This window comes from Bifidobacterium animalis subsp. animalis ATCC 25527, from assembly GCF_000260715.1.
Lineage (GTDB): Bacteria > Actinomycetota > Actinomycetes > Actinomycetales > Bifidobacteriaceae > Bifidobacterium > Bifidobacterium animalis.
In genome coordinates this window covers 1,556,468-1,614,138 of sequence record NC_017834.1, presented here as the reverse complement: position 1 = coordinate 1,614,138, position 57,671 = coordinate 1,556,468, and the positions used below count along the sequence as shown (strand labels likewise).

At 62.9% G+C, this 57,671-nt stretch carries 35 protein-coding genes (2 of these 35 running past the window's edge); 27 read left to right on the top strand and 8 right to left on the bottom strand.

The genetic code is table 11. The features are described from left to right. The 11 genes from nudC to BANAN_RS06680 form a co-directional block, all read left to right on the top strand. Positions 1 to 271, top strand: partial view of an NAD(+) diphosphatase gene (gene nudC / locus BANAN_RS06725; protein ID WP_014698156.1) — the 3' end only. The gene continues 839 nt to the left of window position 1, outside the view; the window shows 271 of its 1,110 coding nt (coding positions 840-1,110); its start codon lies beyond the left edge, outside the window; the stop codon is at positions 269 to 271. Between the two features lie 63 nt (positions 272 to 334). Further along, complete coding sequence (gene gcvH / locus BANAN_RS06720; RefSeq protein ID WP_014698155.1) at positions 335 to 745, top strand: glycine cleavage system protein GcvH; 411 nt, start codon at positions 335 to 337, stop codon at positions 743 to 745. A 56-nt stretch (positions 746 to 801) separates the two neighbouring features. After that, positions 802 to 2,313: an App1 family protein gene (locus BANAN_RS06715; protein WP_014698154.1), complete on the top strand. Its 1,512-nt coding sequence runs from the start codon at positions 802 to 804 to the stop codon at positions 2,311 to 2,313. A 317-nt stretch (positions 2,314 to 2,630) separates the two neighbouring features. Then, entirely contained in the window at positions 2,631 to 5,024 is a 2,394-nt protein-coding gene (locus BANAN_RS06710) for a S9 family peptidase (RefSeq protein ID WP_014698153.1), read from the top strand. A gap of 167 nt (positions 5,025 to 5,191) precedes the next feature. Further along, entirely contained in the window at positions 5,192 to 6,232 is a 1,041-nt protein-coding gene (locus tag BANAN_RS06705; RefSeq protein ID WP_014698152.1) for a 3-isopropylmalate dehydrogenase, read from the top strand. A gap of 75 nt (positions 6,233 to 6,307) precedes the next feature. Then, positions 6,308 to 6,442: a hypothetical protein gene (locus tag BANAN_RS08720; RefSeq protein WP_004218296.1), complete on the top strand. Its 135-nt coding sequence runs from the start codon at positions 6,308 to 6,310 to the stop codon at positions 6,440 to 6,442. Positions 6,443 to 6,922: 480 nt separating this feature from the next. Then, complete coding sequence (locus tag BANAN_RS06700; protein WP_014698151.1) at positions 6,923 to 7,387, top strand: TM2 domain-containing protein; 465 nt, start codon at positions 6,923 to 6,925, stop codon at positions 7,385 to 7,387. Between the two features lie 97 nt (positions 7,388 to 7,484). Further along, entirely contained in the window at positions 7,485 to 8,648 is a 1,164-nt protein-coding gene (locus tag BANAN_RS06695) for a lipoate--protein ligase family protein (protein ID WP_014698150.1), read from the top strand. A gap of 75 nt (positions 8,649 to 8,723) precedes the next feature. Beyond that, the gene (locus BANAN_RS06690) at positions 8,724 to 9,449 is read left to right on the top strand and encodes a Crp/Fnr family transcriptional regulator (protein WP_048340850.1); all 726 of its coding nucleotides are present in this window, start codon (positions 8,724 to 8,726) and stop codon (positions 9,447 to 9,449) included. A gap of 131 nt (positions 9,450 to 9,580) precedes the next feature. Then, entirely contained in the window at positions 9,581 to 11,803 is a 2,223-nt protein-coding gene (locus tag BANAN_RS06685) for a transglycosylase domain-containing protein (protein ID WP_014698148.1), read from the top strand. Positions 11,804 to 12,355: 552 nt separating this feature from the next. Further along, positions 12,356 to 13,486, top strand: a complete 1,131-nt coding sequence (locus tag BANAN_RS06680) for an NADH:flavin oxidoreductase/NADH oxidase (protein WP_014698147.1) — start codon at positions 12,356 to 12,358, stop codon at positions 13,484 to 13,486. A 425-nt stretch (positions 13,487 to 13,911) separates the two neighbouring features. On the opposite strand, the gene BANAN_RS06675 is transcribed toward BANAN_RS06680, so the two are convergent. Next, positions 13,912 to 15,063: a quinone-dependent dihydroorotate dehydrogenase gene (locus tag BANAN_RS06675; RefSeq protein WP_041777163.1), complete on the bottom strand. Its 1,152-nt coding sequence runs from the start codon at positions 15,061 to 15,063 to the stop codon at positions 13,912 to 13,914. A 155-nt stretch (positions 15,064 to 15,218) separates the two neighbouring features. On the opposite strand from BANAN_RS06675, the gene BANAN_RS06670 reads away from it, so the two are divergent. From BANAN_RS06670 to BANAN_RS06640, 7 genes are all read left to right on the top strand, one after another. Next, the gene (locus BANAN_RS06670; protein WP_014698145.1) at positions 15,219 to 16,145 is read left to right on the top strand and encodes a polyprenol monophosphomannose synthase; all 927 of its coding nucleotides are present in this window, start codon (positions 15,219 to 15,221) and stop codon (positions 16,143 to 16,145) included. A 244-nt stretch (positions 16,146 to 16,389) separates the two neighbouring features. Next, positions 16,390 to 17,193, top strand: a complete 804-nt coding sequence (locus tag BANAN_RS06665) for a DeoR/GlpR family DNA-binding transcription regulator (protein ID WP_041777162.1) — start codon at positions 16,390 to 16,392, stop codon at positions 17,191 to 17,193. Continuing rightward, the gene (gene galT, locus BANAN_RS06660) at positions 17,193 to 18,473 is read left to right on the top strand and encodes a galactose-1-phosphate uridylyltransferase (protein WP_014698142.1); all 1,281 of its coding nucleotides are present in this window, start codon (positions 17,193 to 17,195) and stop codon (positions 18,471 to 18,473) included. The genes BANAN_RS06665 and galT overlap by 1 nt, the downstream gene beginning before the upstream one ends. Positions 18,474 to 18,547: 74 nt before the next feature. After that, positions 18,548 to 19,798, top strand: a complete 1,251-nt coding sequence (galK, locus tag BANAN_RS06655) for a galactokinase (protein WP_014698141.1) — start codon at positions 18,548 to 18,550, stop codon at positions 19,796 to 19,798. A 279-nt stretch (positions 19,799 to 20,077) separates the two neighbouring features. Next, positions 20,078 to 20,926, top strand: coding sequence for a class C sortase (locus BANAN_RS06650; protein ID WP_041777161.1), 849 nt, complete (start codon positions 20,078 to 20,080; stop codon positions 20,924 to 20,926). 124 nt (positions 20,927 to 21,050) lie between these two features. Further along, the gene (locus BANAN_RS06645) at positions 21,051 to 21,323 is read left to right on the top strand and encodes an ACT domain-containing protein (protein WP_014698139.1); all 273 of its coding nucleotides are present in this window, start codon (positions 21,051 to 21,053) and stop codon (positions 21,321 to 21,323) included. A 47-nt stretch (positions 21,324 to 21,370) separates the two neighbouring features. Further along, positions 21,371 to 22,735, top strand: a complete 1,365-nt coding sequence (locus tag BANAN_RS06640) for a PFL family protein (protein WP_014698138.1) — start codon at positions 21,371 to 21,373, stop codon at positions 22,733 to 22,735. A gap of 123 nt (positions 22,736 to 22,858) precedes the next feature. Here BANAN_RS06640 and BANAN_RS06635 read toward each other — a convergent pair whose 3' ends face one another. Continuing rightward, entirely contained in the window at positions 22,859 to 23,530 is a 672-nt protein-coding gene (locus tag BANAN_RS06635; protein WP_014698137.1) for a tRNA (cytidine(34)-2'-O)-methyltransferase, read from the bottom strand. Between the two features lie 73 nt (positions 23,531 to 23,603). On the opposite strand from BANAN_RS06635, the gene BANAN_RS06630 reads away from it, so the two are divergent. The 5 genes from BANAN_RS06630 (at position 23,604) to BANAN_RS06610 (ending at position 33,960) form a co-directional block, all read left to right on the top strand. Further along, on the top strand, positions 23,604 to 24,593 hold the full coding sequence (locus BANAN_RS06630) for an HhH-GPD family protein (protein ID WP_014698136.1): 990 nt from the start codon (positions 23,604 to 23,606) through the stop codon (positions 24,591 to 24,593). A 63-nt stretch (positions 24,594 to 24,656) separates the two neighbouring features. After that, positions 24,657 to 25,322 carry a hypothetical protein gene (locus BANAN_RS06625; protein WP_014698135.1) on the top strand — a complete coding sequence of 222 codons (666 nt, stop codon included), beginning with the start codon at positions 24,657 to 24,659 and terminating at the stop codon, positions 25,320 to 25,322. 233 nt (positions 25,323 to 25,555) lie between these two features. Beyond that, positions 25,556 to 29,116 carry a DNA-directed RNA polymerase subunit beta gene (gene rpoB / locus BANAN_RS06620; RefSeq protein ID WP_004218271.1) on the top strand — a complete coding sequence of 1,187 codons (3,561 nt, stop codon included), beginning with the start codon at positions 25,556 to 25,558 and terminating at the stop codon, positions 29,114 to 29,116. Positions 29,117 to 29,176: 60 nt separating this feature from the next. Then, complete coding sequence (locus BANAN_RS06615; RefSeq protein WP_014698134.1) at positions 29,177 to 33,214, top strand: DNA-directed RNA polymerase subunit beta'; 4,038 nt, start codon at positions 29,177 to 29,179, stop codon at positions 33,212 to 33,214. Positions 33,215 to 33,345: 131 nt separating this feature from the next. Continuing rightward, positions 33,346 to 33,960 carry an FHA domain-containing protein gene (locus tag BANAN_RS06610; RefSeq protein ID WP_050858011.1) on the top strand — a complete coding sequence of 205 codons (615 nt, stop codon included), beginning with the start codon at positions 33,346 to 33,348 and terminating at the stop codon, positions 33,958 to 33,960. A gap of 14 nt (positions 33,961 to 33,974) precedes the next feature. Here the strand turns inward: BANAN_RS06610 and BANAN_RS06605 are convergent, their stop codons facing one another. The 6 genes from BANAN_RS06605 to BANAN_RS06580 form a co-directional block, all read right to left on the bottom strand. After that, positions 33,975 to 34,595 carry a variant leucine-rich repeat-containing protein gene (locus tag BANAN_RS06605; protein ID WP_014698132.1) on the bottom strand — a complete coding sequence of 207 codons (621 nt, stop codon included), beginning with the start codon at positions 34,593 to 34,595 and terminating at the stop codon, positions 33,975 to 33,977. A gap of 274 nt (positions 34,596 to 34,869) precedes the next feature. After that, on the bottom strand, positions 34,870 to 37,359 hold the full coding sequence (locus BANAN_RS06600) for a transglutaminase-like domain-containing protein (RefSeq protein ID WP_014698131.1): 2,490 nt from the start codon (positions 37,357 to 37,359) through the stop codon (positions 34,870 to 34,872). Next, positions 37,356 to 38,537: a DUF58 domain-containing protein gene (locus tag BANAN_RS06595; protein ID WP_041777046.1), complete on the bottom strand. Its 1,182-nt coding sequence runs from the start codon at positions 38,535 to 38,537 to the stop codon at positions 37,356 to 37,358. The genes BANAN_RS06600 and BANAN_RS06595 overlap by 4 nt, the downstream gene beginning before the upstream one ends. A 1-nt stretch (position 38,538) precedes the next feature. Continuing rightward, on the bottom strand, positions 38,539 to 39,777 hold the full coding sequence (locus BANAN_RS06590; protein WP_014698129.1) for an AAA family ATPase: 1,239 nt from the start codon (positions 39,775 to 39,777) through the stop codon (positions 38,539 to 38,541). Then, the gene (locus tag BANAN_RS06585; RefSeq protein ID WP_014698128.1) at positions 39,761 to 45,682 is read right to left on the bottom strand and encodes an Ig-like domain-containing protein; all 5,922 of its coding nucleotides are present in this window, start codon (positions 45,680 to 45,682) and stop codon (positions 39,761 to 39,763) included. Before BANAN_RS06585 ends, BANAN_RS06590 begins: the two co-directional genes overlap by 17 nt. Positions 45,683 to 45,688: 6 nt before the next feature. Then, positions 45,689 to 47,092, bottom strand: coding sequence for a serine/threonine-protein kinase (locus tag BANAN_RS06580; RefSeq protein ID WP_014698127.1), 1,404 nt, complete (start codon positions 47,090 to 47,092; stop codon positions 45,689 to 45,691). A 367-nt stretch (positions 47,093 to 47,459) separates the two neighbouring features. On the opposite strand from BANAN_RS06580, the gene BANAN_RS06575 reads away from it, so the two are divergent. From BANAN_RS06575 to BANAN_RS06560, 4 genes are all read left to right on the top strand, one after another. Beyond that, positions 47,460 to 52,013, top strand: coding sequence for a PD-(D/E)XK nuclease family protein (locus BANAN_RS06575; protein ID WP_014698126.1), 4,554 nt, complete (start codon positions 47,460 to 47,462; stop codon positions 52,011 to 52,013). Positions 52,014 to 52,025: 12 nt separating this feature from the next. Beyond that, positions 52,026 to 56,162, top strand: coding sequence for an ATP-dependent DNA helicase (locus tag BANAN_RS06570; RefSeq protein ID WP_014698125.1), 4,137 nt, complete (start codon positions 52,026 to 52,028; stop codon positions 56,160 to 56,162). 222 nt (positions 56,163 to 56,384) lie between these two features. Beyond that, positions 56,385 to 57,095 carry a GNAT family N-acetyltransferase gene (locus BANAN_RS06565; protein ID WP_014698124.1) on the top strand — a complete coding sequence of 237 codons (711 nt, stop codon included), beginning with the start codon at positions 56,385 to 56,387 and terminating at the stop codon, positions 57,093 to 57,095. After that, on the top strand, positions 57,092 to 57,671 hold the beginning of the coding sequence (locus BANAN_RS06560; protein WP_014698123.1) for an MFS transporter. 839 nt of this gene lie beyond the right edge of the window; the window shows 580 of its 1,419 coding nt (coding positions 1-580); the start codon lies at positions 57,092 to 57,094; its stop codon lies off the right edge, out of view. The genes BANAN_RS06565 and BANAN_RS06560 overlap by 4 nt, the downstream gene beginning before the upstream one ends.

Here is a 57,671-nt window from a genome sequence, read left to right as displayed (position 1 = left end):
CGAAACGATGGAGGAGACCGGCATACGCGTGGGCGAGGTGAAGTACCTCGGTTCGCAGCCCTGGCCGTTCCCGTTCTCGCTGATGATGGGGTTCAAGGCGCAGGCGCTGAGCAACGACATTCACGTGGACGGTGACGAGACGATCGCCGCACGATGGGTGACGCGCGACGAATACACCGATCTGCTCGTCACCGGCGAGATCGAGGCGCCCGGCAAGGCGACGATCGCGCGCGTTATGATCGAGGAATGGTACGGGCGCGAACTGGATTGAGCGCGCGGAACACAGGACAGCCGAATACGGAATCGGACAGTACGAACGATACAAGGAGAGAATATGGCCGAGGAGAACGAACAGGGCACGCATCTCGACGTGCCGGATTTTCTGCAGTACTCGCATGACCACGTGTGGGTGGACGAATCGGTCACGCCGGCGGTGCTCGGCATCACCGAATTCGCGGCGAACAAGATGGGCGACATCGTGTTCGTCGACCTGCCCGAGGTGGGAACGCGCGTGGAGGCGGGCGACGAGCTCGTGCAGATCGAATCCGCGAAGGCCGTCGAGCCGATGATCTCGCCGGTGGCCGGCGTGGTGCGCTACGTGAACAGCGGGACCGAGGACGACGGTGCGGTCATCAACGACGATCCGTATGGCGAAGGGTGGATCGTCAAGATCGAGCTCGACGACGACGAACCGGATCTGCTGTCGGCCGGCGAATACGCGAAATTCATTGCCCAGCAGCAGTAGAATACGGGTATCGCAGGCATATATACGAAACAATCAACGGAAAATGCGTTAGAGACATGGCATATACGGACAGGTCGGACCGCGAGCTCAGGAAGACCAAGCGTCTGCTTGAGGCGGCGCTGGCACAGGTGAAACGCGAACAGGCCGAGCGCGCACGCCTCGCCGCGGACGGCGACGGTGGCACGGTTGCGACGCAAGGTCGCACGGTGAGATCCGGCGAAGGGCCCACGGCCGCCGATTTCGACGACACGCAGCATGCAGGCTCCGCCGAGACGCGCGTCATCACCGGCATTGCGAACGGGCAGGCGGAAACCGAGACTCCGGAACGGCAATGGCGGGCACCGGCGGTGGCGTTGCGCACGACGTCCGCGGCCACGTCCACAGACGACATGCCGACCGTGGCCGTGCCGCTCGGCTCGCTCTCCGCGGCGAAAGCGCCGACGCGGCGAGCGCGGCTGACGAGGAACCCGCAGCTCGTCTCATCAATCAAGCGCGTGCTGCGCAAGACGATCACCTGGACGTTCGACTTGTGGATACGGTTCTCCACGGCCATTGCGCGGCAGCTGCACTGGTTCCCCATGGTCAAGCCATACGTGGGCTACGGCACGGAGGAATACTCGCGACTGGTCTGCCGTACTATCCTCGCGCCGGCTGACGGGCAGCCGAACAAGCCGATGCGTGGCATCCACGCGATGCTCGAGGTGCCCGCGCCGGGCCAGTGCGTGCAGATCGACATCGACGGCGTGCCGCTGCGAACCGTGCAGGTGGGCACGATGGAGGTCTACGACCGGGTGGATTCCGCGCGGTCGGTGACGATGGACTACTCGGTGTCGGATTCGTCGGGCTACCTCGACCTGCTCGCCGAGCACAGGCTCGAGCCGGGCGTGCACATGGTCGGCTGCAAGCTCAAGGAACGGCCGGCGGTGGAGGCGGAATTGTTCACGATTCCGAGCACGGCGAAGGTGGGCGTGATCTCCGACGTCGACGACACGTGCATGGTCACGCAGGTGCCCACATTGTGGAAGGCCGTGTACAACATGCTGTTCCTGAGCCCACACAAGCGCGCGTCGGTGCCGGGCATGGCGGTCATGTACAACAAGATCGCGAGCATGTTCCCGGGGGCGCCGTTCTTCTACCTGTCGACCTCGCCGTGGAACGTGGAGAACTCGATTCGCAGCTTCCTCATAGACTACGGGTTCCCGGACGGCCCGCTGCTGCTGCGCGACCTCGACCCGCGGCCGAAGACCTTCGTGCCCTCCGGCGTGCAGCACAAGCTCGAATACGCCGAGCAGCTCATGGAGGACTTCCCGAACATGAAGTTCATTCTAATCGGCGACGACGGGCAGAAAGACCCGACCACCTACGCCGAGATCGCACGCCGCTACCCGGGGCGCGTGCTCGCCATTGGCATACGCCAGCTTTCGCCCAAGGAATCCGGCGGATTTGGCACAATGTCGGGCTTCTCCACCACGCAGCCCGTGCCGGTGACCGACGTGCCGGTATTCACCGGCACCACCGGTTCGAACATCATGAAGACGATGCTGCCCTACCTGCAGCAGTTCATGTGAGTCTGAGCCTTCTCGGCAGCAGTTGACCCTTTTTACGCAGTATTAAATAACTGAACGGAAGAAATCTGCATTGAACAGAAGAAATCTGCGTAAAAGGAGACAAATAGGACGCGTAAATGTCCCTTTTTACGCATGGGCGTTTTGCGCAAAGGGACCGAGGAAGGCGTAAAAAGGGACAAATTGCGGGCGACGAATGTCCCTTTTTACGCAGAGGGACGCAGAAAGTGGGACGTAAAAGGAGACAGGTGGGAGTCTGCGGATGTCCCTTTTTACGCAAGGGAGGGTGCGCGGGTATAATCTCTGGCCTAATGACTGATATGCATGTTTTCCCGACGCCGCCGAAGGCGAAGCAGGTTCCCTCGGCGCGCACATTCCATGGCGACACCTTCACCGACCCCTACGAGTGGATGCGAGATAAAGATTCCGCAGACCTCAAATCGTATGTGGCCGCCGAGAACGCCTACACCTCCGCGCGCACGGCCGGCTTGGCCAATCTGCGCACAACGCTATTCGACGAGTTCCGCTCGCATGTGCAGGAGACTGACATGTCGGTGCCCACACGACTGGACGGCTACTGGTACTACGCGCGCACGCAGGAGGGCAAGCAGTACGGCGTGCAGTGCCGCATGCCGATTCGCGGCGAGGACGATTGGACGCCGCCCGAGATCAACACCAACGATGCACCGGGCGTGATCCCCGGCGAACAGGTGATCCTCGACGCCAACGCAGAGGCCGAGGGCCACGATTTCTTCCAGATTGGCGGCATGGACATCTCGAAGGACGGCACATGGCTGCTGTTCGGCGTCGACACGACCGGCAATGAGCAATATGATTTCCGCATTCGCAACCTCGACACCGGCGAACAGCTGCCCGACGAGCTCGACGGACTGGCTGCAGCATGCTTCACGCCCGATGGCCGCTATGTGTTCGCTACCTTGCTCGACGACGCGCAGCGCCCATATGCGATCCGTCGGCACAAGGTGGGCGAGCCGGTCGAACGCGACGTGATCGTGTACGAGGAACACGACGAGAAATTCTGGGTGGGCATAGGGCTCTCCTTCGATGAGCGGAATCTGGTGATCGGCACCGGTTCGAAAACGACCACCGAGGTGCTCATGCTGCCCACCGCGACGCCGGAGGGGGAGTTCCAGCCGTTCATTCCGCGGCAGGAGGGCGTCGAGTACGATGTGAGCTTCGCCGTGTTCGAACATGCGGGCGAGCATGGCGAGGATCTGCCGATTGCGATCGTCTACCACAATCTCGCCAACCCGAATTTTCAGATCGATGTCATCGACATGAGCACCGCGCGGCCGCCCTACTGCATTGGCGATGGCGTGCGCATTGTGCAGGGTTCGCCGTACGGCAGCGAGGACGGCGAGAAGGTGATCGCCGGCGCGTCCGCAATGCCGGTGGGCACGCCGTACGACGATTCCACGAATCCGCAGATTCTGCGCGGCGTGCGCGGGCTCGCGGTGGAGGGCATCGCGATGCACGAGCATTTTGTGGCGCTTTCGTACCGCGCGAACGGACTGCCCAAGCTCGCGGTGATGTCCAAACAGCAGGCCGCGCAGGACTTCCTCGCTCGCCGCCCCTGGCAATTCGCCGAGGTGAATGTGCCGGAGTTGGACGGGGATTGGGATGGCGCCTCGGACGACGATGCGGTGAACCCGTCGCAACTCAAGGATTTCGAAGGCTCCTCGGCGCGCCTGTATTCGATTGGCACCGCCGGCAACCCCAGTTACGAGGCGCCGCGCATGCGCTACATGGTGACGAGCTACACGCGGCCGGGCGAACTGCGCGAATTCGACCCGCGCACCGGTGAGGACGTGCTGCTCAAACGCGCGAACGTGCTGGGGAGTTTCGACGCGCGCGACTATGTGGAGCGACGCATCTGGGTGCCGGTGCGTGACGGCGAGCAGATGCCCGTTTCGCTCGTCTGGCGACGCGATCGCGTGTGCGCGCAGATGCCGATGTTCGTGATCGGTTACGGTGCCTACGAAATCAGTTCGGACCCGGCGTTCTCGGTGTCGCGACTGAGCATGCTCGACCGCGGCGTGCTCTACGTGGTGCCGCATGTGCGCGGCGGCGGCGAAATGGGACGCGCATGGTACGAGATGGGCCGCAGGCTCAACAAGAAGCACACGTTTGAAGATTTCATCGACGTCACTGCGGCCATACAGGACTGCGGGCTCGCCGACCGTGCACGCACGGTGGCGAACGGCGGCTCCGCGGGCGGCTTGCTGATGGGTGCCGTGGCGAACATGGCACCGGAACGATTCGCCGGCATCGAGGCGGATGTGCCATTTGTGGATGCGCTGACGACGATTCTCGACCCGACACTGCCGCTCACGGTGACCGAGTGGGATGAGTGGGGCGACCCGTTGCACGATGCGGAGACCTACCGCTACATGAAGACGTACACGCCATACGAGAACGCGCCGGCGCCGGGCGAGGGCGGCGCGCGGTGGCCGGACGGCACGCCGGTGACGGCATTCCCGAAGATCTTCGTGACCACGTCGATGAACGACTCGCGTGTGATGGTGGTGGAGCCGCTCAAATGGGTGGCGCGGCTGCAGGCCGCGGGTCTGGACGCGATCATCAAGATCGAGGCCGAGGCCGGTCACGGCGGCACCAGCGGGCGTTACGCGCAGTGGAAGCAGATCTGCTACGAGAATGCGTGGGTGCTTGCCGCCATGGGCATCGACGAGTGAGAAGAGCGGTGCCGGCGCGAACCGGCACCGACTGCTCGGGAGTAATCCCAGAAATAATCTCACCACTAATCTCACCGTCAATCTCACTATGCGAAACGTTCGCGCCGAAACGTCCAAGAACTGAAAACCGCGCGAAAGCGGCGTGTGCGAGCAGGTAGTCTGCCCATATGACTCAAAACGCAAAGCAGTACACGATCGCCGTCATTCCCGGCGACGGCATTGGCAAGGAAGTGACCCCGTGGGCACAGCAGGCGCTCGAAAAAGCCACCGAGGGAGTGGCGACCTTCGAGTACGAGCCGTTCGACCTGGGGGCGGAGCGGTATCTGCGTGACGGCGAGATTCTGCCGGACGAAGATCTCGAACGCATTAAGAACACCGACGCGATTCTGCTCGGTGCGGTGGGCGACCCGCGCATCAAAGCGGGCATTCTCGAACGCGGCTTGCTGCTCAAGCTGAGGTTCGCGCTCGACCAGTATGTGAATCTGCGCCCGTCGAAGCTGTACCCGGGCGTCGAGTCGCCGCTGGCGAACCCGGGCGAGATCGATTTCGTGGTGGTGCGTGAGGGCACCGAAGGCCTCTACTGCGGCGCCGGCGGTGCGATTCGCCGCGGCACCGAGCACGAGGTGGCCACCGAGGTCTCCATCAACACGGCGTACGGCGTCGAACGCGTGGTGCGCTACGCCTTCGAGCTGGCGATGAAGCGCCGCAAGCACGTCACGCTCGTGCACAAGAAGAACGTGCTCGTCAACGCCGGCGACATGTGGCAGAACATCGTGAACAAGGTGGGCGCCGAATACCCCGAGGTTCAGCATGACTACTCGCACATCGACGCGGCCACGATCTACCTGGTCACCGATCCGTCGCGCTTCGACGTGATTCTCACCGACAATCTGTTCGGCGACATTCTCACCGACGAGGCGGGCGCCGTCGTGGGCGGTGTGGGTTATTCGGCGTCCGGCTGCATCAACGCGAGCAACGAATACCCGTCCATGTTCGAGCCGATCCACGGTTCCGCCCCCGACATTGCTGGCCAGGGCATCGCGAACCCGACCGCCGCGATCCTTTCCGCCGCCATGCTGCTGCGTCATCTCGGATTTGACGACGCCGCCGCGACAATCGACGCCGCCGTGGAACTCGACATCGCCGAAAACGGCAGCCGGCAACGCTCCACCGACGAAGTGGGTCGCGACATCTTGGCTCGCCTGTAAACTAGGGCACGTCAAGCCGATCACATTCGGCTCTAGGAAGCGCCGCGTGAACGCGCGGCAGGAAAAGAGGACATTATGTGCTGCAACTGCAACGAAGAAGCTCCATTCAACTACAGCAACGGTTTCCAGACCTACGCTCGCCCGACCTCGGGCCCGTACATCGCCACGACGCACATTCCGTCGGAGTACGGCCCGGTCTACGTCGACTGAGCTGGTCGAATTCGGCCATTTCGGCCTGAAACCGGTTGCGGGGCTAACGCAACACAAATCTTACGGAAAGGTCGGCCTTCGGGTCGGCCTTTTCGCATACCCAGGCAGGTGAGCACGCCGAAACTGGCAGGGCGCGCAAATCAGCTCGCCGGTAAGGGGTGCTCATTGGTCAGTATGTGAGGCGGGGTCGCAGACTTCTGTTGGCCGTTCGCAGTACCGTGACGAGGGCTTCATTGGCCAATCTGCGCACGTAGTCACTGAATGACCAGTGCAGAGAGGTGTTCGTCGGTCGATTTGCGCATGGGATTGCCGAATGGCCAACGAGGATAGCTACTCGTGGGTCTTTTTGCGCGAGCGGTACCGTATTGACCAATGAGAGTCCGCTGATGCCGCATTGTGCTGTGGAGATATCTTCACATGCGAAGAACGTGTATGCTGAGCGGTACCAAGCACACAGTGACATTCGTATAAGGAGACAATATGAGTGATCCGAACGGTTACCAGCCACAGGACGGCGACCGGCAGAACAACGGCGTGTCAGGCGCCGCACAGGCACCCCAGTACACGCAGCCCGCGCAGAATTACGCCGCGCCGCAGTACACGCAGTCGCAGGGCGGCTACAACGGGCAGTACCAGGACCCGAATGCCTATGCTCAGCAGAACTACACCTACGCCCAGCCACCGGCTGCGTACCCGACCTACCTTCCGCGCAACAAGTATGTGGCGGCGGCGCTGGCGTTGTTCTTCGGCATCTTCGGCCTGCATAACTTCTACCTGGGCTACACCGGCAAAGGCGTGGCACAGGTGCTCATCTCGCTGCTGACCTTCGGCATCGGCGCCATCGCTGTGCTGATCTGGGCGATTGTGGAGGCGATTCAGATTCTCACTGCGGATTACGGCACCGAGCACCACCGTGACGCGCGCGGTGTCGAACTTCAGGATTAGCGGCGACTTTTGACGCGTTGCATTCTGCGGGGTGCGGTTCCACTGAACTGCGCCCCGCATTCCATATGTGTGCGAATACGAAGGCGGGTGAGATCGAATGAAGTCCGGCGAAGTGAAGATTCCCGGCGGTAAACTCGTGCGGGTGACCTTGCAGGGCGACGAAGTGCGCGGTTGGCGCGCGACAATCGACGGCGATTTCTTCATGGACGCCGGCGCCGGCTCGGTGGTGGGGTGCGCGCAATCCGCAATCGACGCGCATTTGCCGGAACTACCCGATGATTGGGAGCGCTGGGGGAGCGCGGATTACCTTGCGTTCTACAGGGCGCTGTCCGGCGAATTACGCGGCGTGATCGGCGACACGCTGATCGGCGCCAACGGCGAGGCGATCGCATTGGCCGTCGTGCGCGCGCTGGTGGGCGGCAGTGCGCGCGAATCCACACAGACAGCCGAACGCGAATTCGAACGTATTCGCGAGGTGCGCGCAAGACAGCAGGGTGAGCGGGCGCAATCTGGGGACGAACCTGCGCCCATGCTCATCGGACTGCAGGAAGCGAAGCGGCGATGGGCGCGGATGAATCCGCAGATCGTCGTTGACATTCCACGCATGCCCGCCGAGCAGATGCAGGTGGACGAACTATGGGCCACGCAGGTCGCGAATGGGGAGCGGCAGGCGACGCTGAGAATCTGGGATTGGGGGGCGCCCGCGGTGGTCTGCGGGAAATTCCAGTCGATTGCCGATGAGGTGGATCTGGAATACGCCAAAGAGCACGGCATTGAAGTGGTGCGGCGCGACACCGGCGGTGGCGCGATGTTCATAGAACCGCAGAACACGATCACCTATTCGCTCTACGTGCCCGAGCCGGTGGTGGCGGGGCTCGACGCGCGGCAATGCTACCAGTTCTGCGATATGTGGCTGCTGGAGGCGCTCGCCGCATGCGGTGTGCGCGCGCATTTCGCCGGGCTCAACGACATTGCGAGCGCGGCGGGCAAGATAGGCGGCGCGGCGGAACGTCGGTTCCCGGCCAGCGGGGAGGGGCCCGGCTGCCTGCTGCACCACGACACGCTGGCATATGCGATGAACACCGAGCATTTGCGGCATGTGCTGCGCCCGTCGAAGGAGAAGATGTCAGACAAGGCGGTGAAATCGGCGAGCAAACGCGTCGACCCGATGAATTCGCAGACGTCGTGCACGCGCGCGCAGATTGTCGGTCGCATGCTCGAGACGGCCTCCCGTTTCGGTGTCGTAGGGAATACAATATGAAAGGCAGTGCTTTTCTATAGACACCTTTGGAGGAACGGCATGAATCAGTCCGCCGAGCGGATGCCAAGCGGCGCGATGTCTGACGAACCGGCCGGCGTGGGCGACGCGTGCGAGCGACGCAACCCGCTGCTGGAGACCGCGTTGTTCAAGCAGGTCTCCGAGGAGCAGGCGCGCGAGCTCGTGCCCTACCTGCACCATGAGGAGTACGACAAGGGCGAGTACATCTTCACCGAGGGCGACACCGACCAGCGCATGTATGTGATCCAGGAGGGGCGCGTGAAGCTGACGCGGCAGTCTGCGGACAAGCGCGTGCAGCTGCTCTCGATACATACCCGCGGCGAACTGCTCGGCGAGATTCCCGTGTTCGACCCGCAAGGCGGCCCGCGCACGGCGAACGCGGTGGCGATGGTGGACGGTACCCAGGTGGTGTGGCTCGACCATGACGCATTGTTCGCGTGGCTCGGCAAATACCCGGGCGTGGCCGTCGACATGCTGCAGGTGCTCGCGAACCGTATGCGCGCCAATAACGAGCGCATTGCCGATCTGGTGTTCAGCGATGTGCCCGGCCGCTTGGCGAAGACATTGCTGAGCCTCGCCTCGCGCTTCGGCAAGCCGGTGGAGGAAGGGCTGCAGGTGCCGCATGACCTCACCCAGGAGGAGATGGCGCAGCTCGTCGGTTCCTCGCGCGAGACCGTGAACAAAGCGCTCATGGATTTCGCGAACCGGGGCTGGATTGCACGCAACGGGCGCACTATAATCATCTACCAGCCGGGAGCTCTCATCCGCCGTTCGCAGCGGTAGGCGTGCGGGTTCCGGGCAGTCGATATGCCAATCTGATTGTCTTCTGAGAACAGGCTGACAATCATTTGTATATTTTTCGGACATACTGTAAAATTCGCGCTCCGGTAGAGCCAGACCCATAGAATAGAGACATGCCGAAGAAGAAGAACCTCACTGGCGCTCGTATACTTGCGCTCGCACTCGCCTTCATCACGCTGTGCCTTGGCGGCGGTGTGACGTTGGCCGTGCTCTTCCTGCCCACCGTGATGGGGGCGAATCAGATTGTGAAGGCCGTGACGCCGTCGATGCAGGTTGAGGGCATCGATTTCGATGTGACGAATCTGCCGCAGAAGTCGACGATGTACGCGAGCGACGGCAAGACCGTAATCGCCGAGTTCTATGCGCAGAATCGTGAGGTCGTGCCCTTGAAGGACATCTCCAAGCCGATGATGCAGGCCGTGGTGGCGCGTGAGGACCGCCGCTTCTGGGAGCATGCGGGCGTCGATGTGCAGGGCGTGCTGCGTGCGTTCGTGCAGACGTATATGAAGAAGGGCGATCAGCAGGGCGGCTCCTCGCTCACGCAGCAGTATGTGAAGAACGTGCTCGCCACGCAGGCGCGTGAGAAGGACGATCCGATCGCCGAGTACCATGCGACCGAGGACACGATCGCGCGCAAGATGCGTGAGATGCTGATCTCGGTGCAGATGGAGAAGAAGTACTCGAAGCAGGAGATTCTGCAGGGCTACCTGAACATCGCGCAGTTCGGCACGAATTCGCTGTATGGCGTGCAGGCCGCGGCGGAGCGCTATTTCAACACGACCGCCGACAAGCTCAACATCGTGCAGGCGGCGACGATCGCGATGATCACGAAGAACCCGTCGAAGTACGATCCGTCGATTCCGGAGAACCAGGAGGAGGCGCAGAAGCAGCGCAACATCGTGCTCGAGCTGATGAGGAACCAGCATTTCATCACGCAGGCCGAGTATGAGGAGGCCGTGAAGACCCCGCTGGTGGACACGCTGCATATCACGCCGGTGTCGCGCGGTTGCATGGCGGCGAAGTACAACACGGGCTTCTTCTGCGATTACGTGGTGCACAAGATCGAGAACTCGCCGGAGTTCGGCAAGACCGCGAAGGACCGTGAGCGGCTGCTGCAGGAGGGTGGCCTGCATATTGTCACCACGATCGACCTCGATGCGAGCAATGCGTTGATGGACGTGGCGAACAAGACGATTCCCGCGAACGATTCTAGCGGCATGGAGATCGTGATGGCCTCGGTCAAACCCGGCACCGGCGAAGTGCTCGGCTTCGGGCTCAACCGCGCCTATGACGCGACCGATGCCGCGGCCACCGACCAGACGAAGTCGTCGATGAACTACGCGGTCGATCAGATTGACGGCGGTGGCCAGGGCTTCCCGATCGGCTCCTCGTGGAAGCCGATCAACCTCGTCGCCTGGATGCAGCAGGGACGCTCGGTCAACGAGATGCTCGTCGCGCCGACCGACTTCCTCACGAACCGCTTCACCTGCAACGGCTACACGGGCGGCACCGACAACTGGCACGTGACGAACGCGTTGACCAATGGCACGGTGTCGCCGGAAAGCCCGTTCCTCGGCCTCGTGCATTCGCATAACACGACGATGGCCGCGATGGGTGCGCAGATCGGCCTGTGCGCGGTGGCGGACGCGGCGAAGGCCGTGGGCTACCACAATGCGAAGATCGGACAGGAGGACGTCTACTCCGACATCTCGATGCACCCGGCGCTGCTCATCGGCGGCACCACATCGGTATCGCCGCTCACGATGGCCAACGTGTACGCGACGTATGCGGCCAACGGCGTGGAGTGCACGCCGATCGCGCTGAAGAAGGTCACGAACTCCGACGGCAAGGACCTCGACGTGCCCAAGGCCAACTGCCACCAGGCGGTGGACAAAGACATCATCCAGACGCTGGCCTATACGATGAACCAGGGCGTGACGCGGCCCGACGGCGCGGCAGGTGCGGCTCAGCTCGCGAACGGGCGCAAGACCTTCGCGAAGACCGGTACGAACGAGAACATGTACGTGACTACCGGCGGCTTCATTCCGAACCAGATCGCCACCTTCGTGCTCGTCGGCGACGTGCAGGACCCGATGAACCACCCGATCGAGAACATCGCGATCAACGGCAACTACCACGGCTACTGGGATGGTTCCACCATCGCCGCCCCTGCGTTCAAGGATGCGATGAACCAGTACGCCGACAAGAAGCAGCTGCCCATGGACAACGATTACGGACAACCTGTCGATAAGTACACGAAGAGCGGTGGCGTACAAAGCAACAGGCAGGGCACACAGCAGAACACGCAGAACCAGCAGAACACGCAACGGCGGTGATTCGCTCGGCGTGAATAGCACGATGGGCTCGGGGCAACTTGGGCCCATCGTGCTATTCGGATACTGGCGGTCTGTTTTTCGGAGACTTCCGCAAAGTATGCTGTCGTGGGCACGGTTTGCGGTTCATCGTGCGGATGTTTCCGTATGATGTGCCGCGGTAAGGGAGATTGGTGGCTTGTTGCACGGAAGCTTCCGTGGAATATGCCATAGGAGGCATTGTTTGCGGTCTGTTGTTCGGATGCTTCCGTGAACCGTGCCGCGGATGGGTTCGGTGACGGTCTGTTTTACGGAAGCTTCCGTAAATTGGACTGTGGAGGGTGCGATTTGTGGTCTGTTTTTCGGATGGTTCCGTAGGATGTGCCGCGGATGGGCTCGGCGGCGGCCTATTTTACGGAAGCTTCCGTAAGCTATGCCGTGGAGGGCACAGTTTGCGGTCGATCTTTCGGATGCTTCCGAAAGCTGTGCCGCGGCGGGGCTCGGTGGCGGTCCGTTTCACGGAGACTTCCGTGAACCGTGCCGCTCGCTGCAATGAGAATGTGATAGTCTGCGCGTATGGGCAAGTCTAAGGATTCGAAGAAGATTAAGGCGCAGCAGCCTACTCTGTTCACGCCACTCACATTGCGTGGCATCACAGCGCGCAACCGCATCTGGATGCCGCCGATGGACACATATTCCGCATTCGCTCTCGACGGGCGCCCGGGCGACTTCCACTACCAGCACTATGTTTCGCGCGCAATGGGCGGCTTTGGCCTGATCATTGTGGAGGCGACCGCGGTGACTCCCGACGGCCGCATCTCGCCATGTGATCTGGGCCTGTGGGAGGACTCGCAGATCGATTCATACCGGTGGATTGCGCAGGGAATGAAGGACGCTGGTGCTGTGCCGGCGATTCAGCTCAATCATGCCGGCCGCAAGGGCTCGACGAGTTGTTTCACCATTCGCACCGACTCCGGCTATGTGCCGCCCGAGTTGGGCGGCTGGCAGACGGTTGCACCGAGCGAGCTGCCGTTCGGCGATCTACCCGCGCCGCGCAAACTTACGGTAGATGAGATCCACGCCTTGGTGAACAGATTCCGCGATGCCGCATGGCGCGCGATGGAGGCCGGTTTCGAGGCGATTGAGATTCATGCCGCGCATGGCTACCTGCTGTCGGAGTTCCTCGACCCGCTCGTCAATGACCGCGACGACGAATACGGTGGTTCGCTTGAGAACCGCATGCGCATCGTGCTCGAAGTTGCCGATGCAATCCGCTCGGTGATCTGCGACGACATGCCGTTGTTCGCGCGCATCTCCGCGACCGACTGGGCCGAGGGCGGCTGGGATCTCGACCAGAGCATCGTGTTGGCGAAGGCGCTCAAGGAGCACGGCGTCGATCTGGTGGACGTCTCAACCGGCGGCATTCTGCCGAATGTGACGATTCCGACGAAGCCCGGGTATCAGGTGCCGTTCTCGGAGCAGATTCGCAAGAAGGCCGATGTTCCGGTGACCGCGGTCGGATTGATCACCAAACCCAAGCAGGCTGCGCGCATTTTGGCTAAAGGCGAGGCGGATGCGGTGGAGATTGGTCGCGCCGCATTGCGCGAGCCGTACTGGCCGTTGCGTGCCGGCTTCAAGCTCGGTGAGCCGACCAACCTGTTGCCATACCCGCCACAGTACGTACGCGGTGCATGGCGTAATGAGTAATGGCTCTCGTTGTCGCAAGAGACATCCCGTAACAGGGAAAGCCCGTGACGGGATGTCAGAGGCTGTGGGGAAGAGGGACGGCAAAAAGCCGAGGACGGAAAGCGGAATAGTGTGTGGTCGGTTGGGCCTGCCGGTTGATTTCGTCACTGGATCGCTGCGCGCCCTTTACGTTCCTCAACCAACCGGCAGGCCCAACCGACCACGCTGGTACCGATGAAGGTGCATGCTGTTCGCTGAACAATCATTCCATAGGTCATCCGAGTACCCCATTCAGAGGTCTCACAGTGCTGCCTTCGGGGGCGTGCGCGGATTGGTTGAGGAACGTAAAGGGCGCGCAGCGATCCAGTGACGAAGCCAATCCGCGCACGCCCCCGAAGGCAGGGGGTTAGTGTCTGGCTCCTAGTCTCAGAAGTCGGAGGGCTGAATCAGGCGTCGACGCCCACGGCCTCGGCGACGCTCCCAAAGCCGTCACGGCGTAGCAGTTTCGCGAGTCCGCGCTTCAATACGGTGATCTGCTGCGGGCCGCGGTACATGAGCGACGAGATGAACATGATGAGCGAGGAACCGGCGCGAATCTTCTCATAGGCCTGTTCGGGGGTGAACACGCCGCCGACGCCGGCAATCGCGAACCGGTCGCCATACTCGGCATAGGTGCAGCGAATGAGTTCGGTGCTCGCCGCCGTGCAGGGGCCGCCGGAGAGTCCTCCGAGCCAATCCTTGGGAATGTCGTCGAGACCGGTGCGGTCTTTCTGCAGATTCGCGATGGTCACGCCCTGCACATTGTGCGCAGCCAATACGTCGAGGAACTCCTTGAACTGCGGCCACGGCTTGTTGAGCGGCATCTTGACGAGCGTGGGCTGCGGGCGCTCGATTCTGTCGAGTGCGGTGAACAGCTTGTCGAGGTTCTCGGCGGACTCGGTGAACGGTTCGCCCACGGTGGTGTTCGGGCAGGAGACGTTCACCTCGACCATCGCGGTGCGGCCGGCGGCACGCTCCATGGAGATGCAGTAGTCTTCGATGCCTTCGTCCAGATCGCCCACCTGGTCGTCGTTCGTGCGTGCGATCGACACGCTCAGCTGCATGTTCTGCGTGCGCCGCCAGGCATCTTCGGCACGTTCGATCACGACGTCGGAGCCGTCGTTGGCCAGACCCACGTGCACCATCATCGAATCGTACTCGGGCAGACGGTGGAACCAGGGGCGCGGATTGCCGGCGCAGGGGCGTGACGTGGTGGATCCGACCGTCTCGAAGCCGAAACCGGCATGATCGAGCACGGTGGCCATGTCGCAGTTCTTGTCGAGGCCCGCCGACAGACCAAACGGATTGGCGAAGTTGATGCCCATCACATTCGTTTCGAGAATCGGGTCGGTGTAATTGAGCATGGTGCGGCACAGCCACATGAGCGGCGGTATCTTGCCGGTGACCTGGCAGAAGCGGATCATTTGGTCGTGGGCGATGTCAGGTGTGTGGTTGAACACGAAATCCGGCTTGATCACATGCTTGTACGCGAACGTGAACAGGTCGGTGGTCGCCTTGTTGATCGAGTCGTGCAGACCGTTCTGAGAAACATAAGCCATGCACACCATTGTGCCATTGGTCGGTCATAAGCGCATGCCTGCCGCACATCTGTCTCATGTATGTTCGAATGCGAATTCGCGCACTGCGAGAGAGTGGGTGTTAGGCGGCAAGCGCATACAATCGAAGCAGACAGTGAAATCAGGAGGGCGTGCGAATGGCGCAGTCGAACGGCGGACACCGGGTGTGTGTGGTGATGCCCACCTACAATGAGCGTGACAATCTGGAACCCACGCTCACCGACATCTTCCTGCGCAATCCCGGCGTGGACGTGCTCATTGTGGACGACGGCTCCCCGGATGGCACCGGCACGCTTGCCGACGTGATCTCGCGCGTCACATTGCTGCCGCAGGACCTCAACGTGGAACACAACGAGAACGACGCGCTCGCCGACGTGAGCTTCGCCGCCGACGATTCCGATTCCGCGCTGTATTCCGACACACATGTGAGCACGCAGGATCTGAAGATCGCAGACAGACTGGCGTCGTGCACCATGGATTCGCGCGTCTACGTGATGCACCGCGCCGGCAAGCAGGGATTGGGCACCGCGTACATTCAGGGATTCGAATGGGCACTCGGCCACGGGTACGACATCGTATGCGAGATGGACATGGATGGCTCGCACAGGCCGCAGGATCTGCGGGCGATCATAGATGTGCTCGAACGGCACCCGCAGGTGGACCTGGTGCTGGGTTCCCGTCGCGTGCCCGGTGGTTCCACCCAGGATTGGCCGTGGTGCCGCGACATGATTTCGCGCGCGGGTTCGCAGTATGCACGCGTGATGCTCGGGCTCAAGGTGCGCGATATGACGAGCGGTTTTCGTGCATACCGCGTCAGGATTCTTCGGCGCATCGACCTCGAGGGCATCGATGCGAACGGCTATGTGTTCCAGATTGATATGACCCGCCGTGTGATCGCCGCCGGCGGCCGCGTGGTGGAGGTGCCGATCGTGTTCCCGGACCGCACGCGGGGGGATTCGAAGATGGATCGTCAGATTGTGCGCGAGGCGGTGCGCAAGGTGACGCAATGGGGCTTCGCGCGTATGCAGCAGACGATTCTGCGCAATAACAAGAATAACAAGTAGGTGGAACGGCAGGTCGAGAGCGATCTGGAGCTGCCGGGGCGACTGATGCGCGAGGATGAGGGATTGCCGCAGAATAACCCGGACCGTTCCGAGGAATACTTGGATCGCGAGTAGCGGTTCGCGGCATGGGATGCAGGAATCCGTAAACCTGTGAATATGCGGTTTTGTTCGGTGTTGTGTGTTAAACACGCCGAGATGTTCGTTTCAAGTTGTTCTGTGGAAGAAGATGTGCGATAATGTTCGCATGATTTCTTCACAGCGTCAGCATTTGATTCTTGGGCGCCTGCGTACGCGCGGTGCCGTCCGCATCACCGCGTTATCGAAGGAGTTTGGGGTCTCGGCGATGACGATTCGCCGTGATATCGCCGAACTGGCCGACAAGGGGCTGTTGAGGCGCGTGCATGGTGGCGCGGTCTCCACCAGCACGTTGCTGAGCGAGCCGCTGTTTTCGGTGAAATCGCAGATGGACATCGGGCTGAAGGACGCCATTGCGGGCGAGGCGATTAAATACGTCTCCCCGGGCGACGTCATTGCAATCGGCGGCGGCACCACCGCGTACGTGTTCGCGCAGCATCTGCTCGAATCGCCCAACGCGAATGGCATCACGATTCTGACGAATTCGATTCCGGTGGCCGAACTCGTGCAGGCGCTGGAATCGAAGGACGTCGAGGTGATCGTCACCGGCGGCGTGATCACCCGTTCGAATTCGCTCGTCGGCCCGATCGCCGACAAGGTGATCGCCTCGCTGCGCGTGAACACGGTGTTCCTCGGCACGCATTCGGTGTCGATGCCGCGCGGCTTCCTCATGCCGAACTCGCTCGAAGCGGCAACCGACATGGCGATGATGGACATTGCGGACCGCACGATCATTCTCACCGACCATACGAAATGGAGCAGCACGTCGCTGTCGCTGTTCGCCAAATTCGACCAGGTGGACACAGTGATCACCGATGACGGTCTCGACCCGGATTCCGTTGCAAAGACCCGTGATCTGGTGAAAGAGCTTGTGCTCGCCCATCAGATCGAAACCGAAGAGGAAAGTGAGTGATGACACCAATGTCACAGACACCCAACCAGCCCGAATTCGCGCATTATCAGCCCGGCGAATACGCCACGGAACATCTTCGCATCACGCCGACCACGCTGTCGGACGGCCGTGATTTCTTCTACCTCGACGACGAGCCGGATTATGTGAACGGCAGCAAGACGCGCGTGCTCGACGACCCGCGCGATCTGGACTACCGCTTCGCGCCGCACCTGAACGCCGAGGGTGTGGAAGTGAAGTACGCGGCACCGCAGATGCGCCGCGACCCGCTCACCGGAGACTGGATTCCCATGGCCACGGCCCGCATGAACCGGCCGATCACGGCCGGCGCGGGTGCGACGGCGAAAGGCAATCCTCTCGCAGCGCGCAAACCGGGCGACCCGTACCAGGACGGCGAAGTGCCCGACACCGACTACGACGTCGTGGTGTTCGAAAACCGCTTCCCGTCCATGGTGCAGGTGCCGGGTGTGCTGAACGAGGTGCGCTATGTGGACGGCAACCCGTTGTGGCAGGAGCGCCCGGCGGCCGGCCGCTGCGAAGTGATCTGCTTCGACTCCGACGAGAACGGCTTGCCGGCGGACCTCCCGGTGGAGCGTCTGCGCACGGTGGTGGAGGCATGGGCCTTCCGCACGGCCGAGCTGAGCGCCATCGATGGCATTGAGCAAGTGTTCCCGTTCGAGAACCACGGCGAGGAGATCGGCGTCTCGCTCGCACACCCGCACGGCCAGATCTACGCGTACCCGTTCATCGCGCCGAAGCTGGAGACCGAGTTGCAGCATACGCAGGCGTATTTCGAACGCACCGGCGGCAATCTGCTGCGCGATCTGATGAATGCCGAAATCGAGGCCGGGGAACGCGTGATCATGCGCAACCACAGCTGGGTGGCCTATGTGCCGGCGGCCGCACGCTGGCCGCTCGAGGTGCAGGTGCAGCCGCTGCGCGACGGGGTTCTCACACTCGACCAGCTCAACGACGCCGAGCGTTGGGATCTCGCGCAGATGTACTCCACGCTGTTGAAGCGCGGCAACCGCTTCTTCGACAAGGGCGACGGCAAGGGCATGGATCTGCCGTACATCGCCGCCTGGCATCAGGCCCCCGTGCGAGACGCGCGCCGTGAGAACTACCGACTGAACCTGCAGTTCTTCTCGTTCCGCCGCGCCGCGAACAAGATCAAGTACCTCGCCGGCTCCGAGTCGGGCATGGCCGCATGGGTCTCCGACACCACGCCCGAGCTCATCGCACAGCGGTTCCACGAGCTCGGCCCCGTCGACATCGCCGACTGACCGCGCGGTACACATACAACGCATAGCAATCCCATACATTCTGGAATCCGAAGTACTTGTTGAAAGGGCTTTCCATGACATCAGTCGAATTCATCGAGCCGATGAACGACGCCGAGGGCGCCGCGCGGGCGGCCGAACTGTTCAAGCAGGCTTACGGCAAGGAGCCTGCGGGCGTGTGGGCCGCACCCGGGCGCGTGAACCTGATCGGCGAGCACACCGACTACAACGCGGGACTCTGCCTGCCGATCGCGCTGCCGCACCGCACCTACATAGCGCTCTCGCCACGTGACGACACCAGCGTGCGCGTTGTTTCCGACCTCGCCTCCGATGTGATCGCCGAGGCCGACCTCGATGGGCTTGAGGCCGGCGGCGTGGACGGTTGGGCCGCTTACCCGGTGGGCGTGGCCTGGGCATTGCGCAATGCCGGTTTCGACGGCGTGCAGGGTTTCGACGCGGCATTCAGCTCGTGCGTGCCGCTCGGCTCCGGCCTGAGCTCGTCGGCGGCGATGACGTGTTCCACCGCACTTGCGCTCGACGACGTGTATTCGCTGGGCTTTGGCGATACCGACGAAGGCCGTGTGACGCTGATCAATGCGGCGATCGCCTCGGAGAACGACATGGCGGGCGCCTCCACCGGTGGCCTCGACCAGAACGCGTCGATGCGCTGCACCCCCGACCATGCGATCCGTTTGGATTGCCGACCTGGCCTGAGTGCCGTGGACAGCGTGCAGCAGGAGGTGTTCGACCTCGAAGGACATGGTCTCGAGCTGCTCGTGCTTGACACGCGCGCGCCGCACCAGCTCAACGACGGCCAGTATGCGCAACGTCGCGAAACCTGCGAGGAGGCGGTACGCATTCTGGGCGTCGCGAATCTGCGCGAGGTAGCCGATCTGGTGAATGCGCAGGCGGACTCGTCTACGGCGCTCGACGGCGTGCTCGACCGTCTCGACGACGAGACGATAAGGAAGCGCGTACGCCATGTGGTCACCGAGATCGGTCGTGTGGACGATTTTGTGCGCGCTTTCGCGGACGGCGACATGCAGACCGCCGGCGAACTGTTCAACGCATCGCACGACTCGCTGCGCGATGACTACGAGGTGACCGTGCCCGAGCTCGACGTTGCCGTGGAAGTCGCCCGCAACGAGGGCGCGTTGGGTGCCCGCATGACCGGCGGCGGATTCGGCGGTTCGATCATCGCGCTCGTGAACGCGGGTGAATCGCAGCGCATTGCGCAGGCGATCTGCGATGAGTTCGAGCGTCGCGGATTCGTGTTGCCGCGCGCCTTGCCCGCACAGGCGTCCGCCTCGGCGCGCCGCGTGCAGTGATCTGCTCGCAGATGCCCTCTCGACAAGCCGCCGTGCCCAGCATGGCGGCTTGTGTGTCGTTGTAGGGCAGGGAAGTGAAAAGGGTCTGCAAGCATTCGCCATAACAGTCGCCTCCGCCGCCGTCATTCGCTACACTAGGCTCAGAGCGAAACAGCGAGGGAGCATATGGCGAGAACACCGAAGAAGGGCAACGGCATGCAGGCGAGCGGCGCCACTGAGATGGACCCCGTTGAGGCCGCAGCACAGGCGAAGCTCAAAAAGCGTGCAAACCGCCGGTTCGTGCTCATGATTATCTCCATGGTGGTCATGCTGCTCGTTGGTGTGGGGCTCATCGTGTACCCCACCGTCGCCGACGCATGGAACCGCCATGTGGCAAGCCGCGCGATAGCCGGCTACTCCGAGCAGGTGGCGAACACACCGAAGGAAGACCGCGAAGGGCAGTTGCGCAAGGCGCGTGAATACAACGAAAGCCTGCTCGGGCAAGGCAATGCGCGCTTCCTGCCGAACGAGGAGGAGAAAAAAGTCTACAATTCGATTCTCGACGTCTCCGGCACCGGCATCATGGGATACATTGCGATTCCGGCGATCCATGCGAAACTGCCGATCTACCACGGCACCGACGAGACGGTGCTACAGATTGCGGCCGGGCATTACGAGGGCTCGAGCTTCCCGATCGGCGGCGAATCCACGCATGCGGTGATCACCGGGCACACCGGCCTGCCGTCCGCGCAGCTGTTCACCGGCATCGACGGCATGAAGAAGGGCGACAAGTTCTCGATCACCGTGTACGACGACGTGCTCACCTACGAAGTGGAGGACCGGCAGGTCGTGCTGCCCGACAATGTGAAGCCGCTCGCGATCCAGAAGGGGCGCGATCTGATGAGTCTGGTCACCTGCACGCCATACGGCGTGAACTCGCACCGCCTGATTCTCACCGCGCACCGCATTCCGACCCCCGAGAACAAGAAAGAAGTTGAGGTGAACCCGGAGCGCGCGATCATGAGCGACATCGCAATCACCGCGTTCGTGATTGTGGGCGTCGCCGTGTGCATGGCGACGATCGTGATCACGCAACGGCGGCGCAGGAAGACGCATGCGCATGGCTCGCACACACGTTCGAGAAAATAGCGGGGAAATAGTCTTGCGGAAATGAACAGACGCACGCATATGGCCTGTGTTTTCCCTATACTGAACACGTTGGGCGAGCGCGTGTCGCAAGCGCAAGCGAATGAAAAACCGAGCAGGGAGTTCCATGAACAAGGCAATCATCACCGTCGTCGGCCAAGACACCGTGGGCATTATCGCACGCGTGTGCACGTACCTGTCCGACCACCACACGAACGTGCTTGACATCTCGCAGACGATCATCGACGGCTTCTTCAACATGATGATGATCGTCGACTACGCGAACGCCGACGTCGCCTTCGAGACGATCGTCAACGATCTCGAGGAGCTCGGCGAGGAGATCGGCGTGCGCATCCGCTGCCAGCGTGAGGAGATCTTCACGAAGATGCACCGAGTGTGAGCACCGCGGATTCGGTTTTCGCGATATAGACTTCGAAAAGGAACACTATGCTGAATATTCTGGAAGTTCATGAGACGAACCAGATGATCGAGCAGGAGAAGCTCGACGTGCGCACGATCACGATGGGCATCGACCTGATGGACTGCGTGTCCACCGATCTGCAGACCACCTGCGACCTCATCTACAACAAGATCACCTCGTATGCGAAGGACCTCGTGTCCACCGGCGAGTCGATCGAACGCGACTTCGGCATTCCGATTGTGAACAAGCGCATCACGGTCACGCCGATCGCGCTCGTCGGCGCCAGCTGCTGCAAGACCTCCGCCGATTTCGTGCAGATTGCCCACGCACTCGACCGGGCCGCGAAAACGGTGGGCGTCGACCTGATCGGCGGCTACTCGGCGCTCGTCTCCAAGTCGATGACGCCGGCCGAGGAACTGCTCATCCGCTCGCTGCCACAGGCGCTGAGCGAAACCGACATCGTCTGCTCGTCGGTGAACGTGGGGTCCACGAAGACCGGCATCGACATGAACTCGGTGGAGCTGCTCGGCCACATCATCAAGGAGATCGCCGAAGCGACCGCAGACATCGATTCGTACGGCTGCGTGAAATTCGTCGCGTTCTGCAATGCGCCCGACGACAATCCGTTCATGGCCGGCGGTTTCCACGGCGTGACCGAGGGCGACGCGGTGATCAACGTGGGTGTTTCGGGCCCAGGCGTTGTCTCACGCGCGCTCGATGCGGCCGTGGGCAAGGATTTCGAATTCCTGTGCGAGACGATCAAGCGCACCGCGTTCAAGATCACGCGCGTCGGCCAGCTCGTCGCCCAGGAGGCATCGAAGCGACTCGGCATTCCGTTCGGCATCATCGACCTGTCGCTGGCACCGACCCCGGCAGTCGGCGACTCGGTGGGCGAGGTGCTCGAGAAGATCGGCCTGGCCCAGGTGGGCGCGCCCGGCACCACGGCGGCGCTCGCGATGCTCAACGACCAGGTGAAGAAGGGCGGCATCATGGCGTCGTCGTATGTTGGCGGCCTCTCCGGCGCGTTCATCCCCGTTTCGGAAGACAAGAACATGATCGACGCCGCCGAAAGCGGTTGCCTGACCATTGAGAAGCTCGAGGCGATGACCTGCGTGTGCTCGGTCGGTCTCGACATGATTGCGATTCCGGGTGACACCCCCGCGTCGACGATCTCCGGCATCATCGCCGACGAAGCCGCAATCGGCATGGTGAACCAGAAGACGACCGCCGTGCGCATCATTCCCGTGGTGGGCAAGACGGTGGGCCAGATGGCCAACTTCGGCGGACTTATGGGCTATGCGCCGATCATGCCGGTGAACACGGCGAGCTGCGAGGCGTTCGTGACGCGCGGCGGCCGCATTCCGGCTCCGATCCACAGTTTCAAGAACTGAGCGGCTGTTTCAGCTTGCACATACGCGGGCATGGTATTCGAATACCGTGCCCGCGTTCATGTTTGCGGTGCATGTCTCGTTTGCAATCCCAGTCTCAGATTAGGATTGGCGCGTGCGGCGTGATCACTGGCCGCCGTCGAAACCGAGCTGGCGCCATGCTTCGTAGATGGCAATGGAGGCGCAGTTCGTCAGGTTCAGGCTGCGCAGGCTCGGGCGCATGGGCAGACGCACCTGTTCGGCTACATGCGGGCCGGCCATGATGTCCATTGGGTCGGGAATATTGCCGGGTTCCGGACCGAACAGCAGAATGTCGGTCGGCTTGTATTCGACTTCCGTATACAGCTTCGTGGCGTGCGCGGTGAATGCGATGATGCGCGAATTCGGCATCGATTCCACAAGATCCTCGAAATTCGGGTGCAACACCACATGGGCCATGTCGTGGTAGTCGAGGCCTGCGCGGCGCAACTTGGTGTCGCGCAGATTGAACCCGAGCGGTTCCACCAAATGCAGAATCGTGCCGGTCACCGCGCACAGGCGGATCGCCGAGCCGGTATTGCCGGGGATGCGCGGGCTGTAATAGCACAGATGGGGCGTGGTCGTCGGCGTCTCGGCGGCCTCGCGGGCGGTCATCATCGCATCGGTGACGGAAATCGGGTTGCCGTGCGCGTCGGTGACCAGTTCATCCGGCCCGTAATTCGATTTGCGGTAACCGTATTCGAACATCTTCTCCACCTGGGCTTCGGGATCGGCGTGCTGTGCGGGGATTTCCTGCGGATTATGGGAATGTGCGGTCATGGTCACAGCGTATTGCGGTCAATCGACAGTTCGGCCATGCAGGTCGGGGCAATTTGCGGTACGATGTTGCGCTATGGTTTCCGACATGGCAGAGGTTCCTCCCCGCACGAAGTCTCGCAAACGCACGCATTTCACGCCCGAACAGACCGTGGGCGAGCGGCGTGCCCGCGAACTCGAGCGCAGCGCGCGGCGGGCATTGCGTGAACTCGCCACCTGGTGGCAGACCTCGGCACGTGACTTGCCCTGGAGGTACGGACGCACAACGCCATGGGGCGTGCTGGTATGCGAGGTGATGAGCCAGCAGACGCAGATGAGCCGCGTCGTGCCGTATTGGGATGCATGGATGAGCCAATGGCCCGACGCCGCCTCGCTTGCGGCGGCCGAGAAATCCGAGGTAATTCGCGCATGGGGACGCCTCGGGTACCCGCGTCGCGCACTGCGACTGCAGGAGTGCGCGGAGGTGGTGGCACGCGACTACGACGACCGCTTGCCGCGTGAGTACGACGAACTGGTGGCGTTGCCCGGCGTGGGCGATTACACGGCCAGCGCGGTGCTCAGCTTCGCCTACGGCGAGCGCATCGCCGTGATCGATACGAATATTCGCCGCGTGCTGAGCCGCGCGTTCCTTGGTGTGGAGTCTTTGGGCGGCTCGTGCACGCCGCTCGAACGCGCACTCGCATGGGTGGTGCTGCCGAAGGCGGCGGAGCAGTCTGTGCTGTGGAATCAGGCGGTGATGGAACTCGGCGCGCTCGTGTGCACGGCGAAGGCGCCACAGTGTGAGCAGTGCCCGTTGCAACCGCAATGCGAGTTCGTGAAGGCGGGTATGCCCGGCCTGGGCGAGAGGCGCACACGACCGCGGCAGCGCTTCCACGGCACCGACCGGCAGGTGCGTGGCAGCATTCTGCAAGCGTTGCGCGCGTTGCCGACGGACGGTGCGCTCACGCATGCGCAGGCCGAGGAACTGTGTGCGGATGCCGTGCAGCTCGACCGCTGCATCGCGTCATTGGACGACGACGGCCTCATTGAGATTCTGCCGGGCCATGCCATGCGTCTGCCTGCGTGATTTGTGCCGTGCACACAATGTATGCGTCGGCGTAAATGGCAACGTGCCCGATAGACTGGGAGCATGAGCTCACCACAATCGCCACGCCGTGACACGACGCGCACCACCGGCGGCAGAAAGCGCATGACCGCAGCGGAACGCAAGCGCCTGTACCGCCGTCGGCGCATCGTGTTCTTCTCGGCGCTCGCGGTGGTGCTGGCGCTCGCCGTGTTCACCGTATACAGTCTGGTGCGCGGTGCGGTGAGCGTGCATGGCATGGCGGGAGCCTCCGCCGCGCCTGCGCTGAGCCGTGCCGAGGTGCCCGCCGCGCCGCAGGAGAGTAAGGTGGAGACGTGCACGCCCGGTGACGTGGATGTGCAGCTCGTGCCGGATGCCACGTCCGTCGGCGTGGGCGGTTCGCTCAATTTCACCGAACGGGTCGCATATGTGGGCAAAAGCCCCGAGGGATGCCGCATGAACACGGCCGCCGACAGTCTGGTGCTTACGATCACCTCGGGTTCCGATGTGATCTGGCGTTCCGATGTGTGCGAGGCGGCATACCGCCCGCGCCTGTTCTTCGCCGACGTCACCGACGAGCAGAAGATCGCGTGGAACACGAACCGCACGGGCGCCTCCTGCGTGGCCGACGACCAGTTGCCGAAGGTCGATCGCGGCACATATGTGGCCCAGCTCAGCCTCAAAGACGACCCGAAGGTGCAGAGCAAGCCGCAGACGATCACCGTGGAGTAGACACCGCCGAATTCGGGTATTTCATGCAGATTGGCACATGCGACACGCCGGGCACTGTGCAAGGGAATATAATTTGCGTTTTTGAGTTGAATCTGCTAGATTATTGTCTTTGCGTATAGATTGTCATATAGCGGGCAGTCTGCCAGACGAAGCGCCCGTGTGCAGGCATATGGCGGCCCCCTCGCGCTTCCTTAACAATACACCGACAAAAGTGAGCGATTAAGGAACGTCCATTGTCACAGACTACGACGAATACCACCTCCGTCACCGCACGCGCAGATCAGCACGACATCGATCTGCACAAGGCTTCGGACCGTGTGAATTTCGGCTCCATTAAAGAACCCATCGACGTGCCGTACCTCCTCGGCGTGCAGACCGACAGCTTCGACTGGCTCGTCGGCAACGAGCGCTGGAAGAAGCGCGTGGAGGAAGACGAAGCGAACGGCACCAACACCGTGCCGCACGTCTCCGGACTCGATGAGGTGTTCCACGAGATCTCCCCGATCGAGAACTTCGCACAGACCATGAGCCTGACGTTCTCCGACCCGTACTTCGAGGAACCGCGCCACACCGTGCAGGAATGCAAGGAGAAGGACTACACCTACTCCGCGCCGCTGTACGTGAACGCCGAGTTCGAGAACGGCGAGACCGGCGAGATCAAGTCCCAGACCGTGTTCATGGGCGACTTCCCGCTGCAGACCCCGCACGGCACGTTCATCATCGGCGGTACCGAGCGAGTGATCGTCTCCCAGCTCGTGCGTTCCCCGGGCGTCTACTTCGACCGTCAGCCGGACCGCACCTCCGACAAGGAGATCTTCGGTGCCAAGATCATCCCGAGCCGTGGCGCATGGCTCGAGTTCGAGATTGACAAGCGCGACTTCCTCGGCGTGCGCGTGGACCGCAAGCGCAAGCAGTCGGCCATCGTCTTCCTCATGGCGATCGGCATGACCCGCAGCGAGATCCGAGACGCGTTCAAGGATTACCCGCTCGTGCTCGACGCCCTCGAGAAGGAGACCATCGACTCCGAGGACGCCGCCCTCGTGGACCTGTACCGCAAGATCCGCCCGGCCGACGCCGCGACGCCGGAAGCCGGCCGCACGCTGCTCGACTCCTTCTACTTCAACACGAAGCGCTACGATCTGGCCCGCGTCGGCCGCTACAAGATCAACCGCAAGCTCGGTCTGGAGAAGGATTACAACGACCGCAGCCTGAGCCGCGAAGACATCATCGCCACGATCAAGTACCTCGTGACACTGCATGCCGGTGACGCCACCTTCCCGGGCAAGCGTGACGGCGAGGACGTCGAGCTGCGCGTGGACGTCGACGACATCGACCACTTCGGCAACCGCCGCATCCGTCAGGTGGGCGAGCTGATCCAGAACCAGCTGCGCACCGGCCTGAGCCGCATGGAGCGCGTGGTGCGCGAACGCATGACCACGCAGGATGCCGAGGCCATCACGCCGCAGTCGCTCATCAACATTCGTCCGGTGAACGCGACGATCAAGGAGTTCTTCGGAACGTCCCAGCTCTCGCAGTTCATGGATCAGAACAACCCGTTGGCGGGCGTCACGAACAAGCGCCGTCTCTCCGCGCTGGGCCCCGGCGGCCTGTCGCGCGACCGCGCCTCCATGGAGGTGCGAGACGTGCACCCGTCGCACTTCGGCCGCATGTGCCCGATCGAGTCCCCTGAAGGCCCGAACATCGGCCTCATCGGCTCGCTGGCGACCTTCGGCCGCATCAACCCCTTCGGCTTCATCGAGACCCCGTACCGCAAGGTCGAGAACGGCCATGTGACCGACGAGGTCGTCTACATGACCGCCGACCGCGAGGTCGAGCACGTGATCGCCCAGGCCAACCAGAAGCTCGACGAGAACGGCAACTTCGTCGAGAAGGAAGCTCTGGTGCGTGACGCTGCCGGCGAGGCGGAGGACGTTCCGGTCGAGATGGTCGACTACATGGACGTCTCCCCGCGTCAGATGGTGTCGGTCGGCGCATCGCTGATTCCGTTCCTCGAGCACGATGAAGGCCATCGAGCGCTCATGGGTACGAACATGCAGCGTCAGGCCGTCCCGCTCATCAAGTCCGAACGCCCGCTCGTGGGCACCGGCGCCGAATGGCGTGCCGCCGTCGATTCCGGTGACGTCATTCTGGCCGAGAAGCCGGGCGTGGTCATTTACGTCTCCGCCGACATCATTCGCGTGATGAACGACGACGGCACGACGAGCTCCTACAAGCTCGCGAAGTTCCAGCGCTCCAACCAGACCACCTGCTACAACCAGGTGCCGCTTATCCACGACGGCGAACGCGTGGAGAAGGGCACTGTGCTCGCCGATGGCCCGGCCACCGAGAAGGGCGAGATGGCGCTTGGCAAGAACCTGCTGGTCGCCTTCATGCCTTGGAACGGCTACAACTACGAGGACGCCGTGATCATCTCGCAGCGTCTGGTGCAGGACGACACGCTCTCCTCGATCCACATCGAGGAGTACGAGATCGACGCCCGTGAGACCAAGCTGGGCGCCGAGGAGATCACGCGCGACCTGCCGAACGTGGGCGAGGACGCCGTGGCCAACCTCGACGAGCGTGGCATCATTCGCATTGGTGCCGAGGTCGAGGCCGGCGACATTCTCGTGGGCAAGGTCACCCCGAAGGGCGAGACCGAGCTCACGCCTGAGGAGCGTCTGCTCCGCGCCATCTTCGGCGAGAAGAGCCGCGAGGTGCGCGACACCTCGCTGCGCGTGCCCCACGGCGAGACCGGCACCGTGATCGCCGTCAAGGAGATCACGCGCGAGGATGCCGAGGAGGACGGCGACGAGTTGCCGAACGGCGTGAACCAGATGATCCGCGTCTACATCGCACAGCACCGCAAGATCACCCAGGGCGACAAGCTTTCGGGCCGCCACGGCAACAAGGGCGTCATCTCCCGTATTCTGCCGGAAGAGGACATGCCGTTCCTGGCGGACGGCACCCCGGTTGACATCATGCTCAACCCGCTCGGCGTGCCTTCGCGAATGAACCTCGGCCAGGTGCTCGAACTGCACTTGGGCTGGGTCGCCCATGCCGGCTGGGACATCTCCCTCGATCCGGATATGGAAGCCGAATGGAAGAAGATGGTGCCGAAGGGCGCCGAGAAGGGCGAGCCGGGCACCCCGGTGGCCACCCCGGTGTTCGACGGCGTGCGTCAGGACGTGCTCAAGGGCCTGCTTTCCACGACGCTGACCGATCGCGACGGCAACAAGCTCGTCGGCGACAACGGCAAGGCGACGCTGTTCGACGGCCGTACCGGCGAGCCGTACCCGAAGCCGATCTCCGTGGGCTACATGTACATGCTGAAGCTCCACCATCTGGTCGACGACAAGATCCACGCGCGTTCCACCGGCCCGTACTCGATGATTACGCAGCAGCCGTTGGGCGGCAAGGCCCAGTTCGGCGGCCAGCGCTTCGGCGAGATGGAGGTGTGGGCCCTCGAGGCCTACGGTGCCGCCTACACGCTGCACGAGATGATGACCACGAAGTCCGATGACGTCGATGGCCGTGTGCGTGTGTACGGTGCGATCGTGAAGGGCGACAACCTGCCGCCTGCAGGCATCCCCGAGTCGTTCAAGGTGCTGCTCAAGGAAATGCAGTCGCTGTCCCTCAACGTCGAAGTGCTCAACGCCGAAGGCGTGGCCATCGACATGAAGGACGAGGACGACGATCCTGTTTCCTCCTCCAACGATCTCGGCTTCAACATCGGCGCCCGCCCGGACGCCGCCGCGAAGGCCGACCAGGTCGCTGACGAACCGGAATACCGCTGAACGGGCACTCCCGCACAGCTGTGCTAGGAACAAGACGATTTTCAACAGACAGGATATTACGTGCTGGACGTCAACGCATTTGACAAACTGAAGATTGGCCTGGCCACCGCCGACGACATTCGCGGTTGGAGCTATGGCGAGGTCAAGAAGCCGGAGACCATTAACTACCGTACGCTCAAGCCCGAGAAGGACGGCCTGTTCGGTGAGCAGATCTTCGGACCGACCCGTGACTGGGAGTGCGCCTGCGGCAAATACAAGCGCGTGCGCTTCAAGGGCATCGTGTGCGAACGCTGCGGTGTCGAGGTCACCCGTAGCCGTGTACGCCGTGAGCGCATGGGCCACATTGAACTCGCCGCCCCGGTGACGCACATCTGGTTCTTCAAGGGTGTGCCGAGCCGCTTGGGCTACCTGCTCGGCATTCCGCCGAAGGACCTCGAGAAGGTCATTTACTTCGCCTCCTACATGGTCACCTCGGTGGATGAGGAGCAGCGTCACCGGGATCTGCCCGATCTGCAGGACGAGTTCGACCACGAGGTCTCCAACCTGGAGCGTCGCCGCAACAACGAGATCGAGGAGCGTGCCAAGAAGCTCGAAGCCGACCTGGCCGAACTCGAAGCGGACGGCGAAGTGAAGGGCAGCGCCAAGACGAAGCTGCGCAACGGCGCGGAACGTGACATGGCGGCCATTCGCCAGCGTTACGATGACCAGATCAAGCGCATCGCTGCGGTGTTCGACAAGTTCAAGTCCCTCAAGCCGGGCGACATGGAGTCCGATGTGGACCTGTGGCGTGAGATGGAGGATCGCTACGGCGATTACTTCGAAGGCTGCATGGGTGCCGAGGCAATCAAGAAGCGCCTGCAGGATTTCGACCTTGAAGCCGCCGCCAAGGAGCTGCGCGAGGAGATTGAGACCGGCACCGGCCAGCGCAAGGCCCGTGCCCTCAAGCGCCTCAAGGTCGTCAACGCCTTCCTGACCACCGACAACAAGCCGGAGGCCATGGTGCTCGACGTGATCCCGGTGATCCCGCCAGATCTGCGCCCGATGGTGCAGCTCGACGGTGGTCGTTTCGCCACGTCCGACCTGAATGACCTCTACCGTCGTGTGATCAACCGCAACAACCGCCTGAAGCGCCTCATCGAACTCGGCGCCCCGGAGATCATGCTCAACAACGAGAAGCGCATGCTTCAGGAAGCCGTCGATTCGCTGTTCGACAACGGCCGTCGCGGCCGCCCGGTCACCGGTGCCTCGAACCGCCCGCTCAAGTCCCTGAGCGACATGCTCAAGGGCAAGCAGGGTCGCTTCCGCCAGAACCTGCTCGGCAAGCGCGTCGACTACTCCGGCCGTTCCGTGATCGTGGTCGGCCCGTCGCTGCGCATGCACCAGTGCGGCCTGCCGAAGCCAATGGCACTCGAGCTGTTCAAGCCGTTCGTGATCAAGCGTCTCGTCGACCTGAACTATGCGCAGAACATGAAGAGCGCCAAGCGTCTCGTCGACCGCGGCGATTCCGAGGTGTGGGGCGTGCTCGAAGAGGTCATCTCCGAGCATCCGGTGCTCCTCAACCGTGCACCTACGCTGCATCGACTGGGCATTCAGGCCTTCGAGCCGATCCTGGTCGAAGGTAAGGCGATCCACCTTCCGCCGTTGGCCTGCGCCGCATTCAACGCCGACTTCGACGGCGATCAGATGGCAGTCCATCTGCCGCTGTCCGCCGAAGCCCAGGCCGAAGCCCGTTCGCTCATGATGGCTTCCGACAACATTCTGAAGCCCGCCGACGGCCACACCGTGACCATGCCTTCGCAGGACATGATCCTCGGCCTGTACTACCTGTCGACCGTCATCGACGGCGCCAAGGGTCAGGGGCGCATCTTCTCGTCGCTCGAAGAGGCGCAGATGGCCCTCGACAAGCATGAGATTGACATGCAGGCCAAGGTGCTCATCCGCCTGCCGCAGGACTTCGTGCTGCCGAAGGATTGGGAACCGGGCGAGGTCCAGGTCATCGACCCGGAGCCGGGCAGCCCGGACGTGGTGAAGGAAGAGCGTTTCGCAGACGGTTCCGTGCTGTTCGCCACCTCCCTCGGCCGCATCCTGTTCAATGACACGCTGCCGGTGGACTACCCGTTCATCAACGAACAGGCACCGAAGGGCAAGCTCTCGAAAATCGTCGACGACGTCGCGACCCGTTACTCCACCCAGCAGGTGGCTGCGACCCTCGATGCGTTGAAGGACCTCGGCTTCACCCGCGCACCGTGGTCGGGTGTCACGATGGCGTTCTCCGACATCGTGGCCCCGCCGGACCGCGAGGAGATCATCAAGGGCTATGAGGCACAGGCCGCCAAGGTGAACAACCAGTATGATCTGGGCCTGCTCACCGAGGAGGAGCGCCGTCAGGAGCTCATCAACCTGTGGACCGAGTGCACCGACAAGGTCGCCGAGGCCATGCGTGAGAACTTCCATGACGACAACAACGTGAACATCATGGTGCAGTCCGGTGCACGAGGCAACTGGATGCAGATTCGCCAGATCGCCGGCATGCGTGGTCTCGTGGCGAACCCGAAGGGCGAGATCATCCCGCGTCCTGTGAAGTCGAACTACCGCGAGGGCCTGTCGGTGCTCGAGTACTTCATCTCGCAGCACGGCGCCCGCAAGGGTCTGGCCGATACGGCACTGCGTACCGCCGAGTCGGGTTACCTCACCCGTCGTCTCGTGGACGTCTCCCAGGAGATCATCGTGCGCGAAGAGGACTGCGGCACCACGCACGGTCTGCCCATGACCGTTGCCGAGCATGACGAGAACGGCAATCTCGTGCTCGTCAAGGCGGCAGACGGCGGCCCATACTCGCGTCTGCTCGCTCAGGACGTGCTCGACCCGGCCGACGGCAAGACCGTGCTGTACCACGCGGGCGACGCCCTCTCGATGGACGTGCTCAACGACCTCGTGGCACATGGTGTGGAGCAGGTGATCGGCCGCTCCGTGCTCACCTGCGAATCCAAGCGCGGCGTGTGCGCGAAGTGCTATGGCTGGTCGCTGGCCACCAACAAGCTCGTCGACGTCGGCGAGGCGGTCGGCATCGTCGCGGCACAGTCCATCGGCGAGCCTGGCACGCAGCTGACGCTTCGTTCCTTCCACTCCGGTGGCGTCGCCTCGGCATCCGATATCACGCAGGGCCTTCCTCGTGTCACCGAGTTGTTCGAAGCCCGTACGCCTAAGGGTGAGGCGCCGATCTCGGAGTTCGCCGGCACCATCAAGGTGCAGGACACCGAGCGTGGCCGTGAGGTCATTCTGCAGCCGGACGACGACTCGCTCGAGCCCATCACCTACCAGGTGACCCGTCGCGCGCCGATGCTCGTCAAGGACGGCCAGCACGTCGATCCGGGCACCCAGTTGGTCGAGGGTTCCGTGGATCCGAAGAAGATCCTGCGCATTCTCGGACCTCGTGCCGCCCAGATGAACATCGTGAACGAAGTGCACGACGTGTACCGTTCGCAGGGCGTCGACATTCACGACAAGCACATCGAGGTCATCGTGCACCAGATGCTGCGTCGCGTCACCGTGATCGATTCCGGCGACACCGGCCTGCTTCCGGGTGAGCTCGTTGACCGCGCACGCTTCCGCGAGCAGAACAAGAAGACCGTCGCCGCCGGTGGCCGCCCAGCAGCGGGCCGCCCGGAGCTCATGGGCATCACCAAGGCCTCGCTGGCGACCGACTCCTGGCTGTCCGCCGCATCGTTCCAGGAAACGACCCGAGTGCTCACCGAGGCCGCCCTGAACGAGAAGGAAGACGACCTGAAGGGCCTCAAGGAGAACGTGATCATCGGCAAGCTCATCCCGGCCGGTACCGGCCTGGCGCGCTACCGCAACGCGACCGTGGAGCCCGACAAGGCGATCCGCGACACCATCTACCCGAACTTCGGCCTGAGCGACGATTCGCTCAGCGGCGACTTCGGCGATGGCGATCTGGGCGACGTCGACTTCTCGAACATCGATTTCGGTGATCTGAAGCTCGGCGACGACTTCAACCCGGACGACTTCCTCGACGACAACGACAACCCGGTCGACTTCGGAGACGAATTCCGCATCGACCCGGACGAACTCAAGTAGTCCGAGCCGGAATCTGACCTGAAAGGTCCCCACACCCATGGCGGGTGCGGGGACCTTTCACTGTATGCGGGCGCCGAATCTGCCCAAAAAATGGGGATCGAAGCCGGGAATGTGCCGCGGTGTGGTACAACATGGGTATGAGCAGAATTCCGTATCCACCGGCACCGGAGCCGGGTTGGTATGACGATGACGTCGACGCGGTGCCGGAGATCGCGTTCCCCGCATACGGAACGCAGGAGATGCGCCGTGTGCAGGCGCATAGACAACATGGGCAAGTGCATGAGCAGCCCGAATGGCATGGCGAGCCAGATGACTACGCCGGGGAACCCGATGAGTACACGGCCGAACCAGGTGCGGAAGGCGATGCCCAGTGGGACGGCACCGTGCTGTCCAAACGATTCGCACGCGAAGCCGAACGCGAAGCGGTGTTGACGAATGCGGTGACGAACCAGCATATCGACATCAATATGAACACCCTGCTCGGGCGCAAGCCATCACACGATATTCCGGAAGGTTCGAAATCGGTGCGGCTCATAGACCCCACGCGTACGGTCTCCCGCAATCACTGCGCGATCAGCTACGGCGAGCATGGCACGCTCTGGCTGGAGGACATGGGATCCCTCAATGGCACGTACGTCGTGCATGACGACGAGGAGATGCGCGTGAGCCAAGGGACGCCGGTGGAGCTCGATCTGCCGGCGCATCTTCGCATCGGTGACCAGTTCTTCACACTCGACGCCCGCTGAACTGGCGTTGCCCCCTAACGTGCACGGCGTGTGGCGATTGCCTCGTTGACCTCCGGCTCATTGAGCGAAGCCAGCCAGTTGAGCAATTCTGGGTAGATATACGGATTTTGCACCAGATACACATGCAGATTCGGTGTGTACTGGGCGATGTCGTGCATCACCGCCGGATCAGACGTGGTCATGGCCAGCTGCGGCGTGAAGCCAACGTCTGCGCCGGGCTGGTCTTGCTGTTCCGCCGATGCGCGTGGTGTCTGGGTCGTGGATTGCGCGGGTTGCGCGAAATGGGCGGCCCGCTCCTGCGCAGGCTGTTGCGCGCCCGAATTGCGCACCAGTTGTTCCACGGCGGGTTTCACGGCGCGCGCCGGTTCGGGGTTCCGCTGTCCAGACGGGGTCTCCGACTCGTCGAAGCGGTCCTCTACAGGGCCTGCGGTGGCGATGACGCCCATCTGGGCGAGTATCATGCGTGCCCGTCCGTCGCCGAATTCGGCGAGCCAGCGCTTCAGTCCGGGGTAGGCGCGTGGATGCACCGCCACATTGGCGCCGAACTCCGGGTTCTCGTAGGCGATCTTGGCGAGCAGGATCGGGTCGGCCTGCGGGTCCTGCACTGCGGCCACCGCCGTCTGATAGTCAACCATCGGGATTCCTTTCCTGCTCGCAGATATTCGGCATGCGCAGCCCACGCACAGTCGCCGCATGTGGAGTCTTCCTCAACTCACACGCCGCCATACTAGCATCAATCGCCGTGTGTGGCCGGACCGCCGCACATAGTGGACTCATCTGCATAAACAAAGGCATCCCACCTTGCGTAAGAGGGCAGCTTGTTCTGCTTGTTCTGTTTGTTCGGCTTGTTCTGCTTGATCTGCTTGCCCCGCGTAAAAAGGACAGATTTGCGAACGAAGATGTCCCTTTTTACGTAGGGTGGTCGGATGTCTCTTTGTATGCATGGTGCCGGAATAGGCCGCGCAGACTCAGTCTCGTGCGCACGCGGCGCCAGAACGGCAGGGTCTTCAGCAATGCGGCGCGCATGCCATCCACAGACTCCCAATACTGCACGACCTCGCTTTCAGGCACAGGATTGCCGGAGAACGCGGCATAATCCGCCGTCTGCGCGCTGTGCCGAAGCTGCGATTCGGTGACTGGCCCACAGCTCGTGCCGGAGGGGCCGGCGGTCGCTTCGGCAGCAGATTCCGCGGCGAAGGATTGCGCCATGGCATGCGCCTGCTCACGGCGTGTGCCGTGCACGGGAATGCCGCTTTGCATCGCGAATTGCGTGAGTGAACGCCAGCCGGACTCCACACGGTGATTCGTACTGCCATTCCTGCGCAATCGCATGAGCAGCGCCGCCTTGACCGCAAGAATGCAGCCGCAAATGACAAGGAGAATCCACACGGGGGAGCCGTAGATAGCGACGTCGCGCGCCACTGTGCCGATTTTCGACCAGACTCCCGAGGTTCGCGGGTCTCGGGCGTCATCTCCGGAGAGCACGGTGCTTCCTGTGGCCTCCTGCTTGTCGCGCAGTGGATCGGTGAGGGGAAGTGGCGGTTGGCGCACGAGTGTCTGCGGATTCGGGGGAGTGAGATTCTGATTGTCTTCAGGGGTCTTCGTCTCCTGAGGCGTAGGGTGAAACGCCACCCAGCCGTGCCCTTCGAGCGCGACCTCAACCCAGACTTCGATGTCATTGCCGGTGAAGTCGATTGTGGTGCCGTTCTCGGTTCTCTGCGTGCGGGCCTTGGTGATGTCGCCATGCTTGTCCTTGGGCACGAACCCAAGCACCACGCGCGACGGGATTCCCAAGGACCTCGCCATGAGGGCCATCGCCGAGGCATACTGTTCGCTGTCTCCCACCATTGCGGTGCCGCCGAGCAGCTGGGTGACCCGGTAGTTGCCGTGCCCGGCAAGCGAGGGGTAGTCGTCCGTCAATCCGTGCGAGAACCACCCGTTGTCACGCAGGCCGTTCGTCAATGCGAGCGCAGCCGCGCCAGCCGTGGGCTGGCCTCCTGCCAGGGCGTCCGCCATGCGCCGTACGGCATTGGGAATGTCACCGGCATCGGGAAGCATTATGCGTGCGGCTTGTGCCCGCCGAATCTCATCATCACTGGGACGGCGTGCAAGCGTGCCAGTTTCGGTGTAGACAAGTCCGGAACGCACGCCGGAAGTGAGCAGACCAGATTCGGTGCCCGTGTTGTAGTAGAAATCGTCGGCATTTGCGTTGGCGGCAAAAGAGACCTGCGTCGCCGCGCCGGCGAGCGGCAGCCAATCGTCATGCATGCCGTCGCGCACGTCGAACATGGCGTTGAACCGGGTTCCGGAGTCATCGCCGTCCTGTGGGATTCGCAGTCCCATGCGCGTGTAGTCCGAAGAGCCGCCTGCAATCCGCGTGTTCGACAGATTCCACACATTGCCGTCGAACCGATCCATCACGGCGAGTCGCACGCTGGCTCCCGCCGGCAGATTGCGCACGGTGAGCAGTGTGTCTGCCTTATGCTCCTTCAGATACGCGCGCATGCCCGACAGCGGACTCGCATAGTCAAAGGGGGCGAGCGGCGGTTCGTAATGGTCGCGCAGAATCGTTCGCGTGGTGTGGACGGGCAGACATGCGCCTACGGCCACGGCGCTCGCAAGCAGCAATAGTGCGCCCGCACCGAGCCATCGTGACATTTCGAACAGTCGCCCGCGCCACGACAGCCAGACTATGACGATGAGCGCGCAGACCACGCCGCATGGCAGCCGAAGCACGCCTGTCGATGTGCCAAGAAGCGCGCAGACGGCGAAATCACCGATCACGACCAATACGCTCAATGCGCTCCATCGCCGTTGGGGAAGCACGGCCAGCATGCCGCCAAGTGTGCACGAGAGCAGGCAGAGCGTCCATACGGCCATGAGCGAGCCATCCGCGGTGCCGGTCGGCGCCGGCACGGTGATGAGGAACTTGAACGACGTGAACATGGCGGAGCAACCTTCGGCAAGGGTCTGCCACGTCGGCAGCACGTAGGCTACGCTCGTGTGCGGCAGCGCGACCAGCGGGCCGATCACGCATTGCGCGAGCACGAACGCCAGAATCTGCCACCAGAGCCTCAACCGGGGTACCAGCGTCATGAACGCGATGCCAGAACCGAGCGATGCAGCCGGAATCGCGGCGCGTGCCCAGCTGCCGACCGAGCCGTACACATCGATGAGATTCGCGCACGCGCATAGTACAGTTACCGTCACCACGGCGAGTGAGATGGCGGCATCACGTGTGGCATGGCCAGCGGCATGTGCGGCATCGGACCGATGCCCGTCGCGAGCGTTCGTCGTCAGCCAGACGGGCATTTGCGTGGAGCTGTCGTCGATCCACGAGGCGTCGCCGCGTGTACGACCGTGTCTTGTCGTGCCAAAGGAGGAGACAGGCGAGGTCATGAGAGCACCTTCGCGAGCAGTGGAAGGTCATCAAGCACGCCGACCGTGACGAACACGCATTCCGGCAGCATGCGCACCGCGCTGCTCGCGCCGGCGACGACCTGCACCACCACACAGGTCGCCGAATTCGGAATGGCGGCGCCAAGCCTGCGCAGATCGCCCACGTCATGCGCGGAACCGGCGACGAAACAGTACAGCGATGCCTTGTCACAGGCAAGTAGGGCCTCACGTGCCAGATTCGGCAGCATGGTGCTCGCCCGCACATCAGGTTCGATTTCACTGCATGTGTCGAGAAAGTCGGCGGGTTTGCGCGGCTGCACATGCAATCTGCCCGCTTGCGCATACAGCGCACGCCGTTCCACCACACACTGCACGCCAATCGAGGCGAACACGCTCACCGCGAGTTCGAACTCCTCGGCGCTCGTATACGAAAACGCCGCAACGTCAAGGCTCACCGACGAATCGGTGCGACGCGTGGCTTCGAATTGCCGAATCATGAGCGTTCCCGTTTTCGCGGTGCTCAGCCAATGCACATTGCGCACGTCGTCGCCATATTCGTATTCGCGCAGACCGAAGAAACTCAGGTCGTCGTTGACGAGGTCGTCGCTCGGATTGCCTTCCAGGTCACGTATGATGCCGGCGTGCAGTGTGTGCAGCGGCACGATGTCCGGGTGAATGTACACGCGGATCTGCTCGGTGAGACGATACTCGCGCCGCACTAGGCCGAACGGGTCTCCTTTGCGCACCGACAGCGGTCCCACTGTGACCACCGAACGATGCGTTGCGGTGAGGGGGATCGCCGTCTGTTTCGACTGGTGGGAGCCGAGACTCGGTATGGCGAAGCGTTCATGATGCCGCTCATCGCGGCGCTCGTAGCTGCTCTGTGATATTGGCAGATCGCCGCTTGCGCTCGCGGTGACGGAGGTGCTCGGATTCGACACGGTGACCATGGCGTGCATCGTCTGGTTGACACTCACCCGTGTGTTCGATACCGAAAGCGTGGCGCTGAACGTCGTGTTTCCCACCGAAAGCACTGCGGAGCTTACGAGCAACGTGGCGCACACCAATGCGAATGCGAGCATCTCCACCCAACCCAGGCATAGGAACAGCGCGAGTGTGAGCACGAACATGCCGACCACTGCCCATCCCAACGGCGATACATATTTCCGTATGATCATGTCAACGCTCGCCACGCGTGGATTCATGGGCTTCGGTAAGTCCTATCTGCGGCACCGGCACGTCGTCGATGATCGCCTGCATTGCACTGTGCTGGCTCTGGCCGGCGAAGGTGGCATCCGGCGTGAGCGTCAGGCGGTGGGCGAGCACCGGGATGGCGAGATCCTTGACATCGTCGGGAATGACGTAGGCGCGATTGTCGGCCGCCGCCCACACACGGGCGCAACGGGTGAGCGCGAGCGCACCGCGCATGGAGGATCCGACGGCGACGAGCTCGCTGTTGCGCGTCTGCTCCACCAGCCGCAGAATATACTCGTAGATCGCGTCGTCGATATGCACCTGTTGCACGGCCTTGCGCATGTCGAGTATGTCACGGGCGCTCACGACACTGCCGATGGTGCTGGCGCGGTCGGTGATGTCGGCCTCCTTGAGCAACTGCATGCTCCGGGTCCGGGATGGGTAGCCGATCGTGGTGCGCAGCAGGAATCGGTCCATCTGCGCTTCGGGCAGCGAGTAGGTGCCGAGCTGTTCGATCGGGTTCTGGGTGGCGATCACCATGAATGGCTGCGGCACCGTATGTGTGGTCCCGTCGACGGTGACGTGCTGCTCCTCCATCACTTCGAGGAGGGCCGACTGGGTTTTCGGTGAGGCTCGGTTGATCTCGTCGGCGAGCACGATGGACGCGAACACTGGACCCGGGCGGAATGTGAACTCGCCGTTCTTCTGGTCGTAGAAGGTGACTCCCACCACGTCGGAGGGCAGCAGATCCGGGGTGAACTGGATGCGTTTGAATGAGGTGTCGATGGATTGGGCGAGCGCTCGGGCAAGCTGGGTCTTGCCGGTGCCCGGGTTGTCTTCAAGCAGCACATGGCCGCCGGCAAGGAGGGCGGTGATGCACTCGCGAATCGTCTTCTCCTTGTCCACCACCACTTGCGATATGTTCGCCACGATGGCGTCGAACAGACTGTGGAACCGCACAATGTCGCCCTCGTGAGCAGATTCGCTCCGATCTGCCGTGACATCTCGCTCGGGTGGCATGTTCACCGTGCTCACGGTCTCGGTGACTGTGGGCACATCGGTTCGTGGCAGTGACGCATGAACGCCTCCCAATCGGGTGGCGTCGGCATCCGGCGCCATGTCCGCAGGCGCGTGGAAGCCCCGCTGTGAGAAGACGGTGGATTCGTAGCCCTCGTCCGTATGCTGTGCATGGGGTGCATCAGGCCGTTCATGCTTGGCTGTCATGGAACCTCTCCTTTGCAATATGATGCGGCTCGAGACTACGATGCTCTGCCGGAAGTCGTGGTGTCGTATGCCAGACGATTGTGCGGGTTGTGGCCGCCCGGCGAATGCCCTGTACCGTGTGCTCTTCGGTACGTGCGGCATAGCCGGCATCCTCGTTCATGGTGATGCTTGCGGTCCAGCGCAGATTGTCTGGGACTGTGCTCTCGCCGGGTGCCGGACGAACCGTGACATCGGTATCGGGATTCCATTGCGTGGTGAATCCATTGCTGAACGACAAGGTGATGGTGACGGGTTGGCCATAGTCAGTGAAGGCACGCCCTTTGTTATGCATCACGATGGCATCGCGGTTGTGCTGCGACCAGCTCACCTCGATCTCACCGGCGTCGATGGCGGGGGCCACACGGTACTGGTGTGTGCTCGTTGCCCGTGCCGGTGAGCTGTAATGGCCTTGGAGTCGGGTGCGTACCTCGCCTGCAGGGCAGCGCTCCCACGGACTGAGCTGCACTGTCTCACTGCCGGCGGACTCCCTGTTTGCATCGATGGAACCGAATTTCACATGGACGCCGTCATGTCTGCCGCGTGGCACCGACCATTCCAATGTGCACTCGTCATTCCTGCCCTCTATGCGCACACTTGGCTCCGCGATGCCGATGGTGGGCTCGATGGTGTTCGATTGTCCCGTCGTCACAGCTGCGGGTTGTCTTGATGTATGCACGGTGGCGCTCACGCTCAGCGGCTTGAAATACATGGCGTTGTCGAGGGGTACCCTGAACCGCAGCGATTCGCATGATGTCGTGCCGTGGGAGAGCTGGATGGAGGCGCACCCCGCCCTGCGCATGTTGCCGAGTGTCACTGTGCCGGTGATCTCATGATCGTTGGCCTGCGTGATGCTCACTTGCGGGGCATCGGGATCTCCCCACACGTCCCGGGTAGACACGGGTTGGCTCGGCGCGCTGGCCCCGACTTCGTTGTTCGCCACGACGGTGGCCGAGAAGGTGCTCGAGTCGGTGATCACGTTGTTGTCGATTTCGAAGGATGCGGCGAGCGCCGTCACTCTCGTGCTCGTCTTCGTCCAACCATCGGGTCCCTGTAATTGCACGGTGTAGGAACTTGGGCGCGAGCCTGCGTAGTCCGGCTCGTTCCACGAGACCTCGACACTGCGGTGACCGCCTCTCACCCGCACCTGCCCGGGGGGATTCGGTGCGCGATCCGGTTTGCCCGTCACCGCATTGGAATCCGGCGACCAGCCTATGGCGTTGCGTGCTCGCACCGTGAACGTATAGGTGGTGCCGTTGCTCAGATTCCCAATGCGGCATGATGTCACATTTCCGCAGGATTGTTCGCCTCCCTGCCACCTCACCAGATAGTCGGTGATGAGCGAGCCGTTGGCGCTGCCGGGCGCCCAGTTGAGCGTCACCGCTGAATCCTCGGGTTTTGCGGCCACGGGGGAAAGCAACGGGGCGCCGGGAACATTCTGCACGACGACCGTGAACGTGGCGCTCACGCTGCGTTCCTCGGTTCTGGTGGCATCCATGACGGTAACCACCACATGGTAGGTTGCGGCTGGCACCGTTGGCGCCGCGGAGAGACGCAGAATGGTGCCCTCGGTCTGCGTCTGCAGCGCCGAGCCGGCATCGCCGTGTGCCGACACAATGCTCAGAGGGGTCTCGGGGAACGGATTGTACGCTCCTTGAGTCACATCGATGCTGGTGCTTCCCCCGGGTTTGAGCCTGATGGTGGCGGCGTTGAGCCGGGCCAACGGACGCGTGGACGGCACGGCCCGAACGGTGATACCGGCGTGGAGCGCACCATTGCCATAGTCGAGCGTGATGGGAATCGATTGGGTGGCACCCGGTGTGGCGGTGGCGTCGGCCGCCACGGTGAGTTTGCCGTCGGCGGTGAGTGATGTGGTGAAGGGTGCAGACGATTGACCTCCGGTGAACGAGTATGGTTTCTGATTCTCATTCGCCCTGCCTGAGACCAGTGCGTTGAGGTCGATCACCGTGGCGGCCTCACCTGCAACGACAGCCACGGTGGTGCCTGCGAACGTCGGCGCGGGACGTGTGCTGCCGATTATAGTGATGGGCAATGTGATCACTGCCGTGTTGACGAATCTCACATTCGTGCCGCGGTTGCCGTCGGTCACGGTGAAGGTGATTGATGCCGGTCCGGAGTAGTCCTTTCTTGCGGTGAATCTGAGCGTGCCACTGTTCACCACGTAATCGTCGTTGTCGCTTTTCGTGGCGCTCACCGAATCCGAATTCGCCAGCATCGGTGTTTTGCCGGCCCCTACGCGTACGTGGTCGGCAAGCGGGATGGTGATGGTCTCTCCGGCATTGACCCGAAGAGGGGGTGCCTGGGGTCGTAGGGTTGGCGGGAACACGCCGTAGGCGGGAACATGGATGAACGCCGTCGAAGTGATGCCGTGCGTCGTGTTCGTCACCGTATAGGGAATGGCCCGTGCCTCGTCGGTGAGGTCGATGGAGAGCGTGGTGCCGCCGGTGGCACGTGCATACCGGGCTGCAGATTTGTCTACATTCACTGAGAGCTCGTTGAGGCTGCCTGACGGGTTGGAGATCCATGCCGAGACGTCCACGTTCACCGTCCTCTTGTCCACGGTGGCGCTTGCCGGCACCCGGTAATCGTAGGCGCTCGGCGGTTGGATGGGCGCATTCGGGTCGATGGTGACGCTCAGCAACCCGACATCCTTGACGCCTGCGGCGTTGCGTACCGTGTAGATGATGTAGGCGGTGCCGGCATGCTCGGGTGTGGTGAGCGAGATCATGCCGCCCCGCACTTTCACATTGTCGATGCCTTGGCATTGCACGTTGTTCTCGAGCACGAGATTGCTGTTGTCCGATGCGATGTCGTTGCGCAGCACAGGCACGGTGGTCGAGGTCCCCGGACGCAATGTCACCGAGTCGTCGCGGGCGTAGACTCCCGAATCTGTGCCGCTCTGGAACACTCCTACGCGAACCTGCGCCTGGGCGCGCCTGCCGGTCCAGTCCTCCACCGCATAGCTGAAGGTATCGGTGCCCACGGAATCGGCGAACGCCTCGTACACCAAATAATCCGCTCCGGTTTCCATCACACGGCCGAGTTTGGGCGCACTGTTGCCCAAGCCCAGCAGCTGCACGTCATCGCCGTCCGTGTCGATGCCGGTCACGCGGATCGGGATGCGGATCTTTCTGCCGGCAGCCACCTGTGCCTTGACATCGGTGGGTTTCGGCGCGGATTTCGATTCCGCGTCACTGGCGTGCACCGCGAAAGTAACGACGGCCGATGACGCGTTGCCGAGGGCATCGGTCACCGTGTAGGTGAGGGGGTAATTGCCCGCCGCACTGGGCGCTTGGTACCGTACGGTGTTCGCCGAGGCAAAGGCGAGCCCGCGGAACTTGCTGGCATCGGTCTTGAGATTCCGGTTCAGCGTGAGGGCCGAGGCGCCGGTGTACGAGACATGGTCGAGCACATCCACCGACACTATGCCCCCGGTGCGCATGGGCACGGTGACGTCGGAGGCCTTCGGCACGGAATCGGCACTGGTGAGCGCCGGCGGTTGCACCACGATGGTGCCGGTGGCAACGCCCTGTGCATTCGCCACTGTGTAGTCGAGCCTCACGGGTGCGGATGGCAGCGTCTGCGCCGTGATATACACGCGTTTATTCCCTACAATGCCCGCTTTGATGCCGGATTTGGCGTCGGCCCTGACATCGGTGACGGCCAGCACGCCGCCCATGGGATCGACATCGTTGGCGAGCGGTTCCACAATGGCCGTCTTGTCGGCTCCGAGCAACGCCACATCGTTGGCGGCGACCGGTTTTGCCGATTCCTCCTGGGCGGGCTCGACATCGATGCGCGCCAGGCCGGTGGCTTCCACATCGCCTTGGACAACCGTGTAGGGCACATGATAGGTGCCCGGTTCGCTCGACTGGAAGGTGAACGACATGTCGGTGGCGCGCATGGTGACGTTCGTGCGTTCGGGATTGTCTACCCGTGTCAATCTCGGGGCATCGGCCGAGGTGGCGTGCACGGCCTTGGAAAGATCGACGGTCACGCTCGTATTCGGCGCGGTGGTGCGGCAGACCGGATCGATGTTCGCCGCCAAGGTGCGCGCCGGACGGATGGTGAAGTACATGGTCGCCTCGGTGAGGTTCCTGCCGTCGGAGACCTGCAGCCGCACCGCTGCACGGCCTTCGTGCATCGAACCGGCGTGGAACACGAGTTCGCCGTCCGGACGTGCAGAGACCGTCGCCTCGTTGGTGTTCTCCACGCTGGCGCCGACCAGAGTGAGCGGATCGCCGTCTGGATCAATGAAACCACCAAGCGCGTTCATGGTGTATGTGGCGCCCTGCTCGACTTCGGTTTCCTCCGGCTGCTCCTTGCGGATCGGTGTGCGGTTCTGGTCGCCGGCAATCGTCAGCGTCACGGTTGCGCGTGAGGATTGCCCGCGCCCGTCGCCGATCTCATAGGTGAAGGTCGCGCGGCCGGGGTTGTGCGCACTGACCTGCAGGAACCGCCCATCATATATGGCAGATGCCTTCACCGAATCATTCTCCGGTGAGCTCACCGAGGTGATGCGCAGCACCGAGCAGTCGGTCTGCTCGTCGTTGCGCAACGGGTCGATGACGGTGTTGGAGCCGGCGCGTATGCCGAACTCGTCGTCCACTGCGCGAATCTGCCCTGATTTCGTGGAGCATTCCCGTTCGAACGTGTGCTTCGAACTCGTGCTGTCGGTGGTGGTGCTCGTCTGCCGACTGGTGTCGTTGCCGAGCCGTTTCCACTGGATCTGGATCACATCCGGCGAATTCGCCGGGTTCCATATGTTGCCGTTTGCGATGTCGTTGAGCACGACGAGCCTGTGGTTCACACGAAGACGAAGATTGGACGTCGCGGTGATCGCCTGCAGATCGAGCATGTCGGGTTTGCCGTTCGCCGAGCAGACGGTGGCGTAGTTTCGTGCGGTTTGGCTCCACGCCCCATACACGCACCCGTTCACCGACACGGGTTGTGTGGCTTCGCCGGTGCCTGTGGTGCGATGGACGACGGGCTCGGCTCCCTCGTTGAGCGGCATCGTGACTAGTGCTCCCGGTGCCGCCGCCGCGACCCAACCGCGTTGGGAGCGCTCACCGGTATCGGTTGGAGGCGCCTGCAACGCCAAGGTCCCCACGCCATCTACGGTGACATGGTTCCGACCGAAGTACAGGCGGTTGCCGCTGCTGGCCACCGGTTGGCCGTCGATCACGGTGAAGGAATCCGCGGCAATGGGCTCGCCTTGGTTCAGTGTGGCGATTCCATGCGCGGTGTTCGAACCGGCTCCGACGGCATACACCTTGGCCGTGCGGGCATCGAGCCCGTACACGGTGCCGTCCGCGGCAATGGCGATTCGGCCGCCGGCGCCGAGACTCATGGTTGCGGTGGCTGTGGCGGGGGAGATGTGCGCAACCCCGTCGGCGCCACCCACCCATACGTCACCTCGATCGGTGTCGATGATCGCGGCGGTGCGGCCGCCCACCAGCGTGCGCATCGCGGCGGTGGTCGCGGTGGAGTCGGCGGTCCCCATGGTGGATTGGTTGATACCCGAGGCCTTCTGTGGTTCCGCCAGAATGGCATCGCCATCGTGCTGTGCAATGTCGAAGTTCTGCGACTGCGCGTTGACGCTCGCATCCGGCTCACGCAGTCTCACGTTGTAGCGCGCCGCCTTCTGGTCGGCCTGCGAAGTCACCCAGACGGTCCCGTCGTCGAGTTGCAGATGCCGTTGCGAGACCGAGTGCATGATGAGGGCTCCCGCGATGACGGCGAGCACGATGACGAGCATGGCCACGGGCACCATCCACGTTTTGCCGCGACCGCGGAATATGCGCCGTGGCGAGAACTTGTGCATGCTGTTGCGTGGCGATTCGGTCATGTCACCTCATTTCCGCACCGCGCAGGCGGTGGCGGGTTGTGCCGACATGCTGCGGTCTGCCCGCACAATGCTCACGCGTACGCACACCTGCGCCTGATTGGTTTGGTCGGCCGGAATGTTAAATTCGGTGGAATCAACCACATGCGAGGCGCCCGGCGTGGTCGCGGCGCCGATACGCGACCACACGTAGGTGTCGCCTTCCCGTGGATCTGGATTCCTCCAATGGAAATGCGCGGCGCCGTTCTCGGCGAAGCTGCCGGAAAGCTGTTGGGGTGACGGCACAACGGATGCGCCGGGAGGCTCGTTGCCCGTGGGTTCGGGCCGTTCGCCGTTCCGGAGTGCGCCGTGGCTGCCTTCGACAACCGTCTGGTTTCCGCTGGCATGGGTGTCGAGACCGGGCAGCACGAACCCCATGAACACCGCGAGGAACAGGGTGAGCAGGGCGACAGTGATGCCCACGACCATCCATGCCTTGCGGTATCTGCCGCGTTGCCGTGCCGCCAGCGGACGTTCGGTGATCTGCCGTCGGACGATGCTGGCTGGGTAGGGGTCTGCGCCCTCGACACTCAACGACGTGGCGTGCCCATACAGTTCGAATTGTACCTGTTGGAGCGCGCGGGCGAAAGCCAGTGCGGAGGGGTAGCGATCGTCGGCATTTGCCGCCATTGCGCGTGCCAACGTCTCACACACCGCAGTGGGAACGTCGTTGCGCTGGATCGTCGGCAGCGGCTGCGTCATGATGAGTTTGGCCAACTCCTTCGCCGTCTTCGGGTGGTACCCGTATTCGAACGGGGAGGTGCCCACCAGTGAGGCATAGAGCACTGCGCCCAGCGAATAGATGTCGGCCGCCTCGCCTCCCGCACCGCCCGTGCGCAGCGTCTCCGGGGGTGCCCAGGGCAGGGAGTAGCCGGTGCTGCTGTGGTCGTAGGCGGTGACGGCGATGCCGAAGTCGGCGAGCGCGGGCAACTGCTGCCCGGTGATGAGCACGTTGCTGGTCTTGATGTCGCGGTGCACGATGCCGGCCCGGTGTGCGGTGGCGACTGCGCCGGCGAGATGAACGCCCATGGAGAGCATGTGCGGCACGTCGAGCACGTGGTCGCACAGTACATCTTTGAGCGTGCCGCCCGGTGCATACTCGAACACGAGGTAATAGCGGCCGTCGTCGGTGACGCCCGCATCGTAGGTGGAGAGAATGGAGGGGTGGCTCGGCAACGCGGCCATGGCGCGCGCCTCCGCACGGAAGGCATCTGCGATTCTGCCGTCCACCTGCTCGACGCTCACTTTGACGGCGACGTCACGTTCTATGCCCTGTTGCCGGTAGAGGTAGACGGTAGCGGTGGAACCGTGCCCGAGCACGCGCACATAGCTGTAGCCGGCAAGGCGCGGTGGCTGGGGCACCTGCTGGGTCATGGCGGCTCCTTCGCTGGCTGTGTACCGGTGTCGGGGATTCTCCCATATGTAGACTATACGAAATTTGCGCTCGACTGCTTGCGCGTAAGCCGGCAATGAGACTGTCTCAACGAAGTGCGGCGTTTCGTTGGTCGTTTTGCGGCAATAGGGGCAGATTGGCCAGTTTGCATGCTCGCATTCCTCCCCGCTTTCCTTTGAGACGCGCATGCCGCAACATATTGCGCGCCATATGAGCCGCGATACGATGCAAATGGGAATTCGAACGGACCGCGTCGTTGTATACGGCGTTTCTTTGACGTGCGTGCAGGCCGTCCATACACTTGGAGAATCGGTGTGGAGGATGTCGATGTGGGTGAGGAGGCAATGCATGGTTGAACATACCCAGGAGCGTGGTGCCGCCGGCATGGATGCCGTTGACGATGCGCCGCAGGCCAATGAAGGGGCTCGCCGTGCCATTCGTGAATTCCTGGAGTCGGCTCACAATGATGACCGGAATTCCAAGGCGCGCACTCTGCTCGTCTCGGGTGCACCGCGTTCGGGCAAGACGCAGCTGGCCGTGGAGACGACGCTCGCCGGTCTGCGAGCCGATCTGGCGGCCGGGAGCGACGGGTCGACGGTGATGCTGGTGCCGAACCGTCGTGTCGCAGATCTGTATTCCGATCGAATCATACGCGAACTCGGCTCAAGCGAACGTGTGCGTCCGGCCACCACGCTCAATGCGTTGGCCTTCCAATTGCTTGAGATCGCCCGTTCGAGAAGCGGCGACAGCGCACCCCGTCTCATCAACGGTGCCGAGCAGGACGCATTGTTGCGCCATGTGATCGCCGTGCACGTCGAACAGCATCGCCGTGGCGAGGATGGCTCATGCGAGACCTGCCGGCTGCTTAGTGCCTATTTCGAGGATGCAGGCGTGCAGGCGGACCCCGCACGGAAGGGGATGGGTGCTGCTGCCAACTCCTCGTCCGCAGGCACGCTCGACTGGGCGACCATTGTGATGGATGCCGCCGATGCCAACGATGCCGACGAGGAGACGATTGTCGACATCGCAGCGAACGTCAATGCAGGATTCATCGCCCAGTTGCGCGACGTGTTCGCCCACTTCGACGAGGTGGGGGCATTGTTGCGTCTCGGCGCGATGCAGCCGACGGCGGCTGCGCGCAATGTGGAGGAATGGACGATGCAGGTCGCCTGCCAAGCCGTGGAATCGGAGGGCCCCGCTGGCGTGCGCCTCTCGTTGCAGTGGCGTCTGGCACTCGCATTGAGGCGCGAGTATTTCGATCTGGTGGCCCGGCGCTACCCTGGCGAATACCGTTTGGACCCCTCGTATCTGCCGCTTGCGGCCATGCGCTCCCTGACTGTTGCAGGGGCTTGGATGCCCACGTTGCTGGTGGTGGACGACGTGCAGGATCTCACGTTGGGCGGCCTGGCGTTGCTCGCGGTGCTGCAGGGGCTCGGCGTGCATTTGGTGCTGTTCGGCGATCCGGACGAAGCCGTGCAGGCATTCCGCGGCTCATACCCGGAATACCTCTATGCATGCTTCCTCGATCCGAACGGCCCGTTCGCCGCCGACCATGTCTCATTGCAGGCATTTCAACACGAGCCCGCCACCTATCGGGACATCGTGGCGTCACGCGTGAGCCTGTCGATAGCCTCCGCCGAGGAATCCGCGCTGCCGCTGGCCCAGCGGCCCGGAAAACTGCCTGCCGTGGAGGGTTCGGACCGCTTGCGCCCGCTTGATGCCGACGACCCGCATACCAAGGAGGTGCTGGAAGACGGCTCTCTCAACGGCAGATTGTACCGGTCGTCAAACGACGAACTCGACAACATCGTGTGGCAGATTTCGGCGCTGCATCTGAACGACAGGAGCGTGACGTGGAACGACATGGCCGTGATCTGCCATGACAACGCCGACGTGCTGCGGTTCGGGGAAAGGCTGCGTGGGGCCGATGTGCCGGTGCGGTATTCGTCGGTGACCCGGCCTCTCGCAGACGAGCCTTTCGTGCAGGGGCTGTTCGCGCTCATCGAGCTCGCCCAATTGCGTGCCCATGGACTCGAAACCCGCTCGATGACGCTCGCCGCCGCCGCGCAGTATGTGCGTGCCCGCGTGGGCAGAATCGCCGAGAGTCTGCTCATCGACACCGCGAACATGGGCACGAACACAATCAACGCACACGTCAGATCGCATCGCAAACCGACGCGGCCCATGCGCCTGAACACGGTGAATGCCGCGCTTTCCTCGCTCGAAGCGTTGGCGAGGATCTCCCAGACCGACATTCTCGACGATGCGAGTGCGACGGCCGACCCGGACCGGAGCGCACTCGCCGAATCGGTGAAGGCATCCGCTTTGTCGGATCTGCGTTCGCAATGGGATGCCCTTGCGAGCACGGTGCGCGCCGCGCATGCCGCGCAGGAGCAGGCCAGTGGCATCGTCGTGGACGATTCGCGGCTGAGCGACACCGACAAGGTGGGCGACGGCCTTGAATTCGGCATTGATGCATTGTATCTGCTCCTTGCACAAGGTGATGACGAGACGCTGCTCGATGTGCTCGAGGCGCTGTGCGGAGACCATAACGAAGACGTGCGCAATTTCAATCTGCTGTGGCGCATTGTGGGGCAGATTGCCGACGACCTCGGCTCCTTGCCGTCGAAGGCGCCCCAATACGCGCTTGAGGCGGCATGGAAAGCGTGCCATGTGGCCGATGCGTGGAAGGTGCAGGCCATTTTCGACTCGCCGGACGGCCGTGCCGCCAACGACCGGCTCGACACGGCGATGCGGTTGTTCAACTACGTGCAATCCGAAGGCGTGGCCCCCGACATCAACGCCTTCATCGACCAGGTGCGCCAGCTGCAGATCGAGGCGGATTCGCTGGCCAGTCTGGCACCGGTCGACGAGGCGGTCACGCTCACCACGCCTGCCGGCACTGCCGGACTGAGCTGGGAGCATGTGTGGATTCCCGCCGTGCAACAAGGCACCTGGCCGAATCTGGCCGCCCGTAACACCATGTTCGGCGGCGAGGATTTGGTGGATATCGCCCTGCACGGCAGCCAGACCCGGCACCGCAACGAGGTCGGCGGCCAACTCGACGAGGTGCTGGCGTCCGAGCAGAAGGGCTGGCTGGTGGCACTCACCCGCGCCAACGGTACCTTGAACGTGAGCGCCAGCCAGAACGACGATGCCGTGCCCTCTGATTTCCTATACGCGTACCTGCCGGAATGCTTCACCCGTGACGATACCGAGCGGCCATTGGCCGAACGGCTGGCCGAGGCACCCGATGCCGCGAATGCGGCTTCGGGGAAGGTTCAGACCGAAGCATCGGTGGACACTGCTGATCATGGGTATAGCCTGAAGGAATCGGAACGACATGCAGGTGACGAGACCCTCAATGCGAGCATGCGGGGTGTGATCGCCCTGGCCCGTATGGCGTTGGCCCATGGTGAGGAATCGTCCGCGGAATTCCAGGATGCCGCCGCCGCATTGGCGGCATTGGCATCGGCGGGAGTCGACGAAGCCGACCCGCGGCGTTGGCCGTTCCTGCGCGACGCCCCCACCGGGTCGCGATCGCCTGGGCGCTATGAGCGCACCCAATCCGGGAACGCCGTGCAGTCCGCTGGTACAGCGCTCAGTCTCAATGCGGGCTCGGCACAATCTGGAGTCTTACCCCAAGTCATGAGTGTTCCGACGGATCCGTTCGCCCCGATCGTGCTGTCGCCCTCGCAGGTCGACCGGCTGTGGGGTTGCGCGGTGTGTGCTCGCCTGGAACGCGATTTCAGCGGCCCCACTCCAAGCGCGGTGGTGGCGGATTTCGGCACGCTCGTGCACGATGCCGCGCAATACGCGACCGAGCATCATTGGGATCTGGCGCAGGTCTACGAACAATTCGTGCCGATTCGGGGGCCTCACACCGACACATGGCGTGAGCAGACGGCCCAGGCCATAGCCGACAGGATGTTCGACGAATACTATGCGCCGCGGCGCATAGACCCGCTGGGCATAGAGGACGCCTCGCAACGGTTCGTGGCATTGCAGCGCGATGCTGAGGCCAAGGCGATGCTGTTTAACATCGCGAGGTATTTCGTCGATTCGAACGAGGCTGATTACATTCATAAGACCACCGGTGCCATAGGCACCTTGGTCGAGTCGTTCGCGGAATGCTCCTTCGAAGGGGCCTTCACGTTGCGCAGCATCACCGACGCCTACAACCATGCCGGGGATCGGCCGGAGCTCACCGTGCAGCAGATGCGGGCGATACTCGGGGTGCTCATGGACGGTTGGCCCGTGCAATTGGACGATGGGCAAGAGGTGCGGATCAATGGCCGCATAGACCGCCTGGAACACCGCCGATTCGACAATGGTGACGAACATTGGCGGGTTGTGGACTACAAGACGGGGAACAGCTTCTCGCCCGCCGAGCAGTTCAGCGACCTGCAGCTCGTGTGCTACCAGCTTGGGCTGGCCTTCAACACCGATGGGTCCACGACCGCACTCACCGGGCCACGCCCGAAGGTGAGCCGTGCCGAGCTGTTCTTCGTCAAGGACCAGCCGGCGCCGGCAGGCACCGCCACACGAGTGGAATCGTATTATCAGCCGGCGCTGATGGAAGGGGGCGCCGTCACGAGCACCGGATTCGCGGCACGTTACTACATACCCCACATGAGCTCCCTGTTCAAGATGCAGCTGCCATCCGAGGCTCCGGACGGCATTCCGGAAGAGGTGTGGCATGACCTGCTCGCCGGTGCGCAGGAGGGCACGTTGTGGGCGTTGACGATGCTTGCCCGCGTGTTCTATGCGGCCGCGGCCAAACAGGCCGATCACATCGTGGCGCATCCGACGGACGCTCATAGGGGAGTGTGCCGCCACAAGCAGGTATGCGCAGCCTGCAACGAGGCGATGGCCACGGTATTCGAAACGGAATGGGAATAGGCAGGAGCGAATATGGCACAGTCAAACAAGCCGGTTCCAAGCGCTGAACAGCAGCGGATCATCGATGCCGATGCCGACGCCAACGTGATTGTGGTGGCGGGTGCCGGCTCGGGCAAGACGTTCACCATGACCGAACGCGTGATCCACCTGATTCACGAAGGCGTGCCTCCGGAGCATATTCTGGGTCTCACTTTCACGAACAAGGCCGCCTCCGAGCTGCTTTCACGAGTGTCGAAGGCGGTGCTCGACGATGCGCGTGAACGTGCGAAGGAGGGAGGGGCCCACCCTGCACGGCTCGCCTTCATGAAACCCGATGTGCGTACCTACGATGCGTTCTTCCAGTCGATCGTGCGCCAATACGGACTGCTGGTGGGGTTCGACCCGCAGACGCAGCCGCTGAGTGCCGCCGGTGCACGCCAGATCATCGCCTCGGTGGTGGGGAGGCACGTCGACGAGATCGTGCAACTGCCAGTGGACATGGGCTCGTTCGGCACGGTGGTGGATGCGGTGGGCGCACTGGCGAACAACATCGCGAATTCGATGATCGGCAATGGATGCCTCACCGTGGCCGATGCCATCGAACGGATAACGCAATGGGACGCGACGTTCCGTACGCAGATTCTCGACCTCCTGCAAACCGATGAGTCCGGCCTGCTCACCGGGCCGTTGGCGGATCGGCAAAGGGGCGCCACGCCAAAGGCGGTGAAGAGTGTGCTCAAAGCCAGGAAAAAGGTGGAGAAGAAGGGTGGGGAGTACGTCGAGACCCCCGGCGACAAAGACGCAGTCAGTGAAGCGATGCATGCCGACGCCGAGTTGGCCGCGCGTGACCTCTACCTGGTGGCGATGAAACGCGATGTGCTGCTCGGGCTCGTGCGTGAGTTCGACGAGGAGAAACGCCGGCGGCACATGGCCGAATACAGCGACTTCGTGATCGCCGCCTATCAGCTAGTCGAACGGTTCCCGTCGATCGGCGCCCATTACCGGCGTCAGTTCACCCATGTGCTGCTCGATGAGTTCCAGGACACATCGACGACCCAATCCGCGTTGCTCGCCGCATTGTTCCATGTGGACGAACCCCATGGCGCCGACCGCAGCGCGGCCGTGAGCGCCGTGGGCGACCCGTTCCAGTCGATCTACGCATGGCGTGGGGCCTCGCCTGGTGCATTCCGCATGTTCATTAACGATTTCCACATGCCGGCCGCCACGGAGCCGTTGTCGATGACGTGCACACGGCGCAACTCGCGGGTGGTGCTGCAGGGGGCGAACAACCTCACCAAAGTGCTGCGTCGCGTGGAACAGCGTCCCAGCGGCGCCAACGCACAGGAAGTGCCGGTGCAGCCACTGCGCAATGTGGACGATGGCAGCATCGAGGTGGATGAGGGTACCTTGGCGGTGCTTGGCCTCCAGACCCGTGGACAGGAGGTCGACGCCGTCGCACGATTCGTGAAACAATCCGTGGAACAGTACGGCGAGGCCTGCAACCCCGGTGATTCGCCGGTGTCCGTGCTGTTTCGCAGCAAGAAGGCGATGGCATTGTATGAGGACCAGTTGAGCCAGGTGACATTGCGCAACGGCAGGCCGTTGCGTGTGCGTGCCGTGGGCCTTTCCGCCATGCTCGACCGACCGGAAGTCCAGGATGTGCTAGCCCTGCTCAAGGTGGTGGGCGACCACACCGATGCCAACGCGTTGATGCGCCTGCTCGCCACACCACGCTATGCTCTGGGCGCCCTCGACCTCAAGCGTCTGGCCCGACGCGCCACCGACCTGAACACCGAATACCGCTTCCGCACGCTCGTGGAGGCGGGGCTCGCCCCCGCCGGCACACCGAAGCGCGAATGGGGCGCATTGGTGCGGCAATACGCCAGGAATGCGCCGAACATGGTGTACCTGATCGACATGCTGTTGCGCGACGATGTGGCAGCGCAGCTGGAAGCCGCCGGTCTGAGCGATGAGGGGCGTGCCGGCGTGATGCAGGCCGTGGAGGCCATGCACCGCGTGCAGGACGAGATGTACCAGCCGCTCGCACAGGTGATCCACACCGCGGTGGAGGCGTTGAACCTCGACGTCGACCTCATGCTGGCAAGCAGTCTGCGAACGGGGGAAGCGCCGGCTCCGCGCGATGCAGTGCGTGCGGCGATCGATGCGCTGCTCGAGACAGTGAACACCTACACGTCGGAGATCGCGCAACAGCAGCGTCCCACGTTGCGTGGGTTCCTGGCCTACCTCGACATGGCGAATGGCAACGATATGCCGGAGGCAGCCGCTGACCTCGGCGATGAACCCGCCGATGTGGTGCTCATGACGGTGCATCAATCGAAGGGATTGGAATGGGACGCCGTGGCCATCGTAGGCATGCAACAGGGCGCATTCCCCTCGAATCAGGGTGACGCATTGAGGGTGAAGGCACTGGAAGACCGCGGGTCGAAACTGGATTGGGAGCCGCCACTCTACGAGGAGACGGCCAAAAGCTGGCTGGAGAGTCCCGAGGCGGTCCCGGTGCCGATTCGCGTGGATGCAGCCATTCTGCCGAAATTCCCCATGATTCCCGATGCGGGGGAATCCGATGCGTCGAGCCTGCAGGAGAGCGCGGTACGGGCATTGCGTGACATCGATTCGGTGGAGAGTCTGGAGAACGACGCCTATGGCGAACTGCGCGCGTTGCTGCGCGACAACGGCGTGCTCCTCGACGAGCTGGGCGAGCCGGACGCATGGGATCTGTCGCAGAAAGAGGAGCGTGGTCGTGCCCTGCATGCCGATGAGCGGCGTCTCATGTATGTGGCGTTGACCCGTGCCAAGCACGATGCATTGGTCACCTACAGCGTGGGCGCCACGACGAGCCGCGTACCGGAAGACAACGCCAAGGAGTCGGGCACCCCCTCCGTGTTCTGGCGGGAATTGCGCGATTCCATGTCACGCGACGACTCGTTCTCCCAACGTGTGGAACTGACCGCGTTCGACGACCAGCCCACCGCGCCAGCGCGGCCGGCTGCCGCCGCTGCCGGCAACACCGCCGTGATCTACGATGATCTGGAGTCCACGCAGCCGCGCTCGCTGCATGAACGCGGCGCCAAGAAACCGGAGGGCATCATCGTCGGGAAGAGGGCCAAGCAATTTGCGACGCTTCTCGTGGACGAACCCTATGAGGAACCCATGGAACCAATCGACACGGAACAGCATCTGCCATGGCCAAGTCGGCTGAGCGAAGAGATGCACCGTACCCTGCGGAAGGGCGCGACGCAGGTGGTGCAGCGCATGTCGCAAAACAATCCGACAAACATGCCGGGCGAAACCGCGAAAGGCGACGGCAGATCGCTGCTGGAGCGGGCGCGCCAGCTCATCGACAACAGGGCGACACTGATCCGTGAAGGCATGACGGCCGACGAAATAGAGAAGGCCGTGCGCATGCGCGGGCAGCGCGTGCTGGCCGCCAAAGACAAACTCACGGCCACCGGTCTGCAGCGCAATGCCGAGGCGGGCGAGAACGCCACAGATTTCGCCTTGGAGATCATTCGCCCCGTGCCGCAAGTGAGCACACCTCAGGCGCAGGCGGGCACGAGATTCCACGCCTGGGCACAGCGATATCTCGGAGCGGGGGTGAACCCGGAATATGGCATCTCGCAGGAGGCCATGGCTCACGAGGTGGCGCACGAGGCGGAAGCCGTTGAACAGACCGAGCGGGAAGGTCGTCCGGTGCCCAGGGAGCAGCGCGATCTGCTCACATGGAAGCAGCGGTTCCTCGAGTCGGCATGGTCGGCACGTGAGCCGGCCGCCGTGGAGCAAACCGTCTCCACTTTCGTCAGCGGCATAGGCAAGCGCGTGGATGCCAAGCTCGACGCGGTGTTCTATGGCGGTCTTGGCGACGGCATGTCCGGTGCGAGTGGGGATGCGCGGTATACGATCGTCGACTGGAAAACCGGCTCGCGGCCACGCAATGCGCAGCAGCGCGCCGGCAAGCTCGCCCAGCTCGATATGTACCGGTATTTCTGGGCGCTGCAGAAACGCATCCCGATGAGCCAGATCGATGCCGCCCTCTACTACGTCAGCGAGAAGGACCCGGCGAAAGCGCTCGTGGTCGCGCCGCAGCGGAGCGAGGCGGAGGTTCTCGCCGAGATGCGCGCCGGCGTTCCCGAGCCCGACGACAACGATTAGCGTACGCTCACGGCGTCAATCTACACCCGTAGTTAGTGTAGGCAGTGTTTTCATGCCAACGCATACGACTCAGCGTGACCCATGCGACATGGGCATCGGGCGGCGTGCGCGGAACGGCGGCCATAGGTGGCGGGGAAACGCACGTCACGGCCTTCCGCGCGTCGTGCATCGTTGGCGAATATGCGGGCGGGCGCATATGACTGACTCGATGTGAGGAGTGATATGAGCGACACCAATAATCGACATGACAACGTTGCCAGTGCGTCGAGCACGGCGAACCGCGATCTCACCCTGCGTGCGATGACCCTCGGCGACCTGCAGGCTGTGGCCAGGGTGTTCGACGAGGTATGGCCGCAGGCGGCACCGTTGACCGGCACCCCCATGGCGTTCGAACTGGCGAAGTACTTCGTGCTGGAATACATGCGGTCCGCCACGGCGTCCTGCGTGGCGGTGAAGGCCGACGGCGAGTTCGCCGGCGTCACGTTGGCGCACATCGACGGGCAGCCGCTGGCGTTCCCCCAGGCGGAGGGCATGCTCGGCGACCTGCGGCAGATCATCGACGAGCATCCGATCGCCAAGATGATGCGCTCCGGATTCGACCATTTCCGTGACACCGACCACCAACTCGAACTGCATAGCGGGGTCGGGCAGAGCGCGCAGGCCGAATTGCTGCTGTTTATGGTCAATCCGGCGGTCAAGGGCCATGGCGTGGGAGGCGCGTTGTGGAATGCACTGCTGCAGGGCTTCCGCGCGAACGGCGTGTACGCGTTCTACCTGCACACCGACACCAGCTGCGACTACACCTATTACGAACATCACGGGTTGCAACGCGTGGCTGAACGGCTGCGCGCGGACCATCCGGAAGACAACGAGCGTGCCGATGGCATTCGCGACGACATGTTCGTGTACCGAGGCGAGGTGCCGACCGTATGAGTTCGAAGCCATCCAACCTTCCCAAAACGACCGATGGGGCGATGCAGAAGACGAAAGGCTCAGGCTCGCCGTACGCACGACTCTTCAGGCTCAAGGGCGCCAAGGCGTTCTGCCTCTCCGCGGCCTTCGCACGCCTGCCGATGTCGATGATGAGCCTGGGAATCGTGCTCGCGCTCAACCATCTGTACGACAACTGGACCGTGGCCGGGGCGATGAGCGCCGTCTACATTCTGGCCGTCGCCGCCGTGACCCCGTTCTACGCGCGCCTGTTCGACCGCTTCGGCCAAGTGAAGGTGGGCCGTGTCGCGCTCACCGTGCAGGTGATCGTCATGCTCGCCTTCGCCTTCGCAGCGCTTGCCCGCGTGCCGATCCCATTGCTGTTCGTGCTCGCCGTGGTCATGGGTGCCACGCAGTTCTCATTCGGCGCACTCGTGCGCACCCGATGGACCTACTTGCTCGAACGCACCGACAACATGGATCTGCTCAACACCGCGTATGCGCTCGAAGCGGCGATCGACGAGATCGTGTTCATTTTCGGCCCCATTCTCGCTGCTACGCTCGCCACGTCGGTGCACC

Excerpts from the sequence above, each read along its gene's own strand:
- gcvH (WP_014698155.1), top strand. The coding sequence starts at position 335 with ATGGCCGAGGAGAACGAACAGGGCACGCATCTCGACGTGCCGGATTTT.
- BANAN_RS06715 (WP_014698154.1), top strand. The coding sequence starts at position 802 with ATGGCATATACGGACAGGTCGGACCGCGAGCTCAGGAAGACCAAGCGT.
- BANAN_RS06710 (WP_014698153.1), top strand. The coding sequence starts at position 2,631 with ATGCATGTTTTCCCGACGCCGCCGAAGGCGAAGCAGGTTCCCTCGGCG.
- BANAN_RS06705 (WP_014698152.1), top strand. The coding sequence starts at position 5,192 with ATGACTCAAAACGCAAAGCAGTACACGATCGCCGTCATTCCCGGCGAC.
- BANAN_RS08720 (WP_004218296.1), top strand. The coding sequence starts at position 6,308 with ATGTGCTGCAACTGCAACGAAGAAGCTCCATTCAACTACAGCAACGGT.
- BANAN_RS06700 (WP_014698151.1), top strand. The coding sequence starts at position 6,923 with ATGAGTGATCCGAACGGTTACCAGCCACAGGACGGCGACCGGCAGAAC.
- BANAN_RS06695 (WP_014698150.1), top strand. The coding sequence starts at position 7,485 with ATGAAGTCCGGCGAAGTGAAGATTCCCGGCGGTAAACTCGTGCGGGTG.
- BANAN_RS06690 (WP_048340850.1), top strand. The coding sequence starts at position 8,724 with ATGTCTGACGAACCGGCCGGCGTGGGCGACGCGTGCGAGCGACGCAAC.
- BANAN_RS06685 (WP_014698148.1), top strand. The coding sequence starts at position 9,581 with ATGCCGAAGAAGAAGAACCTCACTGGCGCTCGTATACTTGCGCTCGCA.
- BANAN_RS06680 (WP_014698147.1), top strand. The coding sequence starts at position 12,356 with ATGGGCAAGTCTAAGGATTCGAAGAAGATTAAGGCGCAGCAGCCTACT.
- BANAN_RS06675 (WP_041777163.1), bottom strand. The coding sequence starts at position 15,063 with ATGGCTTATGTTTCTCAGAACGGTCTGCACGACTCGATCAACAAGGCG.
- BANAN_RS06670 (WP_014698145.1), top strand. The coding sequence starts at position 15,219 with ATGGCGCAGTCGAACGGCGGACACCGGGTGTGTGTGGTGATGCCCACC.
- BANAN_RS06665 (WP_041777162.1), top strand. The coding sequence starts at position 16,390 with ATGATTTCTTCACAGCGTCAGCATTTGATTCTTGGGCGCCTGCGTACG.
- galT (WP_014698142.1), top strand. The coding sequence starts at position 17,193 with ATGACACCAATGTCACAGACACCCAACCAGCCCGAATTCGCGCATTAT.
- galK (WP_014698141.1), top strand. The coding sequence starts at position 18,548 with ATGACATCAGTCGAATTCATCGAGCCGATGAACGACGCCGAGGGCGCC.
- BANAN_RS06645 (WP_014698139.1), top strand. The coding sequence starts at position 21,051 with ATGAACAAGGCAATCATCACCGTCGTCGGCCAAGACACCGTGGGCATT.
- BANAN_RS06640 (WP_014698138.1), top strand. The coding sequence starts at position 21,371 with ATGCTGAATATTCTGGAAGTTCATGAGACGAACCAGATGATCGAGCAG.
- BANAN_RS06635 (WP_014698137.1), bottom strand. The coding sequence starts at position 23,530 with ATGACCGCACATTCCCATAATCCGCAGGAAATCCCCGCACAGCACGCC.
- BANAN_RS06630 (WP_014698136.1), top strand. The coding sequence starts at position 23,604 with ATGGTTTCCGACATGGCAGAGGTTCCTCCCCGCACGAAGTCTCGCAAA.
- BANAN_RS06625 (WP_014698135.1), top strand. The coding sequence starts at position 24,657 with ATGAGCTCACCACAATCGCCACGCCGTGACACGACGCGCACCACCGGC.
- BANAN_RS06610 (WP_050858011.1), top strand. The coding sequence starts at position 33,346 with ATGGGTATGAGCAGAATTCCGTATCCACCGGCACCGGAGCCGGGTTGG.
- BANAN_RS06605 (WP_014698132.1), bottom strand. The coding sequence starts at position 34,595 with ATGGTTGACTATCAGACGGCGGTGGCCGCAGTGCAGGACCCGCAGGCC.
- BANAN_RS06600 (WP_014698131.1), bottom strand. The coding sequence starts at position 37,359 with ATGACCTCGCCTGTCTCCTCCTTTGGCACGACAAGACACGGTCGTACA.
- BANAN_RS06595 (WP_041777046.1), bottom strand. The coding sequence starts at position 38,537 with ATGATCATACGGAAATATGTATCGCCGTTGGGATGGGCAGTGGTCGGC.
- BANAN_RS06590 (WP_014698129.1), bottom strand. The coding sequence starts at position 39,777 with ATGACAGCCAAGCATGAACGGCCTGATGCACCCCATGCACAGCATACG.
- BANAN_RS06585 (WP_014698128.1), bottom strand. The coding sequence starts at position 45,682 with ATGACCGAATCGCCACGCAACAGCATGCACAAGTTCTCGCCACGGCGC.
- BANAN_RS06580 (WP_014698127.1), bottom strand. The coding sequence starts at position 47,092 with ATGACCCAGCAGGTGCCCCAGCCACCGCGCCTTGCCGGCTACAGCTAT.
- BANAN_RS06575 (WP_014698126.1), top strand. The coding sequence starts at position 47,460 with ATGGTTGAACATACCCAGGAGCGTGGTGCCGCCGGCATGGATGCCGTT.
- BANAN_RS06570 (WP_014698125.1), top strand. The coding sequence starts at position 52,026 with ATGGCACAGTCAAACAAGCCGGTTCCAAGCGCTGAACAGCAGCGGATC.
- BANAN_RS06565 (WP_014698124.1), top strand. The coding sequence starts at position 56,385 with ATGAGCGACACCAATAATCGACATGACAACGTTGCCAGTGCGTCGAGC.